The 56,543-nt window shown below is 68.6% G+C and carries 48 protein-coding genes and 1 pseudogene (1 of these 49 running past the window's edge); 26 read left to right on the top strand and 23 right to left on the bottom strand.

Annotated elements, in window-relative coordinates:
* A protein-coding gene (locus AC07Y4_RS20370) for a 3-hydroxyacyl-CoA dehydrogenase (RefSeq protein WP_354347228.1) crosses the window boundary here: on the top strand, nucleotides 1–660 show its 3' portion. It extends 99 nt beyond the left edge of the window; 660 of the gene's 759 nt are visible here — the last part of the coding sequence; its start codon lies beyond the left edge, outside the window; it ends in the stop codon at nucleotides 658–660.
* On the opposite strand, the gene AC07Y4_RS20365 is transcribed toward AC07Y4_RS20370, so the two are convergent.
* Nucleotides 608–1,555 (bottom strand): YihY/virulence factor BrkB family protein, encoded by a 948-nt coding sequence (locus AC07Y4_RS20365; protein ID WP_062470568.1) that lies wholly within the window; start codon nucleotides 1,553–1,555, stop codon nucleotides 608–610. The genes AC07Y4_RS20370 and AC07Y4_RS20365 overlap by 53 nt on opposite strands.
* A 74-nt stretch (nucleotides 1,556–1,629) precedes the next feature.
* On the opposite strand from AC07Y4_RS20365, the gene dnaG reads away from it, so the two are divergent.
* The 4 genes from dnaG to AC07Y4_RS20345 all read left to right on the top strand — a co-directional run bounded on the left by dnaG (nucleotide 1,630) and on the right by AC07Y4_RS20345 (nucleotide 8,809).
* Nucleotides 1,630–3,666: a DNA primase gene (gene dnaG, locus AC07Y4_RS20360; RefSeq protein ID WP_487849264.1), complete on the top strand. Its 2,037-nt coding sequence runs from the start codon at nucleotides 1,630–1,632 to the stop codon at nucleotides 3,664–3,666.
* A gap of 296 nt (nucleotides 3,667–3,962) precedes the next feature.
* A complete protein-coding gene (gene rpoD / locus AC07Y4_RS20355) occupies nucleotides 3,963–6,326 on the top strand; it encodes an RNA polymerase sigma factor RpoD (RefSeq protein WP_095950669.1) in 2,364 nt (787 codons plus the stop codon).
* A 104-nt stretch (nucleotides 6,327–6,430) separates the two neighbouring features.
* On the top strand, nucleotides 6,431–7,669 hold the full coding sequence (locus AC07Y4_RS20350) for a multidrug effflux MFS transporter (protein ID WP_062470580.1): 1,239 nt from the start codon (nucleotides 6,431–6,433) through the stop codon (nucleotides 7,667–7,669).
* Nucleotides 7,670–7,681: 12 nt separating this feature from the next.
* Nucleotides 7,682–8,809, top strand: a complete 1,128-nt coding sequence (locus AC07Y4_RS20345) for an HPP family protein (RefSeq protein WP_159272592.1) — start codon at nucleotides 7,682–7,684, stop codon at nucleotides 8,807–8,809.
* 48 nt (nucleotides 8,810–8,857) lie between these two features.
* Here AC07Y4_RS20345 and AC07Y4_RS20340 read toward each other — a convergent pair whose 3' ends face one another.
* Genes AC07Y4_RS20340 through AC07Y4_RS20330 form a run of 3 tightly spaced genes read right to left on the bottom strand, consistent with a single transcriptional unit; the run spans nucleotide 8,858 to nucleotide 12,039 of the window.
* Nucleotides 8,858–9,856 carry a Bug family tripartite tricarboxylate transporter substrate binding protein gene (locus AC07Y4_RS20340; RefSeq protein WP_095950667.1) on the bottom strand — a complete coding sequence of 333 codons (999 nt, stop codon included), beginning with the start codon at nucleotides 9,854–9,856 and terminating at the stop codon, nucleotides 8,858–8,860.
* 39 nt (nucleotides 9,857–9,895) lie between these two features.
* On the bottom strand, nucleotides 9,896–11,095 hold the full coding sequence (locus tag AC07Y4_RS20335; protein WP_487849265.1) for a CaiB/BaiF CoA transferase family protein: 1,200 nt from the start codon (nucleotides 11,093–11,095) through the stop codon (nucleotides 9,896–9,898).
* Entirely contained in the window at nucleotides 11,092–12,039 is a 948-nt protein-coding gene (locus AC07Y4_RS20330; protein ID WP_487849266.1) for a hydroxymethylglutaryl-CoA lyase, read from the bottom strand. The genes AC07Y4_RS20335 and AC07Y4_RS20330 overlap by 4 nt, the downstream gene beginning before the upstream one ends.
* Before the next feature lie 100 nt (nucleotides 12,040–12,139).
* On the opposite strand from AC07Y4_RS20330, the gene AC07Y4_RS20325 reads away from it, so the two are divergent.
* From AC07Y4_RS20325 to AC07Y4_RS20305, 5 genes and pseudogenes are all read left to right on the top strand, one after another.
* Entirely contained in the window at nucleotides 12,140–13,057 is a 918-nt protein-coding gene (locus AC07Y4_RS20325) for a LysR family transcriptional regulator (RefSeq protein ID WP_487849267.1), read from the top strand.
* A gap of 120 nt (nucleotides 13,058–13,177) precedes the next feature.
* Nucleotides 13,178–14,071, top strand: a pseudogene (locus tag AC07Y4_RS20320) (MBL fold metallo-hydrolase); the annotation flags it as partial.
* Nucleotides 14,065–14,793 carry a DsbA family protein gene (locus AC07Y4_RS20315; RefSeq protein WP_487849268.1) on the top strand — a complete coding sequence of 243 codons (729 nt, stop codon included), beginning with the start codon at nucleotides 14,065–14,067 and terminating at the stop codon, nucleotides 14,791–14,793. The pseudogene AC07Y4_RS20320 and the gene AC07Y4_RS20315, both read left to right, overlap by 7 nt.
* A 130-nt stretch (nucleotides 14,794–14,923) precedes the next feature.
* The gene (locus tag AC07Y4_RS20310; RefSeq protein ID WP_487849269.1) at nucleotides 14,924–16,252 is read left to right on the top strand and encodes a sigma-70 family RNA polymerase sigma factor; all 1,329 of its coding nucleotides are present in this window, start codon (nucleotides 14,924–14,926) and stop codon (nucleotides 16,250–16,252) included.
* Between the two features lie 148 nt (nucleotides 16,253–16,400).
* Nucleotides 16,401–18,773 (top strand): TonB-dependent siderophore receptor, encoded by a 2,373-nt coding sequence (locus tag AC07Y4_RS20305; protein ID WP_487849270.1) that lies wholly within the window; start codon nucleotides 16,401–16,403, stop codon nucleotides 18,771–18,773.
* A 9-nt stretch (nucleotides 18,774–18,782) separates the two neighbouring features.
* Here the strand turns inward: AC07Y4_RS20305 and AC07Y4_RS20300 are convergent, their stop codons facing one another.
* From AC07Y4_RS20300 to AC07Y4_RS20255, 10 genes are all read right to left on the bottom strand, one after another.
* A complete protein-coding gene (locus AC07Y4_RS20300) occupies nucleotides 18,783–19,082 on the bottom strand; it encodes a putative quinol monooxygenase (protein WP_487849271.1) in 300 nt (99 codons plus the stop codon).
* Nucleotides 19,083–19,205: 123 nt separating this feature from the next.
* Entirely contained in the window at nucleotides 19,206–20,909 is a 1,704-nt protein-coding gene (locus AC07Y4_RS20295; protein ID WP_487849272.1) for a tannase/feruloyl esterase family alpha/beta hydrolase, read from the bottom strand.
* A 38-nt stretch (nucleotides 20,910–20,947) separates the two neighbouring features.
* Nucleotides 20,948–21,655: an ABC transporter ATP-binding protein gene (locus tag AC07Y4_RS20290; RefSeq protein ID WP_095744599.1), complete on the bottom strand. Its 708-nt coding sequence runs from the start codon at nucleotides 21,653–21,655 to the stop codon at nucleotides 20,948–20,950.
* Entirely contained in the window at nucleotides 21,648–22,409 is a 762-nt protein-coding gene (locus tag AC07Y4_RS20285) for an ABC transporter ATP-binding protein (protein ID WP_390345216.1), read from the bottom strand. Before AC07Y4_RS20285 ends, AC07Y4_RS20290 begins: the two co-directional genes overlap by 8 nt.
* Nucleotides 22,406–23,392: a branched-chain amino acid ABC transporter permease gene (locus AC07Y4_RS20280; RefSeq protein WP_369644033.1), complete on the bottom strand. Its 987-nt coding sequence runs from the start codon at nucleotides 23,390–23,392 to the stop codon at nucleotides 22,406–22,408. Before AC07Y4_RS20280 ends, AC07Y4_RS20285 begins: the two co-directional genes overlap by 4 nt.
* 1 nt (nucleotide 23,393) lies before the next feature.
* Complete coding sequence (locus tag AC07Y4_RS20275; RefSeq protein WP_056582994.1) at nucleotides 23,394–24,266, bottom strand: branched-chain amino acid ABC transporter permease; 873 nt, start codon at nucleotides 24,264–24,266, stop codon at nucleotides 23,394–23,396.
* Nucleotides 24,267–24,593: 327 nt separating this feature from the next.
* On the bottom strand, nucleotides 24,594–25,778 hold the full coding sequence (locus tag AC07Y4_RS20270) for an ABC transporter substrate-binding protein (protein WP_487849273.1): 1,185 nt from the start codon (nucleotides 25,776–25,778) through the stop codon (nucleotides 24,594–24,596).
* Between the two features lie 155 nt (nucleotides 25,779–25,933).
* Complete coding sequence (locus AC07Y4_RS20265; RefSeq protein ID WP_487849274.1) at nucleotides 25,934–26,923, bottom strand: PDR/VanB family oxidoreductase; 990 nt, start codon at nucleotides 26,921–26,923, stop codon at nucleotides 25,934–25,936.
* A gap of 45 nt (nucleotides 26,924–26,968) precedes the next feature.
* Nucleotides 26,969–27,742 carry a GntR family transcriptional regulator gene (locus AC07Y4_RS20260; RefSeq protein ID WP_062470623.1) on the bottom strand — a complete coding sequence of 258 codons (774 nt, stop codon included), beginning with the start codon at nucleotides 27,740–27,742 and terminating at the stop codon, nucleotides 26,969–26,971.
* Nucleotides 27,742–28,851 carry an aromatic ring-hydroxylating dioxygenase subunit alpha gene (locus tag AC07Y4_RS20255; RefSeq protein ID WP_487849275.1) on the bottom strand — a complete coding sequence of 370 codons (1,110 nt, stop codon included), beginning with the start codon at nucleotides 28,849–28,851 and terminating at the stop codon, nucleotides 27,742–27,744. The genes AC07Y4_RS20260 and AC07Y4_RS20255 overlap by 1 nt, the downstream gene beginning before the upstream one ends.
* A gap of 145 nt (nucleotides 28,852–28,996) precedes the next feature.
* Between AC07Y4_RS20255 and AC07Y4_RS20250 the strand changes: the two genes are divergently transcribed.
* The 5 genes from AC07Y4_RS20250 (at nucleotide 28,997) to AC07Y4_RS20230 (ending at nucleotide 34,517) form a co-directional block, all read left to right on the top strand.
* The gene (locus AC07Y4_RS20250; RefSeq protein WP_062470629.1) at nucleotides 28,997–30,118 is read left to right on the top strand and encodes a 5-methyltetrahydropteroyltriglutamate--homocysteine S-methyltransferase; all 1,122 of its coding nucleotides are present in this window, start codon (nucleotides 28,997–28,999) and stop codon (nucleotides 30,116–30,118) included.
* A gap of 27 nt (nucleotides 30,119–30,145) precedes the next feature.
* The gene (locus tag AC07Y4_RS20245) at nucleotides 30,146–30,814 is read left to right on the top strand and encodes a glutathione S-transferase family protein (RefSeq protein ID WP_495274957.1); all 669 of its coding nucleotides are present in this window, start codon (nucleotides 30,146–30,148) and stop codon (nucleotides 30,812–30,814) included.
* Nucleotides 30,815–30,839: 25 nt separating this feature from the next.
* The gene (locus AC07Y4_RS20240) at nucleotides 30,840–32,219 is read left to right on the top strand and encodes a phospholipase D-like domain-containing protein (RefSeq protein WP_095744593.1); all 1,380 of its coding nucleotides are present in this window, start codon (nucleotides 30,840–30,842) and stop codon (nucleotides 32,217–32,219) included.
* A 538-nt stretch (nucleotides 32,220–32,757) separates the two neighbouring features.
* Entirely contained in the window at nucleotides 32,758–33,417 is a 660-nt protein-coding gene (locus AC07Y4_RS20235; protein ID WP_495274956.1) for a hypothetical protein, read from the top strand.
* Complete coding sequence (locus tag AC07Y4_RS20230) at nucleotides 33,327–34,517, top strand: Ig-like domain-containing protein (RefSeq protein WP_495274955.1); 1,191 nt, start codon at nucleotides 33,327–33,329, stop codon at nucleotides 34,515–34,517. Before AC07Y4_RS20235 ends, AC07Y4_RS20230 begins: the two co-directional genes overlap by 91 nt.
* Before the next feature lie 10 nt (nucleotides 34,518–34,527).
* Here AC07Y4_RS20230 and AC07Y4_RS20225 read toward each other — a convergent pair whose 3' ends face one another.
* Entirely contained in the window at nucleotides 34,528–35,586 is a 1,059-nt protein-coding gene (locus tag AC07Y4_RS20225) for an ROK family protein (protein WP_487849278.1), read from the bottom strand.
* Nucleotides 35,587–35,696: 110 nt separating this feature from the next.
* Between AC07Y4_RS20225 and AC07Y4_RS20220 the strand changes: the two genes are divergently transcribed.
* On the top strand, nucleotides 35,697–37,238 hold the full coding sequence (locus AC07Y4_RS20220; RefSeq protein WP_487849279.1) for a glycine betaine ABC transporter substrate-binding protein: 1,542 nt from the start codon (nucleotides 35,697–35,699) through the stop codon (nucleotides 37,236–37,238).
* Between the two features lie 316 nt (nucleotides 37,239–37,554).
* Here AC07Y4_RS20220 and AC07Y4_RS20215 read toward each other — a convergent pair whose 3' ends face one another.
* The 8 genes from AC07Y4_RS20215 to AC07Y4_RS20180 form a co-directional block, all read right to left on the bottom strand.
* Complete coding sequence (locus tag AC07Y4_RS20215) at nucleotides 37,555–38,991, bottom strand: aldehyde dehydrogenase family protein (RefSeq protein WP_307694252.1); 1,437 nt, start codon at nucleotides 38,989–38,991, stop codon at nucleotides 37,555–37,557.
* A 53-nt stretch (nucleotides 38,992–39,044) separates the two neighbouring features.
* The gene (locus tag AC07Y4_RS20210; protein ID WP_487849280.1) at nucleotides 39,045–40,142 is read right to left on the bottom strand and encodes an SMP-30/gluconolactonase/LRE family protein; all 1,098 of its coding nucleotides are present in this window, start codon (nucleotides 40,140–40,142) and stop codon (nucleotides 39,045–39,047) included.
* A 50-nt stretch (nucleotides 40,143–40,192) separates the two neighbouring features.
* Nucleotides 40,193–41,554 (bottom strand): glucarate dehydratase, encoded by a 1,362-nt coding sequence (gene gudD / locus AC07Y4_RS20205; RefSeq protein WP_487849281.1) that lies wholly within the window; start codon nucleotides 41,552–41,554, stop codon nucleotides 40,193–40,195.
* 16 nt (nucleotides 41,555–41,570) lie between these two features.
* Nucleotides 41,571–42,560 (bottom strand): Bug family tripartite tricarboxylate transporter substrate binding protein, encoded by a 990-nt coding sequence (locus AC07Y4_RS20200; protein WP_487849282.1) that lies wholly within the window; start codon nucleotides 42,558–42,560, stop codon nucleotides 41,571–41,573.
* A gap of 14 nt (nucleotides 42,561–42,574) precedes the next feature.
* Nucleotides 42,575–43,033, bottom strand: a complete 459-nt coding sequence (locus AC07Y4_RS20195; protein WP_139706626.1) for a nuclear transport factor 2 family protein — start codon at nucleotides 43,031–43,033, stop codon at nucleotides 42,575–42,577.
* Between the two features lie 52 nt (nucleotides 43,034–43,085).
* Complete coding sequence (kdgD, locus tag AC07Y4_RS20190) at nucleotides 43,086–43,997, bottom strand: 5-dehydro-4-deoxyglucarate dehydratase (RefSeq protein ID WP_447742894.1); 912 nt, start codon at nucleotides 43,995–43,997, stop codon at nucleotides 43,086–43,088.
* Nucleotides 43,998–44,058: 61 nt separating this feature from the next.
* Entirely contained in the window at nucleotides 44,059–45,048 is a 990-nt protein-coding gene (locus AC07Y4_RS20185; RefSeq protein ID WP_062470659.1) for a Bug family tripartite tricarboxylate transporter substrate binding protein, read from the bottom strand.
* A gap of 123 nt (nucleotides 45,049–45,171) precedes the next feature.
* Complete coding sequence (locus tag AC07Y4_RS20180; protein ID WP_487849283.1) at nucleotides 45,172–46,032, bottom strand: FadR/GntR family transcriptional regulator; 861 nt, start codon at nucleotides 46,030–46,032, stop codon at nucleotides 45,172–45,174.
* A gap of 110 nt (nucleotides 46,033–46,142) precedes the next feature.
* Between AC07Y4_RS20180 and AC07Y4_RS20175 the strand changes: the two genes are divergently transcribed.
* The 10 genes from AC07Y4_RS20175 (at nucleotide 46,143) to asd (ending at nucleotide 56,398) form a co-directional block, all read left to right on the top strand.
* A complete protein-coding gene (locus tag AC07Y4_RS20175) occupies nucleotides 46,143–46,967 on the top strand; it encodes an NAD-dependent epimerase/dehydratase family protein (RefSeq protein ID WP_487849284.1) in 825 nt (274 codons plus the stop codon).
* A gap of 14 nt (nucleotides 46,968–46,981) precedes the next feature.
* A complete protein-coding gene (locus tag AC07Y4_RS20170) occupies nucleotides 46,982–47,872 on the top strand; it encodes an SMP-30/gluconolactonase/LRE family protein (protein ID WP_487849285.1) in 891 nt (296 codons plus the stop codon).
* Between the two features lie 45 nt (nucleotides 47,873–47,917).
* Nucleotides 47,918–48,895: a TRAP transporter substrate-binding protein gene (locus tag AC07Y4_RS20165; protein WP_070059672.1), complete on the top strand. Its 978-nt coding sequence runs from the start codon at nucleotides 47,918–47,920 to the stop codon at nucleotides 48,893–48,895.
* Nucleotides 48,896–48,992: 97 nt separating this feature from the next.
* Nucleotides 48,993–49,481, top strand: a complete 489-nt coding sequence (locus AC07Y4_RS20160) for a TRAP transporter small permease (protein WP_062470671.1) — start codon at nucleotides 48,993–48,995, stop codon at nucleotides 49,479–49,481.
* A gap of 8 nt (nucleotides 49,482–49,489) precedes the next feature.
* Entirely contained in the window at nucleotides 49,490–50,785 is a 1,296-nt protein-coding gene (locus AC07Y4_RS20155) for a TRAP transporter large permease (RefSeq protein ID WP_070059673.1), read from the top strand.
* A gap of 22 nt (nucleotides 50,786–50,807) precedes the next feature.
* Complete coding sequence (garD, locus tag AC07Y4_RS20150; RefSeq protein ID WP_487849286.1) at nucleotides 50,808–52,379, top strand: galactarate dehydratase; 1,572 nt, start codon at nucleotides 50,808–50,810, stop codon at nucleotides 52,377–52,379.
* 26 nt (nucleotides 52,380–52,405) lie between these two features.
* Nucleotides 52,406–53,167, top strand: a complete 762-nt coding sequence (locus tag AC07Y4_RS20145) for an SDR family NAD(P)-dependent oxidoreductase (protein ID WP_487849287.1) — start codon at nucleotides 52,406–52,408, stop codon at nucleotides 53,165–53,167.
* A gap of 48 nt (nucleotides 53,168–53,215) precedes the next feature.
* Entirely contained in the window at nucleotides 53,216–54,196 is a 981-nt protein-coding gene (locus AC07Y4_RS20140; protein WP_487849288.1) for a tripartite tricarboxylate transporter substrate binding protein, read from the top strand.
* Nucleotides 54,197–54,222: 26 nt separating this feature from the next.
* Entirely contained in the window at nucleotides 54,223–55,215 is a 993-nt protein-coding gene (locus AC07Y4_RS20135; protein ID WP_487849289.1) for a Bug family tripartite tricarboxylate transporter substrate binding protein, read from the top strand.
* 337 nt (nucleotides 55,216–55,552) lie between these two features.
* Nucleotides 55,553–56,398, top strand: a complete 846-nt coding sequence (gene asd / locus AC07Y4_RS20130; RefSeq protein ID WP_153285152.1) for an archaetidylserine decarboxylase — start codon at nucleotides 55,553–55,555, stop codon at nucleotides 56,396–56,398.
* Nucleotides 56,399–56,543 lie beyond the last annotated feature (145 nt).

The following is a 56,543-nucleotide window of genomic DNA, read 5'->3' as shown; positions in this document are numbered from 1 at the left end:
ATCGCCGACATGCAGGCTGACAAGGGCGAAGCCGTTGCGAAGGAAATCGGCGGCGTGTTCGTCAAGTGCGACGTGAGCCAGGAAGCCGACGGCCAGGCCGTGGTGGCTGCCGCCGTCAAGCTCGGCAAGCTGATGGGCCTGGTCAACTGCGCCGGCATCGCACCGGCCGAGAAGACCGTGGGCAAGAACGGCCCGCACGCGCTGGCCGTGTTCAGCAAGACCGTCACGGTCAACCTGATCGGCAGCTTCAACATGATCCGCCTGGCGGCCGACGCCATGGGCAAGAACGAGCCCGAAGCCACCGGCGAACGCGGCGTGCTGATCTCGACCGCCTCGGTCGCCGCCTACGACGGCCAGATCGGCCAGGCCGCCTACAGCGCCTCGAAGGGCGGCGTGGTCGGCATGACCCTGCCCATCGCCCGCGACCTCGCGCGCAGCGGCATCCGCAACATGACCATCGCCCCCGGCATCTTCGGCACGCCCATGCTGTTCGGCATGCCGCAGGAAGTGCAGGACGCGCTGGCCGCCAGCGTGCCCTTCCCGTCGCGCCTGGGCACGCCCGAGGACTACGCCAAGCTGGCCAAGCACATCATCGAGAACGACATGCTCAACGGCGAGGTGATTCGTCTGGACGGAGCGATTCGATTGGCCCCTCGCTGATCTCGGACGCCGGCGGCTTCGTGCTGCCGGTGCGGTCCAGGCGCTCGTAGTTCGCGATCACCTGGGCCCCGAGCAGCACCAGCATGGCGGCGATTTCCAGGCTCAGCAGCACCACGATGGCCGTGGTGAGCGAGCCGTAGACGATGTTCACCTGCGACAGCGTCGAGAAATACCAGATCAGCACGCGCCGTGTGGCCTCCCACAAGAGCGCAGCGGTCACGCCGCCCAGCAGCGCATGCCGCAATGACATGCGCCCGGCCGGCATCACGAGGTAGAGCGAGGTCAGCATGAAGATCTCGCCGCCCAGCCCCAGCAGGTACAGCAGCAGGCCCGAAATGCCCGACAGCGACCAGCTGCGCCCCAGCAGGTCGACGCTTTCCTGCCCCACCAGCTGCAGCGCCCCCGACACCAGCGTGACCAGCAGCAGCCCCGCGCACAGGCTCAGGATGTAGAGGTACGGCATCGCCACCGACACGAGAAAGTGGCGCTTGTGATCGTCCTTGCGGTGGTGAAAGATCACCGCCATCGCGCTTTCGAGCACGCTGAACGCCAGCGAACTGAAGAAGATCATCGTCACCAGCAGCACCGGCCCGAGCACCGAGCGGTGGTCCAGGAAACTCGACAGCTCGGCCACGATCGCTTTCGACTGCCCCGGCAGCAGCCATTCGAGGTAGCGCCCGATGGTGCGCAGCAGCTCGGCCTGGTCGATCACGTGCGACAGCGCCATCACGCTCACGATCAAGAGCGGCACGATCGACAGCAGCGCGTAGTACGCCACCGCCCCCGCCAGCAGCAGGCCCTGGTTGGCGCGAAAGTCCTTGAGCGCGCCCCAGACGAAGCGCAGCGGATGGCGCAGCAGCGGCGCGGCGTGTTGCAAAGGCAGTGGCGTCTTCATGCGTGATGTGGATTTGCGGCGGGGTTCAGTATGCCGCCCGTGCGCTTGCGTATGATTTGCCGCTCCCCGCAGCCATGACCATCCCCGCTTCATTCATCCAGGAACTCATCGCGCGCGCCGATGTGGTCGAAATCGTCGGCCGCTACGTCCAGCTCAAGAAGGCCGGCGCCAATTTCATGGGGCTGTGCCCCTTCCACGGCGAGAAGTCGCCCTCGTTCTCGGTCAGCCCGACCAAGCAGTTCTATCACTGCTTCGGTTGCGGCGTGCACGGCAACGCCATCGGCTTCCTCATGGAACATGCAGGCATGGGCTTCGTCGAGGCGGTGCACGACCTGGCCGGCCAGTACGGCCTGCAGGTGCCCGAGGACGACGTCTCGCCGGCCGAGCGCGCCCGCGCCGCCAGCCAGCGCCAGAAGCAGGCCACGCTGACCGACGTGCTCGAGAAGGCCGGCGACGCCTACCGCAAGGCGCTGCGCCAGGCGCCCGGCGCCATCGACTACCTCAAGGGCCGCGGCGTGTCGGGCGAGATCGCCAAGCAGTTCGGCATCGGCTACGCGCCGGCCGGCTGGCGCGCACTGGCCAGCGTGTTCCCCGACTACGACGACCCGCTGCTCGCCGAAAGCGGGCTGGTGATCGTCAACAACGAGGAGGGCAAGCTCAGCGACGAGGAGGCCAAGCGCTACGACCGCTTCCGCGACCGCGTGATGTTCCCGATCCGCAACGTCAAGGGCGAGTGCATCGGCTTCGGCGGGCGCGTGCTCGGCGACGAAAAGCCCAAGTACCTGAACTCGCCCGAGACGCCCGTCTTCAGCAAGGGCCGCGAGCTCTACGGCCTGTACGAGGCGCGCGCCGCCTTTCGCGACCGCGGCTACGCGCTCGTCACCGAGGGCTACATGGACGTGGTGGCGCTGGCCCAGCTCGGCTTTCCGAACGCGGTGGCCACGCTGGGCACGGCCTGCACCACCGAGCATGTGCAAAAGCTCTTCCGCTTCACCGAATCGGTGGTGTTCAGCTTCGACGGCGACGCCGCCGGCCGCCGCGCCGCGCGCAAGGCGCTCGACGGCGCCCTGCCCTACGCCACCGACACGCGCAGCATCAAGTTCCTGTTCCTGCCGGCCGAGCACGACCCCGACAGCTACATCCGCGCGCACGGCGCCGAGGCCTTCGCGGGCTTCGTGGCCGAGGCCACGCCGCTGTCGCGCTTCATGCTCGAGGCCGCCCGCGAGGGCTGCGACCTGAGCTCCGCCGAAGGCCGCGCCCACATGACGAGCAATGTGCGTCCACTCTGGAGTGCCATGCCCGACGGCGCCCTCAAGCGGCAGCTGCTCGGCGAGATCGCCACGCTGGTCCAGCTCGACGCCGCGGCGCTGTCCGACCTGTGGGCCACCGCCGCGCCCGGCCCGCGCAAGGGCGGCGGCGGCAACAGCCAGCCATCCCAGGCGCCGCAGCGCCACAGCGAGCCCGACAGCTACGGCAACGATCCGGGCGACTACTACCCGGACCTGCCGCCGGCGCAGGACTACGAGCCCCCGCGCTACGAAAGCGAGAGCAAACCCAAGTTCCAGCCGCGCAAGTTCACCAAGGGCAAGCGCTGGGGCGGCAAGTTCGAGGAGCCCATCGAGCCGCTGCGCGGACGCGGCAAGCCGCCGAGCCGGCCCGACGTGGCGGTGCGGCTGGTGCTGTCGAACATGGCGCAGTGGGAGGCGCTGTCGCACGAGCTGCACGTGATGCTGTGCGACCTGCCGGGCGAGCACGGCGCCCTCTTCACCTGGCTGGACAGCCAGCTGCACGAGCACGGCGTGCAACCCTGGGCGGCGCTGCGCGAAGGCCTGCGCGGGCTCGATTTCGCGCCGCTGGCCGAGCGCCTCATGAGCGTTTCCGAGGCCGGGCCGGTGCCCGAGGGCGAGGAAGAACAGCACCTGGCCGAGGCCGCCAAGGAGCTGGGGAGCGTGCTCGACTTCATGCTCGACGACCGGCTCAAGGCCCAGCAGAGCGAGGCCATCGCTTCGGTTGGAAAAGACCCGAAAGCCCTGGAGCGCTACAAGGCGCTGGAAGCGCGGCGGCTCGAATTGCGCGACCGCATTCGCGCGTCGGGGACAGATACTGCTTGAAATTTGCGCAACAGGCTATAATGTAGGGCTTCGCAACTGGCGAAATTAGGCAAGAGCGACAGCAGCACCTCCGGGCCGACCCCTAGCGCAACGCACTCCAACGGTAAATTCCGGCGGAAAGGGTCAATAACCGCAAGGACTGCACACCAAATGTTCGCCCGACATCTTGCCTGGTGAGGAATTAATTCCTCGTTTCCCAATTGTTTTGTCCGTGCCTGTGCACGGGCATGGTGGTGCTGTCCGCGTGACAGCGCGCCTGTGATCCCGCTTGTCTTTTCTTGTCGTAACGAGGTCGTATGCCCAGTTCAAAGAAGCCTGCTCCTTCACTTGCCAAAAGCGCCAAGAGCGCTGCCACCAAGCCCGCAGCAGAGAAACCGCTGAAAGCCGGTGCCAAACCGGCAACCAAGACGGCTGCCGCCGCGTCCAAAACGGCAGCCGCAACGAAAGTGAAAACCGTGCCCACGAAATCGACCTCTCTCGACGACCCCAAAAAAGCCGCGGCCACTGCCACGGCTGCCCCCGCCGCCAAGAAAGTTGGCCGTCCGCCCAAGGCCGCCGGCGCTGCCGCCGCGCCCGCCACCGGTGCCAAGCGCGGGCGCAAGCCCAAGGCCGCCAAGGAAGCCGGCGAGAGCGACATCGACCTGTCGGACATCGAGGAAGACCTGGCCGGTGACGAGCCCGCGGCCGTCGCGACCACCGAAGAGAAGGTCAAGCCGCTGCGCATGAAGATCAGCAAGGCGAAGGAACGCGCCTTGATGAAGGAGTTCGGCCTCGACGAGACCGTGCTCTCCGAAGAAGACCTGGCCAAGCGCCGCTCGCGCCTGAAGACCCTGATCACGCTGGGCAAGACCCGCGGCTACCTCACGCACGGCGAAATCTCCGACCACCTGCCCGACAAGCTGGTCGACGCCGAGACCATGGAAGTCGTGGTCACCATGCTCAACGACATGGGCGTGGCGGTGTACGAGCAGACGCCCGACGCCGAGACCCTGCTGCTGAACAACACCGCGCCCACCGCCACCACGGTGGAAGAAGCCGAGGAAGAAGCCGAAGCGGCTCTGTCCACGGTGGACAGCGAATTCGGCCGCACGACCGACCCGGTCCGCATGTACATGCGCGAAATGGGCACGGTCGAGCTGCTGACGCGCGAAGGCGAAATCGAAATCGCCAAGCGCATCGAAGGCGGTCTGATGGCCATGATGGAAGCCATCTCGGCCTCCCCCGCCACCATCGCCGCGATCCTCGAAATGGCCGCGACCATCCGTGAAGGCAAGGTCGTCATCTCCACCATCGTGGACGGCTTCTCGAACCCGAACGAGGCCGACGACTACGTGGCCGAAGAAGACTTCGACGAATTCGACGAAGAAGACGACGACGACGGCAAGGGCGGCTCCAAGGCCCTGACCAAGAAGCTCGAAGAACTCAAGAACGAAGCCCTCTCGCGCTTCGACCGCATCGCCGAGATGTTCGAGAAGATCCACAAGATCTACGAGAAGGAAGGCTACGGCACGCCCGCGTACACCAAGGCCCAGCAGGCCGTGTCCGACGAGCTGATGACCATCCGCTTCACGGCCAAGACCATCGAGAAGCTGTGCGACCTGGTGCGCACGCAGGTGGACGACGTGCGCAAGAAGGAACGCGAACTGCGCCGCATCATCGTGGACAAGTGCGGCTTCCCGCAGGACGAGTTCATCCGCGACTTCAGCGGCTTCGACAAGAACGGCAACCGCATCGCCTCCAACCTGCTGAACCTCAAGTGGGTCGAGAAGCAGGCCGCGGCCGGCAAGCCCTGGAGCGCCGTGCTCGCGCGCAACATCCCGCCGGTGCAGGAACTGCAGCAGAAGCTCACCGACATCCAGTCGCGCGTGGTGGTGCCGCTGACCGAGCTCAAGGACATCAACAAGCGCATGAACGAGGGCGAATCGTCCTCGCGCGATGCCAAGAAGGAAATGATCGAGGCCAACCTGCGCCTCGTGATCTCCATCGCCAAGAAGTACACCAACCGCGGCCTGCAGTTCTTGGACCTGATCCAGGAAGGCAACATCGGCCTGATGAAGGCGGTCGACAAGTTCGAATACCGTCGCGGCTACAAGTTCTCGACCTACGCGACGTGGTGGATCCGCCAGGCCATCACCCGCTCGATCGCCGACCAGGCGCGCACCATCCGCATCCCGGTGCACATGATCGAGACGATCAACAAGATGAACCGCATCTCGCGCCAGCACTTGCAAGAGTTCGGCTTCGAGCCCGACGCCGGCATCCTGGCGGCCAAGATGGAGATCCCGGAAGACAAGATCCGCAAGATCATGAAGATCGCGAAGGAGCCGATCTCGATGGAAACCCCCATCGGCGACGACGACGATTCGCATCTGGGCGACTTCATCGAGGACAGCAGCAACACGGCCCCCATCGAGGCCGCGATGCAAGCCGGCCTGCGCGACGTGGTCAAGGACATCCTCGACTCCCTCACGCCGCGCGAAGCCAAGGTGCTGCGCATGCGCTTCGGCATCGAGATGTCCACCGACCACACGCTGGAAGAAGTCGGCAAGCAGTTCGACGTGACCCGCGAACGCATCCGCCAGATCGAAGCCAAGGCGCTGCGCAAGCTGAAGCACCCGTCGCGTTCCGACAAGCTGCGCAGCTTCATCGACACCCTGTAATCCAGGTTCGCTGAAGCCCAAGCGCCCGCCTTGCCCCTCACCCGGGCGGCGGGCGTTCTCGTTTTTCCACCGACACACGACAAGTACAACGGAGCCGCCTTTCCATGAATCCCGACGCAGACAAACTCTGGCAGGCCCCGCGCTGGGCGCTTGCCGTGCTGCTCGCCGTGCTGGGCATGCTCGGGCCCTTCTCCATCGACACCTACATCCCGGCTTTCTCGGGCATCGCGAAATCGATCGGCGCGACGCCGGCCGAGATGCAGCAGACGCTGTCGGCCTACCTGTTCGGCTTCGCCTTCATGAACCTGTTCCACGGCGCGCTGTCGGACAGCTTCGGCCGCCGGCCCGTGGTGCTGTGGGGGCTGGCCGTGTTCACGCTGGCCTCGCTGGGCTGCGCGCTGTCGCAGAACATCACGCAGCTGGTGCTGTTCCGCGGCCTGCAGGGCCTGTCGACCGGCGCCGGCATCGTGGTGTCGCGCGCCGTGATCCGCGACATGTTCCCGCCGGCCGAGGCGCAGCGGGTGATGAGCCAGGTCACGATCTACTTCGGCGTCGCGCCGGCCATCGCACCCATCGTGGGCGGCTTCCTGTTCGTGCACGCGGGCTGGCACTCGATCTTCTGGTTCCTCGTGGCCGTGGGCGTGGTGCTGTTCGTCGCCAACTACAAGCTGCTGCCCGAGACGCTGCACAAGGACCACCGCCAGCCCTTCCAGGTGCGCCACCTGATGCGCGGCTACCGCGACCTGTGCTCCGACCCGCGCTTTCTCTTGCTGGCCTTCGCGAGCGGCGTGCCGTTCAACGGCATGTTCCTCTACGTGCTGGCCGCGCCCGCGTTCCTGGGCGACCACCTGGCGCTGCAACCGCAGCAGTTCTTCTGGTTCTTCCTGCTGACCATCGGCGGCATCATGCTCGGCGCGCGCGCCAGCGGCCGCATGGCCGGCAAGGTGGCGCCCAAGCGGCAGATCCGCGACGGCTTCCTGATCATGATGGTCACCTCGGTGGTCAACGTGGTGGCCAACATCTTCTTCCAGGCGCATGTGGCCTGGGCCGTGTGGCCGCTGGCGGTGTTCGCCTTCGGCTGGGCGCTGATGGTGCCGGTGGTCACGCTGCTGGTGCTCGACCTGCACCCCGAGCGCCGCGGCATGGCCTCGTCGCTGCAGGCCGTGATCGGCTCCACCGCCAACGGCGTCGTGGCCGGCGCGGTGGCGCCGCTGGTGATGCACTCCACGCTGGCACTGGCCCTCACCTCCGCGCTGATGCTCACGATCGGGCTGGTCGCCTGGGTCTGGCTGCATCACCGCTGGCCCGACATCGGGCGTCGGGTGGCGCACGAAGAAGCCTGAGGGGGACGGGGGATGCGATTCGCCGCACTGTGGACTTATCTGCGCGCCTGGCTCCCGGGCCCTTCCAACGTCAACGCGCGCGAGCGCCTGCGCGCCGTGGGCGGCGCAGGCATCGGGCTGCTGATCACCGGCCTGCTGTGCCGCTGGCTGGCCGTGCCGCTGGAGCATGCGGTGTGGCTGGTCGCGCCGATGGGCGCCACCGCCGTGCTCGTGTTCGCCGTGCCCGCCAGTCCGCTGGCGCAGCCCTGGTCGGTGATCGGCGGCAACACGCTGTCGACGCTGGTGGGCATCGCCTGCGCCAGCTGGATTCCCGACACCGCCGTGGCCGCCGCCGTGGCCGTGGCGCTGGCCATCGGCCTGATGTTCTTCACGCGCTGCCTGCACCCGCCCGGCGGCGCGGCGGCGCTGCTGGCGGTGCTCACGCACACCACCGATTTTTCGGCGGCGCTGTTCCCGGTGCTCGTGAACTCGCTGCTGCTGGTGCTGGCCGGCGTGGCCTACAACACGCTCACGGGGCGGCGCTATCCGCACGTGCAAGTGGCGCGCCCGCCCTCGCCCGACGCACGCTTCAGCCAGGCCGACATCGACGCCGTGCTGGCGCGCTACAATCAGGTGCTCGACATCAGCCGCGACGACCTCGAATCGCTCATTCAACAGACCGAGCTCGAGTCATACAAGCGCCGCTTGGGCACGCTGCACTGCGCCGACATCATGTCGCGCACGCCGATCTCGGTGGAGTTCGGCACGCCGCTGCAGGAAGCCTGGACGCTGATGCACCAGCACCGCATCAAGGCATTGCCGGTGACCGACCGCACGCGCCGCGTGGTCGGCATCGTCACGCAGGCCGACTTCTTCCGGCAGCTCGACCTGCAGCACCACGACGGCATCGCCGGCCGGCTGCGCGACCTGATCCGCGCCACGCGCACGGTGATGTCGAACAAGCCCGAGGTGGTCGGCCAGATCATGACGCGCCAGGTGCGCGTGGCCAGCGCCGACCGGCCGGTGGTCGAGCTGGTGCCGCTGTTCTCCGAAGGCGGACACCACCACATCCCGATCATCGATGAAGAGAAGCGGCTGACGGGGATGATCACGCAGTCGGATTTCGTGCGGGCGCTGTACCGCGCAGTGAGCCCGGCGTAGGGCCCGCACCTCGCCTTCCCCCTCTGCCGAAGGGGAAGGCGCAAGACTTCACTCCAGCACCACGTTCGCCTTCTTCACCAGCGCCGCATAGCGCGCGGCCTCGCTGCGGAAGTAGCTCGCCGCCTGCTCGGGCGACGTGGGCTTGACGATGTTGCCCTGCTTGTCCATCGCCTCGCGCACCTCGGGCGCGGCAAAGGCGGCCACGATGGCCTCGTGCACGCGCTTGACGTCGGCCGGCTGCATCTTCGGCGGGCCGATCACCGCGAACCAGCCTTCGACCGCGTAGTTCGGCAGCCCCTGCTCCGCGATCGTCGCAATCTCGGGCGCGGCCGGCGAACGCGCCGGGCCGCACAGGCCGATGGCGCGCAGCGCGCCGCTCTTCAGGTGCGGCTGCACCGCCGGCAACGCGACCACGCCCATCTCGACCTGCCCCGCGATCATGTCGGTCACCATCGGCCCGGTGCCCTTGTACGGAATGTGCCGCGCCTTCACGCCGGCCTCGTCCATGAACATCTCGCCCGCGAGGTGGATGATGGTGCCGTTGCCCGACGAGGCGTAGTTGTAGCCCTCGGGTTTCGCGCGCAGCAACGCCACCAGCTCCTTCACGTTCTTGGCCGGCAGCTTCGGGTTCACGGCCAGCACCAGTGGCGTCGCGCCCACCACGCTGATGGGCGTGATGTCGGCGATGGCGTCGAAGGGCATCTTCTTGAACACGCTCGGGTTGATCACGTGGTTGTTCGACACCATGCCGAGCGTGAACCCGTCGGGCGGCGCCTTGATCACGGCCGAGGTGCCGGTGATGCCGCCGGCGCCCGGCAGGTTCTCGATCACCACCGGCTGGCCCAGCGCCTTGCCGAGCGCGACCGAGGCGGCGCGCGCGATGGCGTCCACGCCCGAGCCCGCGCTGATCGGCAGGATGAAGCGCACGGGCTTGTCGCCGCCCTGCGCGAACACCGGGCGGGCGGCCGACAGCACGACCGCCGACGCCCCCAGGCCGAGCAGCGCGCGGCGGTTGAATGAAGAAGAGGAAAACGGAATCGGGCTCATGGGTCTTGTCTCTCTTTGTCTTTGTCGGTGCTTGAAGGATCAGGCCACGGCCGCTTCGGCATGCAGCGCCTCGACCTGCTCGTGCGCGTAGCCCAGCTCGGCCAGCAGCGCACGCGTGTGCTCGCCCAGCGTCGGCGGATGCAGGCGCACGCCCAGCCGCTCGCCGCCGAGCGTGATCGGGAACAGCGTGGTCTGCGCCATCTCGCCGGCCCGCTCGCCGTCGGGCAGCCGGATGTCGGCGAGGCCGCCGGTGGCCTGCAGGTGCGGATCGGCATACAGGTCTTCGGGCCGCGTGATCGGCGCGAACGGCAGGCCGCGCGCTTCGAAGATCGCCGACAGCTCGGCGGCCGAACGGTCGGCCAGGCGCGTGCGCAACGCGGCCAGCAAGGTCGGGCGCAGGCGCACGCGGTCGTTGTTGGTCTGCAGCGTGGCGTCGGCCTTCAGGTCGTCGAAACCCAGCGCATCGCAGAAGGTCTTCCACTGCGCGTCGCTCACGGCCGCCAGGAAGATCTGCTCGCCGTCCTTCACGGTGAACACGTCGTACAGCGCCCAGGCCGAGATGCGCTCGGGCATCGGCGCGGCCGCCTGCCCCGTGATCGCGTACTGCAGCATGTGCTGGCCGACCAGGAACACGTTGTTCTCGAACAGCGCCGACTGCACCTCCTGCCCCTGGCCGGTTTCGGCGCGCTGCATCAGCGCGGCGATGGCGCCGATGGCGCCGAACATGCCGCCCATGATGTCGTTCACGCTCGTTCCCGCGCGCAGCGGATCGCCGGGGCGCCCCGTCATGTAGGCCAGGCCGCCCATCATCTGCACCACCTCGTCGAGCGCGGTGCGATGCTCGTACGGGCCGGGCAGGAAGCCCGTGTGGTTCACGTACACGAGGCGCGGATTGAGCTTGCCCAGCGCGGCGTAGCCCAGCCCGTACTTGTCCATCGTGCCGGGGCGGAAGTTCTGCGCCACCACGTCGGCCGTGGCGCACAGGCGCAGCGCGGCCTCGAGCCCCTGCGGATGGCGCAGGTCGAGCGCGATGCTCTTCTTGTTGCGGTTGAACATCGGGAAGAAGCCCGCCCCCGCGCCCAGCAGGTGCCGCGTGCGATCGCCGTCGATGGGCTCGACCTTGATGACTTCCGCGCCCAGGTCGGCCAGCACCATGCCGCAGGTCGGCCCCATGACCATGTGCGTGAACTCGACCACGCGGATGCCCGCGAGCGGCAGGCGTTTGGCTCCGGTGCTCATGCGGCTACGCCTTCCGCCGGTGCAAAGGTCTTCGGAAAGCCCGCGCGCCACACCGTGCCCTGCAGCGTCTCGCCGTCGAGCCAGCCGGCCACGCGTTTCCTCAGATCGAGCAGCTTCGGCAGATCAACGCCGGTGGCGACGCCCATGCTCTCCAGCATGAAGACCAAGTCTTCGGTGTCGACATTGCCGCTCGCGCCCGGCGCATGCGGACAGCCGCCGATGCCGGCCAGACAGGCGTCGAAGCGCGTGATGCCGACCTCCAATGCCGCATACGCATTCGCGAGCCCCAGCCCGCGCGTGTCGTGGAAATGGCCGCACCACAGGCGGTCGCCCGCGATGCGCAGTGCGCGCTCGAACAGGCTGCGCACCATGGCCGGATCGGCGTAGCCCACCGTGTCGGCCAGGCTCACGCGGTCGGCGCCGGCATCGAGCAGCGCCTGCATCAGGCGCAGCACCTCGTCGGGGTCGACATGGCCCTGCAGCGTGCAGCCGAAGGCCGTGCCCACGCCGCCGTCGATCAGCGTCTTCGAGCCCGCCGCGTCGCGCGCCGCGCGGATGCGGCCGACCTCGGCCACCACCTCGTCCGGCGTCTTGCGCAGGTTGGCCAGGCTGTGCGCGTGGCTGGCCGACAGCGGCACCATCATCAGGTCGGCCTCGCCCGCGATGGCGCGCTCGGCGCCCTTCAGGTTGGGCACCAGCACCGAGGCAAAGAGCCCCGGCAGCGTCTTCGCAAAAGCCAGCAGCTCGGCCGTGTCGGCCAGCTGCGGCAGCAGGTGCGCCGGCACGAACGAGCCGACTTCGATCTCGCGCTGGCCGGCCGCGTGCGCGTCGCGAATCCATTCGAGCTTGTGCGCCGTGGGCAGCACGCGGGCAATGCTTTGCAGGCCGTCGCGCAGGCCCACTTCGCGGACGACCGCGCGCGGCGGCAGGAAGGCGTGAATCAAGAGCGTGTCTCCGTCGTGAGGGAATGACGCCGATCGTAGAAGTTCCGATTCAGTCCTGAAGGTATATTTTGGAAGCCGTTTGCTTCCCGATTGGAACTTCATGAGAGACCTCGACCTGACCACCCTGCGCTTGTTCGTCGCCGTCTGCGACAGCCGCAGCATCGCGCGCGCGGGCGAGCAGGCCAACATCGTCGGCTCGGCCATCAGCAAGCGCCTGGCCCAGCTCGAAGACACGGTCGGCACGCCGCTGCTGCTGCGCAAGCGCCGCGGCGTCGTGCCCACGCCGGCCGGCGAAACGCTGCTCGAACACGCGCGCGCCATGCTCGGCAGCGCCACCCGCATCGAGCGCGACATGGCCGCCTACGCGGGCGGCGCGCGCGGGCATGTGCGCATCCTGGCGTCGGCCTCGGTCATGGCCGAGTCGTTGGCCGAGGACGTCGCCGGCTTCCTGCAGGACCCGGCGCACCGCAACATCCGCGTCGACATGGAAGAACGCGTGAGCCCCGAGATCGTGCGCGGCATCCGCGAGGGCATCGCGTCCATCGGCCTGTGCTGGGACGCGGCCGACCTCGACGGGCTGGAGCGGCGCGACTACCGCTCGGACCACCTGGCCATCGTGGCCCACCCGTCACACCCCGTGGCCCGCCACGACGCGGTGCGCTTCGAGCAGGTGCTCGACCACGAATTCGTCGGCATGCCCGCGCTCAGCGCCGTGCAGCTGATGCTCGCGCGCGAGGCGGCCGTGGCCGGCAAGCCGCTCGTGTACCGCGTGCTGGTGTCCAACTTCGATGCGGCGCTGCGCGTGGTGCGCGCCGGGCTGGCCATCAGCGTGGTGCCGGCGGAGGTCGCCCGGCCCTTCACCGAGGCCTTCGGACTGCGGCTGATGCCGCTCACGGACGACTGGGCGCGCCGGCGCTTCGCGATCTGCTTTCGCAGCGAGGCGGCGCTGTCGCCCTCGGCGCAGCTGCTGGTCGCGCACCTCGAGCGGTGCGCCACGGACCGCGCGGAAGCCGCCTGATTCGTCCGATAACCGAAACGATCCATTGTGCTGGCGGTGGTTTTTGTTTCGTTTCGCGCAACCTAACATTCGGTCTGTTCACGCTGTCACCCTCAACCTCATCGACCGAAAGACACCGCCATGTTCCGCAGAACCCTCGTTGCCGCCGCCGCCCTGTCCGCCGCATTCGCCCTGGCCCCGTTCGCCGCCCAGGCGGCCCAGCCGCTGAAGATCGACGTCTACAACCCCGGCACGAAGTCGATGTTCCCCGTGTCGTCGGTGCTCGTCGCCGGCGCCACCGACGCCGTGCTGGTCGACGCCCAGTTCCAGCGCAACGACGCGCAGGCGCTGGTGCAGAAGATCAAGGACAGCGGCAAGAAGCTGACCACGGTCTACATCAGCCACAGCGACCCCGACTACTACTTCGGCCTGGACGTGATCCGCGCCGCCTTCCCCGACGCGAAGATCGTCGCCACGCCGCAGACCGTGGCCGCCATCCAGGCCTCCAAGGACGGCAAGCTCGCGCACTGGGGCCCGATCCTCAAGGACAACGCGCCCCAGGCGCTGGTCGTGCCCGAGCCGCTGGCCGGCGACAGCCTCGTGCTCGAAGGCAAGAAGATCCAGGTCGTCGGCCTCGACGGCCCCTCGCCCGCGCGCACGTTCGCGTGGATTCCCTCGCTGAAGGCGGTGGTCGGCGGCATTCCGGTGTCGGCCAACATCCACGTCTGGGCGGCCGACACGCAGACGGTGCAGTCGCGCCGCGACTGGCTCAAAACCCTCGACCGCATCGCCGCGCTGCACCCCAAGACCGTGGTGCCCGGCCACTACCTGCCGAACGCCGACGGCTCGGCGCCCTACACCGTGGCCTCGGTGAAGTTCACGCGCGACTACCTGAAGGCCTTCGAGACCGAAGCCACCAAGGCCAAGGACTCGGCCGCGCTGATCGCCGCCATGAAGCAGCGCTACCCGAAGCTCGAGGACGCCTCGTCGCTTGAGCTGAGCGCCAAGGTCATCAAGGGAGAAATGAAGTGGCCCCAGTAACCAGCAACAGCAACAGCGACGCCGCCACCCTGCACTGCATCTTCGATCCGCTGTGCGGCTGGTGCTACGCCGCCGCGCCGCTGGTCGAGGCTGCGCGCACCGTGCCGGGCCTGCGCGTCGAGCTCCACGCCGGCGGCATGATGACCGGCGCCAACCGCCGCCCCATCACGCCGCAGTGGCGCGACTACGTGATCCCGCACGACAGGCGCATCGCCGAACTCACGGGCCAGCCCTTCGGCGAGGCCTACTTCGAAGGCCTGCTGCGCGACACCGGCGCGGTGATGGACTCCGAGCCGCCGATCACCGCCATCCTCGCCGCCGAATCGCTGCGCGCAGGCGGCGGGCTGGACATGGCGCACCGCGTGCAGCAGGCCCACTATGTCGAGGGCCGACGCATCGCGGAGGCCGGCGTGCTCGCCGAACTGGCGGCCGAACTCGGCTTCGACGCCGACGCCTTCGCCGCGGCCTTCGCGCAGCACACGGGCGACGCCACCGCACGGCACATCGCCGCGAGCCGCGACCTGCTGCAGCGCGCGGGCGGCCAGGGCTTTCCGACCTTCGTGCTCGCGCAGGCCGACGGCAGCGCGGGGCGCATCGACATCGGGCCGTGGCTGGGGCGCGCGGACGACTGGAAGGCGCAGCTCGGCACCTTCGTCGCACCGGCGCCGTCTGCAACTGCGCCCGAAGCCTGCGGCCCCGACGGCTGCGCGATCTAGCCGCATCGCCGGTCTGGGCCGGCGATGGCCCCGTTCACCACAGAACGGGGCCGATTCGGGTATGCCGCCATCAAATGAGAACTATTCTCGACAATAATTCTCCTGCGATTCGCGCGCCACACCCCAGCCCATGTCCGCCCAACTCTCCTCCAGCCCGCTGCTGAAAGCCTTCCAGGACAGCTACCAGGAACTGGTGCGCTTCATCGCGCGCCGCACCGGCAGCCCGCACGAGGCGCGGGAGCTGGCGCACGACACCTGGGTCCGGCTGGCCGAACGTGCGCAAGCGCGGGACGACACCCCCGCCGACCCCGCCCCGCCCGAGGCCGCCGTGCGCGCCTACGTCTACACCGTGGCCGAGAACCTCGCCATCGACCACCTGCGCCGCCGCCAGCGCAGCGCGGAGCGCTTCAGCCCCGCCCCCGTCGACCTCGACACCGGGCTGACGACGGGACACGACCACCACAGCACACGGGACGTGGCCGACGGCGTCGCCCACCGGCAGGCACTCGACGCGGTGGATGCCGCGTTGCGGGCCCTGCCGCCGCGCAGCCGCGACATCTTCCTGGCCGACCGGCTCGACGGCGCCTGCCATGCCGAGCTGGCGCGCCGCCATGGCGTGTCGATCAAGACCGTGGAGCGCGAGGTGATGCGGGCGCTCGACAGCGTCGAGGCCGCGCTGCACCGCTGGCGCGGCGACGTGGCACCGGCGCGCGCCGGGCGGCGCCGCGCGCTGTCGGCCCTGCTCGGCGTGGGCAGCCTCAGCGTCGGCAGTGCCGCGCTCTGGCAGGCCTGGCGCCAGTGGATGCCCGGCTACAGCGCCACCCTGGCGACCGCCATCGGCCGCATCCAGGGGCAGGCGCTGCCCGACGGCAGCCGCCTCACGCTCGACGCCGCGAGCCGCGCCGAGGTCCAGTACTTCACCACGCGCCGCACCGTGCGGCTGCTGGCCGGCAGCGCCTTCTTCGACGTGGCGCGCGACGAAGCCCGTCCCTTCATCGTCAGCGCCCTGGGCCACGAGATCACGGTGCTGGGCACGCGCTTCGAGGTCGCGCTGCAGGACGGCGGCGTGCGCGTCGCGGTGGAATCGGGCCAGGTGCGAGTGCGCAGCGCAAGCGGCGACGCGCGCGTGCTCGGCGCGGGCGACCGCGCCTTCATCGACACGGCGCTGCAGCTGTCCGCCGCCCAACCGGCCGCGAACGCCGCCGTGGCCCCGTGGCGCGATGGCTGGCTCGACTTTCATCACCAGCCGCTCGGCGAGGTGGTGGAGCGCCTGGCGCGCTACAGCCCGCGCCCCCTGCGCGTGGCGCCCGAGGCCGCGCAGCTCCCGGTGTTCGGGCGCGTGCGCATTGCCGAAGCGGGCACCTGGCTGCGCCTGCTGCCCAACAGCCTGCCGGTGCGGGTGCGCGAAGACGACGGGGCGGAACGCGCCCTGGTCATCGAACGCCGCCTGATCTCCTGACGCCGGCATCCGCCCACTTGCCTTGTCTTTCTTGCGATCTGCATGAGGGATTGCGCTCGCTCGGTCGTATCAGTCCATGGAGCCCGGAACAACCGCCCCGCGGATGTCCCGGAATTTTCATGACCCCGACCTGAACCGAGAGAACCGCATGCCCTCCCGCCACCTTCTTCTCCCCGCCGGCCGGCGCCACCTGATCGCGGCGGCCGTGCTGTGCCTGGTCGCTCAAGCCAGCCAGACCACCTGGGCTCAGAGCGCGACACCGCCCGCCGCCGGCGCAGCCATCACCTTCTCGATCCCCGCCCAGCCGCTGGACCAGGCGCTGAACCAGCTTGCGCGCCAGGCCGGCGTGCAGCTGCTGGCGGCGCCGGGTCTGCTGCAGGGATTGCAGGGCCGCCCGGTCCAGGCCAGCCTCAGCGTGCAGGCCGCCGCCGCGCAACTGCTCCAGGGCAGCGGGCTGGCCGGCCGCGTGGCGGGCAGCACGCTGGTGATCGAGAAAGCGCCAAGCGCCGCAGGCGCCACCCTGCCGGCCGTGACCGTGAGCGCCACCGCCGAACTCGAAACCAGCCTGGGCCCGGTGCCGGGCTATGTCGCCCGGCGCAGCCAGAGCGCCACCAAGACCGACACGCCGATCCTCGAAGTGCCGCAGTCGATCTCCGTCATCGGCCGCGAAGAACTCGAGGCGCGCGGCGTGCAGACCGTGATGGAAGCCGTGCGCTACGCCCCCGGCGTGGTTGCCGGCAACTGGGGCTACGACGCACGCGGCATCGACTGGCTGCTGCTGCGCGGCTTCGACGCCACCGCGGGCAACGCCATGTACCGCGACGGCCTGCTGCTGCCCGCCTACTCGCTGACCGAGCCCTACGGCGTCGAGCGCGTCGAGGTGCTGCGCGGCCCGTCGTCGGTGATGTTCGGTCTGGGCGATGCAGGCGGCATCGTCAACCGCGTCAGCAAGATGCCGAGCAGCACGCCCACGCGCGAGATCGAAGTGCAGTACGGCAGCTTCCAGCGCAAGCAGCTGGCCGTGGACCTGGGCGGCGCCCTGAGCGACACGCTGAGCTACCGCCTCGTGGGCGTCGAGCTGGACAGCAACAGCCAGCAGCGCTATCCCAACGGCGCCCCCGCCGAAGTGAAGCGCAGCTACCTCGCGCCCTCGCTGCGCTGGCAGCCGTCGGCCGCCACCTCGTTCACCCTGCTCGGCGAGTTCCTGAAAAGCGATGCCAGCGACGACACCTTCAACGTGACCGACGCGAAGGGGCGCGACACCGGGCTCATCCAGGGCGAACCGAACTACAGCCGGATCAAGCAGCAGCAATCGTCGCTCGGCTACCTGTTCGAACACCACATCAACGACGACTGGACGGTGCGCCAGAACACGCGCTACTTCAGCTTCGACACCGACAAGCACCACGTGGTCGTCAACCTCGCACCCGACGGCTACACGCTGCGGCGCACCGCGCGCTTCGCCCCCGAGTGGGTCAACCAATGGACCGCCGACACGCAGCTGCAGGGCCGCGTGCGCACCGGCGACGTCGAGCACACGCTGCTGTTCGGCGTCGACTGGTCGCGCGTCCGGTACACGGCCAAGCAGTTCTCGGGGCCGGCGCCGAGCCTGGACCTGCGCTTTCCCGTCAACGGCCTGCCGGTGGCGGAACCGTTCCGGCCCGACAGCAACTTCACGCAGACCACCGAGCAGCTCGGCGTGTACGCACAGGACCAGATCAAGTTCAGCCCCCACTGGCTGCTCACGCTCGGCGGCCGGCAGGACCACGTCAGGTCCGCCACCTACGACCGGCTGAAAGGCGAGCGCACGACACAGACCGACGACAGGTTCAGCGGCCGTGCGGCCCTGAGCTACCTCGTCGGCAACGGCTGGGCACCGTACCTCAGCTACGCCGAATCCTTCATGCCGACCAGCGGCGTCGACCTGAACAGCACGCCGTTCCGGCCGAGCCGTGGCAAGCAGGTGGAGGCCGGCGTCAAGTTCCAGCCCGAGGGCACGCGCGCGCTGTTCACCGCGGCCGTGTTCGACCTGCGCAAATCCAACGTGGTGACCTACGACCAGAACACCTTCGAGGCGCGCCAGATCGGCCGCATCCGCTCGCGCGGGCTCGAACTCGAAGCCAAGGCCGAGCTGGCGCGCGACCTGAACCTCACGGCCTCCTACACCTGGCTCGACACCAAGGTGCGCGAGAGCGCCAACGAGACCGAGCGCGGCAAGACACCGATCCAAGTGCCCCGCAACACGGCCTCGCTCTGGCTCGACTACACGATGGGCAACGGCTTCGGCTTCGGCGGCGGCGTGCGCTACATCGGCAAGCGCTGGAACGACGTGGGCAACACCTCGTCCGAAGGCGGCGTCGCGCTGCTCGACGCGACGGTGCACTACAAGCGCGGGCCCTGGCGCTTCGCCTTGAGCGCCACGAACCTGGCCAACCGCCAGTACGCCGCATCGCGCGCGTACAGCAAGTACTACCCCGGCAGCGACCGCGCGGTGGTCGCGAGCGCGAAGTACCAGTTCTGAGGCCGGCGCCTAGGCGACCTTCTCCAGGAACACCAGCCGGATCGGCGCGTCCAGCAGTTCGTCGAATCGTCTTTCGAAGGCCTGGAAATACGGCGTGGCGAAGTGCGCGTCCAGCGCGGGCTGGTCCTGGAACGACTCGCGCATGTAGAAGCTGCCGGGCTCGTCGCGCAGTTCGAACAAGGTGTAGTCGAGGCAGCCGGGCTCTTGCCGTGTGGGCGCCACCAGCGCGCTCAGGGCGTCGCGCAGCGCCTCGCGCTGGCCGGTCTTGGCCTTCAGGACGGCGATGCTGATGAGGGGCGTGGTGCTCATGGGTCGGTGCGTTGTGAAGTTCGGATGCCTGCAGTCTGCGGCGCCCCTCGCACATGAAAAAGCCCCCTCGCCCCGAAACTCCTTCAACCGCTCCTTGAAGATCGCGACCGCTTCAAGCGAGCGCTACCGGCTGCACTGGAAGCTCGCCGCCTGCGACGCATCCCCACTCACATAACGCGGCCACAGCGGCCACTCGCACAGCGGACGCGCGCGGGTCGTCTTGAATGGCGGCTGCACTTCCTGTTCAAGCAATTGCAGCCCGGCCGGCGCACGCCCGCGCTCGACCCAGTCGGCCAGCGCGCCGAGCATGTCGACGTTGGCCGGTGCGCCGCTGCCCACATGGTCGACACCGGGCGCGGTGTACAGGCGCATGAAGCGGTCCACGTTCTCGCGGCCCATGCGTGCCACCACCGACTCGTAATAGCGGATGCCCGCGAACGGGCTCTGCGCGTAGTCGGCCATGTGCTCCAGCACCAGCAGCTTGCCGCCGCGCGCATGGAAGGCGCTGAGGTCGGGGTTGGTCGAGTCCATGAGCTGCGACACGGTGGCGATGCGCGCGGCGAAGTCTTCGGCGCGGTAGTTGCGCACGTCGAGCGACGGATTGCGCGCGTAGAAATACTGCAGCGCCCCGCTGCCGTAGAACCACGCGATGCCGTTGCTCGGCTGCGGCGGCACGGTCGGTGCGGCGGTGCCGGTCCACCAGGCGTTCCAGCCGCCCATCGAGGCGAAGGCCGGCGTGCCTTCGCCGCCGATGCCCCAGCCCGGGTACTCGGTGACGCCATGCGCCAGCGGCACGGGCGAGCGCCACGGCGTGCGCAGCGTGCGCACCGCCTGCACCTGCGCGTCGTTGAGGCAGTTGTCGCCGCTCGTGCCCGCTGCGCAGCGCAAAGTGGTCGGATCAAAGCGCTGCAGGCAGGCCACCGGGTTCGACACGATGCGGTCGGCCACGCCGTCCGTCGCGTCGCACGACGCGAGCACCGCGTTGTGCACCAGCTGCACCTGCGCGGGCCGCAGCCAGCCTTCGCCGAAGGTGGCGATGCCGTTGCGCGTGCCCGCATGCTGCAGCCCGGTCCAGTTGATCACCGGCACGCGGCTGAAGATGCCGTCGAAGTCCTGCGGATAGCGCTGCGCCATCGTGAGCGCTTCGCGCCCGCCTTCGGAGCTGCCCATGAAGTAGAGCTTCTGCGGTGCGTGGCCATAGGCGCGCTGCGTCAGCGCCACCGCCACGTCGCGCACCTTCTTGTACGAGGCATGCGCGAAGTTCACGAGCGCCTCGTCGTTGAGCGCAAAGGCCTGCGGCGGCTGGCCCTGCACGTTCTGGTGACCGGAGTCGGTGCCGTAGGTCACGTAGCCCTGCGCGAGCGGCGTGGGCTGGTCGAAGCGGCCCGCCGGCACCAACGAAAGGCCGGTGATCAGCACGCCGTTGAAACCTCCGCCGCCGTACTGCACGCTGCGCCCGTTCCACGCAAGCGGCAGGTTGACCTGGAACAGGATCGGCGGCGCGCTCGCGTCGACCGGTGCGATGCGCCCGAGCACCTTGCAGTACGCAGGCATCGCCGGCGTGATGCGCGAGGCGGGGCTGGGGCCGCGCTCGGCCACGGCCAGTGCAGACGCCGGCACGAGCGCTGCCGAGTCGATCGTCGCCGCACCGCTGGGCAGGCCGATGGCAATGGCCGCCACGGGCGCGGTGAGCGCCGCACAAGCCTGGGCCGGATCGGCGCCAAGGCCGAGGCGCATGGGGCCGGTCGGGGCCGTGCCGCATGCGGCGAGCAAGGCGGCGGTCGCCAGCATGGCGCCCCCGCTGAACACTGTCTGGGGGATCGCCATCTGTCTGTCTCCTGGTTGTTTTGTGTGATCGGCCGCCGCTACCGCGCCACGCCCAGCAACCGGTCGAGCACTTCCGGCTGCGCACGCAGCGCCGCGGCCGTGTCGGCATGCACGATGGTCCCGTGGTCGAGCACCACGGCCTGGTCGGAGATCGCGAGGATCGCCTGCGGGTGCTGCTCCACGATGATCGCGGCCAGCCCTTCGTCACGCGTGATGCGACGGATGGCGCGCAGCAGCTCTTCCACGATGATCGGCGCCAGGCCTTCGAGCGGCTCGTCAAGCAGCAGCAGCTTCGGGTTGAGCACCAGCGCGCGGCCCACGGCCAGCATCTGCTGCTCGCCGCCCGACAACTGCGTGCCCAGGTTGGTCTTGCGCTCGGCCAGGCGCGGGAACATCTCGTACACGCGCTGCGGGTTCCACTGGCCGGGCCGCTCCACCGCCGTCAGGTTCTCGTGCACCGTGAGCGACTTGAAGATGTTGCGCTCCTGCGGCACCCAGCCGATGCCGGCCGCCGCGCGCTGGTGCGGCTGCAGCTTGTGCAGCGCCGCCTGCCCACCGAGCGCGATGGTGCCGCCGTGCTGGCGCGTGGCGCCGGCCAGCGTGTTGATGAGCGTGGTCTTGCCCGTGCCGTTGCGGCCCAGCAGCGCGAGCGTCTGGCCCTCGCCGAGCGTGAAGGCCACGTCGTGCAGCACCACGGCCTCGCCGTAACCGGCGCTCAGGTTCTCGATGCGCAGCAGCTCAGACATGGGCATGTTCTCCGTGGCCCAGGTAGACCTCTTTGACTTTCGGGTCGTTGGCGATCGTCTCGGGGTCGCCTTCGGTCAGCAGCGCGCCGTTGACCAGCACCGTCATGCGGTCGGCGAAGCTGAACACCAGGTCCATGTCGTGCTCGATGAGCAGCACCGACACGTCGGCCGGCAGCGCGGCCACGGTCTGCAGCAGCTCTTCGCGCTCGCCGGCGGGCACGCCCGCCACGGGCTCGTCGAGCAGCAGCACGCGCGGCTCGCAGGCCAGCGCAATGGCGATCTCCAGCAGACGGCGCTTGCCGTAGGCCATGAATTTGGTCTGCTGCTGCGCAACGTCGGCGAGGTGGAACTGCTCCAGCAGTTGCCCTGCCCGCTCGGCGATGCGCTTGTCCGCGCCCAGCGGGCGCCACCATTGCGCGCCGATGCCCTGGTGCTGCGACACCACGAGCGCCAGCGTTTCCAGCGGCGTCATCGAATCGAAGAGCTGATTGATCTGGAAGGTGCGCACCAGCCCGCGCGCCACGCGCTTGTGCGGCGCGAGCGTGGTGATATCTTCGCCGAGCAGCGAGATGCGGCCTTCGGTGGGCGTGAGCACGCCCGTCAGCAGGTTGATCAGCGTGGTCTTGCCGGCGCCGTTCGGGCCGATGAGCGCATGGCGTGCGCCGCGTTTCAGTTCCATCGTGACGTTGTTCGTGGCGGTGATGCCGCCGAAGCGCATCACGAGGCCTTGCGTCGAGAGCACGGTGTCGGTCATGCCGCACCGCCCTTCTTCTTCGCGGTGCCGAACCAGGTCCACGGCTTGAGCAACCGGTCGCGTCCCACGAGCACCAGCAGCACGAGGATGAGGCCGATCCAGAACATCCAGTACTGCGGCGTCACCGACGACAGCCAGGTCTGCAGCAGCTTGAAGACGATGGCACCCGCCACGCCGCCGTACAGCCAGCCCACGCCGCCGATGACCAGCATCAACAGCACGTCGGCCGAGCGGTCGAAGGCCAGCACGTCGAGCGAGGCGAAGCCGGTGGTCTGCGCCAGCAGCGCGCCCGCGGCGCCCGCGATGCCGGCGGCCACGGTGTAGACCACGGCGAGGCGCGACACCACCGGGATGCCGATGGCCATGGCGCGCAGCCGGTTGTCGCGGATGGCCTTGAGCGTGGCGCCGAAGGGCGAATGCACGATACGGCGCATCACGAGGAACAGCACGAGCATCACGGCCAGCGAGTACCAGGCGGCGGTGCGGCCATACAGGTCGAACTCGAAGAGGCCGAGCACCGGCCCCATGACCACGCCCTGCAGGCCGTCGGCGCCGCCGGTGAGCCAGTCGAGCTTGTTGGCCAGTTCGAGCAGCAGCAGCGCGGTGCCCAGTGTGACCATGAGCCGCGTGAGGTCGCTGCCGCGCAGGATGGTCACGCTGGCCACGAGGCCCAGCACGGCCGACAGCACGGTGGCGAACACGAGGCCGACGGTCGGGTCGGGCATGACGAGCTTGGCGAACAGCGCGGCGGCGTACGCGCCGAAGCCGAAGAAGGCCGCGTGGCCGAGCGACACGATGCCGGTGTAGCCGAGGATCAGGTCGAGCGACATCGCGAACAGCGCGACGATGGCGATCTCGTTGACCAGCAGCGAATGCGAGGGCATGGCCAGCGGCAGCGCGAAGGCCACGGCCCAGACCACGAACTCCCAGGGGCGCCAGCGCGCGGTGCGCAGCAGGGCCGATTCATAGGCAGGCGCGCTCATCTCAGCGACCTCCCTTGCGCGTGAACAGGCCTTGCGGCCGCCACATGAGGATCAGGATCATGAGCAGGTAGACGGTGAAGGCGCCCATCTTCGGAATGAAGTACTTGCCGGCCACGTCGGCAATGCCGAGCAGCAGCGCGGCGGCGAGCGGCCCGGTGATCGACGAGGTGCCGCCGACCGAGACGACGATGAGGAAATAGATCATGTACTTGAGCGGGAAGGTCGGATCGAGCCCGAGGATTTCCGCGCCCAGCGCGCCGCCCAGCCCGGCCAGGCCCGAGCCCACGGCGAAGGTCAGCAGGAACACGATGTTGACGTTGATGCCCAGGCCGGCCGCCACGCGCGGGTCGTCGACGGCGGCGCGCAGGCGGCTGCCGAAGCGCGTCTTCGAGAGGATGAGCTGCAGCACCACGGTGAGCACGGCGCACACGGCGATGATGAAGATGCGGTAGTGGCCCATGCCCAGCAGGAACGCGCCGTCGCCGAATTCGCTGCGCCCGCGCAGCCACTCGGGCAGCTGCAGGTTCTGCTGCGACGAGCCGACGAAGTAGTCGACGGCCGCCACGGCCATGAACGCCAGCCCGATGGAGAACAGCACCTGGTCCAAGTGCGGCTTGCCGTACATCGGCCGGTAGAGCGTGCGCTCCAGCAGCGCGCCGGCCAGCGCGACGACGATGAACGCGAGCGGCAGGCAGGCCAGGAACGGCACGCCGAACTTCTGCATCGCGAACACGGTGAGGTAGCCGCCCGCCATGGCGAAGGCACCGTGCGCGAGGTTGATGAAGTTCATCAGCCCGAGCGTCACGGCCAGCCCCACGGCGAGGACGAAGAGCAGCATGCCGTAGGCGATGCCGTCGAAAAGAATGGTCAGCATGTCGGTTGTCTGGGTCTGGTGCGGTCGTTCGGGATGCTGCTATTCGGGGTGCGTGCACAGGCCACCGGGTACTTCCCTCCGCGAATGTCCCCCGGGCTTCGCCCTCCTCCTTGATTTCGCTGCGGGAAGCACCCAGTGCCCTGCGCACGGGACGCGGCGCTGGTGTGCGGCCGATCAACAACCGCTCTGAACACGCTCACGTCGATGCGGTGCCTTGCGCAGCGAAATCAAGGAGGAGCCCGAAGGGCGGGGGACATTCGCGGAGCAAGGCACCCCGTCGGCGGGAGCGTCGCCCTGAACGGCAGCGCTCCCACCGGCGAAGCGAAATTACTTGGCCTTGCCCGGGTCCTTCACGCCCTTGAGCACGTCGAACTCGATGTTGTAGAGCTGCCCGTCCTTCTTTTCAACCTTGCGCAGGTACACGTCCTGCACGATGTCGCGCGTCTGCGCATCGATCAGCACCTGACCGCGCGGGCTCTCGAAGACCTGGCCCTTCATGGCGGCCAGCAGCGCTTCGCCGCCGCCCTGGCCCTTGGTGGTCTTGAGGGCTTCGTAGATCACGCGCATGCCGTCATAGCCGCCCACGGCCATGAAGTTGGGGCGCATCTTGGGGTTGGCTTTCTGGAAGGCCTCGACGAACTTCTTGTTCAGCGCCGAGGGGTGCGCAGCCGAGTAGTGGTGCGAGGTGACCACGCCCAGCGCGCCGTCGCCCATGTCGTTCAGCTGGTCGTCGTCGGTCACGTCGCCCGTGGCGATCATCTTGATGCCGGCCTTGTCCATGCCGCGCTCCAGGAACTGCTTCATCACCGCCGCGCCCGCGCCCGAGGGCACGAAGACGAACAGCGCGTCGGGCTTGGCGTCGCGCACCTTCTGCAGGAACGGCGCGAAGTCGGGGTTGCGCAGCGGCACGCGCAGCTTCTCGAGCACCTTGCCGCCGTTGAGCTGGAAGCGCTCGCTGAAGAACTTCTCGGCGTCGTTGCCGGGGCCGTAGTCGGTGACCAGCGTCACGACCGACTTCACGCCGTTCTTGGGCGCCCAGTCGCCCATCACCACCGACACCTGCGGCAGCGTGAAGCTGCTGCGCACGATGTAGGGCGAGGCTTCGGTGATGCTCGAAGTGGCGGCGGCCATCACGACCTGCGGCGTCTTCGACTGCGTGGCCAGCGGCGCGGCGGCCAGCGCGGCCGGCGTGATGCCGAAGCCGGCGATCACGTTGACCTTGTCGTTGACGATGAGCTCCTGCGCCAGGCGCTTGGTCACGTCGGGCAGGCCGGTGTCGTCCTTCACGATCAGCTCGACCTTCTTGCCGGCCACGGTGTCGCCGTTCTGTGCCATGTACAGGCGCGCGGCGGCCTCGATCTGGCGGCCGGTGGAGGCCGACTGCCCCGTCATCGGCAGGATCAGGCCGATCTTGAACTTGTTGTCCTGGGCGCTGGCCACAGGCAGCGACAGCGCGGTGGCGAGCGCAATCGCCGAAAGGCCGGCGGTCTGGATGAGATGGCGTCTTTGCATGGAATTTTTCCTTTGAGGGACGGAACGCGAAACCGGGCGTATTTTGAACAATTCGCAACAATTGACGGAGCAGGCAACCACCTACCCACCCGCCGCACGGGTCTTTGTTGCGCGATCAGTCGAATGGTTGCGCGATGATCGCGCAACCGATGTTTTCAACGGTCCGGGCGGTACGCGGAATCGAGCGTGAGCGTACCCACGGCGCGTGACACGCAGGCGCAGATGCGCGTGGTCGCCTGCTTCTCGTGCGGGCTCAGGAACACGTCGCGGTGGTCGACTTCGCCGTCCACGGCCAGCACGTCCATGGCGCACAGGCCGCACTCGCCGCGCTTGCAGTCCGACAGGGTCTGCACGCCGGCCGCATCGAGCGCGTCGAGCAGGGTGCAGTCGGCCGGCACGGTGATCGACAGGTCGTGGCGCGGAATGCGCACGGTGAAGGCCTGCGTGGCGAGGCGGCCGCTGCTGCCGAAGGTTTCGAAGCGCAGGTCGGCGAGCGGCCGGCCGGCCGCGGCCCAGGCGCGCTTGACGGCCTCGAGCATCGGCACCGGTCCGCAGGTGTAGAGCTGGCCGCCGGGCGGCAACGCGGCGATGGCAGCGTCGAAGTCGATGGGCGCGGCGCCTTCGTGCGCCTGCACGCCGGCCTCGCCCAGCGCGTCGCGCAGGGTGTCGAGGTAGCCGAACTCGCCCGCGTGGCGTGCGCCGTACAGCATGGACACCGGCACGCCGCGACGTCGGGCCAGCGCGCCCAGGCGCTGCGCCATCAGCACCAGCGGCGTGATGCCGATGCCGCCCGCCACCAGCAGGTAGCCGGGCGCCGCGAGGTCGAGCGGAAAGTGGTTCTGCGGCGCGCTCACCTGCAGCCGGTCGCCCTCGGCCAAGCGCCACATCGCACGCGAGCCGCCACGGCCGTCGTCCAGCCGCTTGACGGCGATGCGCCAGCAACTGCCGTCGCCCTCGCCCACCAGCGAGTAGGAGCGCGTCTGCACGCGGCCCTGCTCGGTCATCACCTGCACCTGCAGGTGGGCGCCGGGCTCATGCGCGGCAACGAAGTCGGTGTCGGGGCGCAGCGTGAACTCGCGCACGGTGGGCGTGACGTCGCGCAGCGCCACCACCTGCGCCTGCATCCATTGAAGATCGCTTTTCATCGGGGAACACCAGCGGGGAAAGAGAAGAAAAAAAGAAGTCGTCGATCAGCCGCGACGGCGGATCAGTTGCACGCCCGGCAGCGGACGTTGTTCGGCGCTCGGCGTGCCATGCAGCGCCTCGCGCAGGTTGCGCCGCGCGATGCGGCTGTGCTCGCGCATCAGCGCTTCGGCGCGCGAGCCCTCGCCGGACTCGATGGCGTCGAGCACCTGCAGGTGCTGGTCCTGCGCGATCACGAGCATGTCGCGCGCGGCCGGCGAATTGGCCTGCACGATGACGAAGCCCGAGGGCGAGGCGAACGGCAGGTTGACCACGCGCTCGAGCTGCTGCGCGATGACGGGGCTGCCGGCCATCTCGCACAGCAAGGCGTGGAATTTCTCGTTGTGCGTCACGTAGCGCGAGAAGGCCGCGTCGTCGAGCGCGGGCTCGCGCAGCAGCTCGTCGATGCGCGTGAGGCAGGCGCGCGCCTCGCGCAGCACCACGGGCGCCGCGCCGCGCTCGGCCGCCAGCCGCGCCACCAGGCCTTCGAGCGTGCCGCGCAGCTCGATGGCATCGGCCACGTCGCGTTCGGAAAAGGTGCGCACCGCATAGCCGCCGTTGGGCAGGGCTTCGAGCAGGCCTTCCTGTTCCAGCCGCATCAACGCGCTGCGCACCGGCGTGCGCGACACGCCGAGCTGTTCGGAGATGGCGACCTCGGCAATGCGCGCGCCGCCGGGCAGCTCGCCCGCCAGGATCATTTCGCGCAGCCGCAGCTGCGCCTTCACGGCCTGCGAGCTGCCGCTGTCGCCGGGCTCGGCGGGAGAGACGGTGGCGACCTTCATCACGCGGCCTGGCTCTCTGGGACGGGACGGATCGGGATCGCGGCGCGCGCGGGCCGTTCCTTCTCGATCATGCGGTCGATGAGGCGGCGCGCCCACATCGAGCCGGCGTCGATGTTGAGGTTGTAGAACTGGTGGTCGGGGTGCTCGTCGATGGCTTTCTGCTGCGCCTCGAGCACGATCTCGTCCTCGCGGAAGATGCCCGACACGCCCTCGCGCAGCTCGTGCGTGAGGCGCTGCTCGCCCAGGCAGTAGTTGCGCGCAAAGGCCCAGAAGTACAGGCAGGTCTTGTCGGTCTCGGGCGTGATGGTGTTGAGCACGTAGCCGTTGACGCCCTTGCTGCGGTCGCCGGCGTTGTCGTTCGACGGCACCGCGCCACTGCCCGCCTCGGCCACGCCGACGTCGATGTTCACGGTGCACGGGCCTTCGAAACGGATGATCTGCCAGCGGTCGACCTTGCCCGTGTAGCCGCGCGCGTGGCGGATCTGGTTGCCCCAGAACGGCGGCGCGTCGATGTTCTCCATCCAGCGCGTGACGGTGGCCGAGCGGTCGCCGTGCGTGGCCACGAAGGGCGCCTCGGCCACTTCGCGGTTGCCGATCGACGAGCCGTGCACGAAGGTCTCGTGCGTGAGGTCCATGAGGTTGTCGACCACGAGGCGGTAGTCGCAGTGGACGCGGATCATCTTGCCGTCGCCGGCCCAGGCCGGGTCGTCGTTCCAGTGCATGTCGGGCACCAGCGCCGGGTCGGCCTTGGCCGGATCGCCGGGCCAGATCCACACGAAGCGGTGCTTCTCGGCCACCGGAAAGTTGCGCACGCAGGCCGAAGGGTTGAGCGTTTCCTGGCTCGGCATGTGGGTGCAGCGACCCTGGCTGTTGTAGACCAGGCCGTGGTAGCCGCAGACCAGCTCGTCACCCTCGAGGCGGCCCAGCGACAGCGGCATCAGCCGGTGCCAGCAGGCGTCTTCGAGCGCGGCCACCTGGCCGTCGGTGCGGCGGAACAGCACCACTTTCTGGTTGCAGATGGTGCGTGGCAGCAGCGCGTGACGCACTTCGACGTCGTAGGCGGCGGCATACCAGGCGTTGAGCGGAAAGGCGGTCGTGGGCGTCTTCATGAATACGTAATGTATACATAACAGAAAGAAATTCCAGAGTTGAGCCCCTTATTCGAGGGTAAACACTGACGTCTACGTATACAAACAGGCTTTTCACGAAGGCGCTAGGATTCCGCTCGTTCACAGTCACGACGGAGTTCATTCCATGTCCCAGCATGCCGCCCTGCCCGCCCGCTACGACCACGTGGGCAGCTTCCTGCGCCCGCAATACCTGCTCGAAGCCCGCGAGCAGAAAGCCAAGGGCCAGATCACGCCCGAGCAACTGCGCGAGGTCGAAGACAAGGCCATCACCGAGATCGTCCGCTTCCAGGAAGACATCGGCCTGAAGAGCATCACCGACGGCGAGTTCCGCCGCACCTACTTCCACATCGACTTCCTCGACCAGCTCGGCGGCGTGAAGACCGACATCCCGGTCACCATCCGCCGCCCCGACGGCACCGAGGAACTGGCGCCGCCCGCGATGCGCGTGATCGACAAGGTGCGCCACGTGAAGGACATCCAGCTCGCCGACTTCCAGTACCTCAAGAGCCAGGTCTCGGCCGGCCGCACGCCGAAGGTGACCATCCCCTCGCCGACGATGCTGCACTTCCGCGGCGGTCGCGCCGGCATCAGCAAGGACGCGTACCCTGAGCTCGACCCCGTGTTCTACGACGACGTGGCCAAGGCCTATGGCGACGAGCTGCGCTCGCTGGCCGCGGCCGGCTGCACCTACGTGCAGATGGACGACACCAACCTCGCCTACCTGTGCGACGAGCACATGCGCGAAGCCGCCCGCAAGCGCGGGGACGACCCGAACGAGCTGCCGCACCGCTATGCAGCCTTCATCAACAAGGTGGTGGCGCAGAAGCCGCCGGGCATGCTGCTGGCCATGCACCTGTGCCGTGGCAACTTCAAGAGCACGCACGCCGCGGCCGGCAACTACGAGCCGGTGGCCGAGGCGCTGCTGAAGGAAATGGACCTGGACGCCTACTTCATGGAGTACGACGACGCCCGCTCGGGCGACTTCAAGCCGCTGCGCTACCTGCCCAAGGGCAAGACGGTGGTGCTCGGCCTCGTGACCACGAAGTTCGGCGAGATGGAAGACAAGGACGAGCTCAAGCGCCGCATCGAGGACGCCAGCAAGTACGCCTCGCTCGACCAGCTCGCGCTGTCGCCGCAGTGCGGCTTCTCGAGCACGGTGCACGGCAACAACATCGCCGTCGAAGCGCAGCGCAACAAGCTGCGGCTCGTGGTCGAGACGGCGCAGGAAGTCTGGGGCTCGACCTGACGCGCGCTTTCTGTTGAAGTCGGGGGCATGACGACGACGCAGATTTACTCCGGCCCCCTCAGCATGTTCGGCGCGAAGGTGCAGATCGCCGCGTACGAAAAAGGCATCACTTTCGAGCTCATCATGGCGCCGTTCACCACCGACGACGCCTACGAGCCCAAGCACCCCGAGGTGCTGCGCGTGAACCCGGTGAAGCAGCAAGTGCCGGTGCTGGTCGACCACGAGGTGGCGCTGTTCGACTCGACGCAGATCTTCGAGTACCTCGAAGATCAGTATCCCGCCTTCCCACTGTGGCCCAAAGGCGTTGCCGACCGGGCCCGCGCGCGACAGCTCGAGCAGAAGTCGGACGAGGTGTTCTTCCCCAACGTCATCAAACTCTTCGGCTTGCAGGACGCCATGCAAAGCGCGCCGGCCGTGGCCGCATGCGCCGCCTGCGCGCGCTTCTACGAAGAGATGGACGGCCTGCTCGCCACGCGCGAATACCTGGCCGGCCCTTACTCCTTCGCCGACATCGCCTTCTACATGGCGCATGTGTTCGCCGACCGCAAGGGCGCCGGCATGACCGACGCCACGCCGCGCCTCGTGGCCTGGCGCGAGCGCGTGGGCGCGCGGCACGCAGTGCGCACGGTGGTCGATCCGATGATGCGGTTCCTGGCTTCGCAAGGGCGCGGCGTGCCGGCCTTCCTGCAGCGCTGAGCGGGCACCGAGGCATCACCCGCCCATGCCGGACACCCTCTTCGACTGGCTGCCCTCCCCTTCGCAGCATTTTCTTGTCGTCACTTTCGCGTTGCTGGTCTATGTGCTGACCACGCGCACGCGCCGCGAGCAGCGCGCCCCCACCACCGCCATCGCGTGGGTCATGGGGCTGGTGCTCATGCCCTACGTGATCCTGCCGATGTACCTGCTGTTCGGCCAGCGCAAGCTGCGCCCGGCCGGCGCGCCCCGGCCGCCGCGTTCGCTGCCGCCGGGCCACTGGGCGGCCGACCTGATCGAGAGCTTCGGCCTGGCGCCGCCCGGGCGCTGCGCGATCCGCATGCACGCCGACGGCGAGGCCGCGCGCGAGGCGCTGTTCGAGGTGATCGACGGCGCGCGCCAGCGCCTGGACGTGTGCACCTTCATCATCGGCGACGACGCGCTCGGCCATGCCGTGCTGGCGCGGCTCGCGCAGCGCGCGCGCGAGGGCGTCAAGGTGCGCGTGCTGCTCGACGGCTTCGGCGCGCTCTCGCTGCCGCGCCATCACTTCGACCGGCTGCGCGCGGCCGGCGGCGAGGTGGCGGTGTTCCGCCCCTTCTTCAGCCTGCGCCGCATCGGGCCGCGCAACCTGCGCAACCACCGCAAGCTCACCATCGCCGACGACCGCTGGCTGTGGTCGGGCGGGCGCAACCTCGCGGGCGAGTACTTCTCCGGCAACGACAAGCACCCCGAAGCTTGGCACGACCTGTCCTTCGACCTGCAGGGGAGCGTGGCCGCCGCCGCCGCGCGCCAGTTCGACCACGACTGGAGCTCGGTGCGCGGGCGCAAGGCGCGCGCCATCACCGCCGCCGACGTGCCCGCGGGCCCCGGCTGCGCCATGGCCCAGTTCCTGCCGAGCGGCCCCGACCAGACCGAGGACACGGCGCATGCGCTGCTCATCGACGCCTGCTTTCGCGCCGAGCACCGCATCCTCGCGATCACGCCCTACTTCGTGCCCGGCGACGGCCTGCGCGACGCGCTGCGGCTCGCCGCGCGGCGCGGTGTGCAGGTGACCATCGCGATGCCCGCGCAGTCGAACCACCGGCTGGCCGACTTCGTGCGCGCACGCGCCATGCGCGACCTGGCGCGCGCGGGCGTGAGCTTTCGCATGCTGCCCTTCATGGCCCACGCCAAGGCCGTGGTGGTCGACGACGAACTGGCGATGTGCGGCTCGATCAACCTCGACCTGCGCAGCCTGCTGCTGAACCACGAGGCGGCGGTGGTGTTCTACGGCCACGACGACATCGAATGGCTGGCCGAATGGATCGAGACCACCGCCTCGGCCGGCGAGCCCTACCGCGCGCGGCGTCCGGGGCTGCTGCGCGACGTGGCCGAAGGGCTGCTGCTGACCGTCGCCTTCCAGCTGTAGGCGGGCGGTGCATCGCCTGAGATGCACGAATGCAACACAATTGCAACCAATTGAACAATCGCACTAGAATCGCCACCGGTTCCGGTGGATGACCGTTCTTCCGGAGCCCCCTGCATCGCGGGGCAGCCCGCTCCGGCCCGGCCTCATGGGGCCCACCGAAGCGCCATTCGTACCGCCGTTGTCGTGAGAAAGTGCCCAAATAACAGGCACCACTACAGCGGGGCCAGTTCCCTTCCTACGAGCCCAGAAATTAAGATAAAGGTTCACTGATTGTTGCGACATCGTGGGGAGGAATGAGCGGTCCGCCCGCCCTCCGCACTGAATGAGCAACCAGTAGTCCCCCGCACTTCAGAAGCATCGGCGCCCGTCAGGGCGTATCGCCTTCGGCGACCTCGATGCGATGCAGGAGCGTGACCGGCAAAGGCGGTCGCGGCGGGGTTTGAGCGCTGGGCGCCGGGCGACACCTTCGCACGGCCCCAAGCGATCCCCTTTGTTGTCGATCACTGCCGGATTCCCCTGAGCACGGGGAGAAAAATCGATGCCTTTCATTGATTCGCTGCTGGCGCTCGCGCGCCGGCTGGGCGCAGCCTTGCCTGTCGTTTTGGCCCTGCTGCTGCCGTTGTCCGCCGCCCCGACCTGGGCGGCCATGAACGAAGTCGGCCGCGCCACGCCGAGCGTGCACCGCCTGCGCTTCTTCATCGACCCGCAACTGGCGGCCGACATCGGCGCGCCCGAGGCCGGCCGCCGGCTCGCGCAGTACGTGGCCGACCTCAACACCGTGTTCCAGCGCGAGACCGTGCGCAGCTTCACCTTCGACCCCGCGAAAGACCTGCAGCTCGTCGCGCCCGGCGCGGCGCCGCCTTGCGGCTTCAACGGCGTGGCCGGCGGCGAGATCGTGCTGTGCGTCGGCCCCTCGAAGCGCGGCTACAGCCACGGCGGCCTGACCACCAGCACCACCTTCCCGCCCACCGGCGTGACCTGGAACCTGAACTGGACCGCCATCCACGACCCGCTGCGCCTGTCGCGCGCCAGCCGGCCGCGCCCGAGTCCACCGAGAAGGACTACCTCGGGCGCCAGCTCAAGACCCTGCTGCACGAGCTGGAGCACGTGTTCGGCGCCGGCTCCGGCGAGTACTACAACGCCATCGCCGTCGCCGACACCACCGAGACCGCGCCCGCCAGCGACCTCGCCCTCGTGAAGCACACCGACCGCTACTGGTGGACGCGCCAGCACTGGCGCCTCGACCCGCTGTTGGGCACCGTGTTCGAGCAGCGCTACGAACCGGCCGCCAACCGCGTCGCCACGCTCGGCCTGATCCGTTTCACCGAAGGCACCAAGGCGCAGATCAACACCGACTGGCGCGACTGGCCCAAGCTCGGCAGCTCGAAGTTCATGGCCGCGACCACCGCCACGCAGGTGCGCGTGACCGAACGCGAGAGCGGCGCCGCGCTGGCCGGCGCGCCCGTCTCGGTGTGGCGCGACCCGGGCGCCGGCAAGCCGCTGGAGCCGATCGCGCAGGGCACGACGAACGCCGAAGGCCGCTTCGTCTTCGACTGGCGCTGCGGCTTCAGCTGCTTTGCCGTCGGCAAGACCACGTTGCTCGTGAAGGCCCAGGCCCCGAGCCGCGCGCCGGGCGCGACCTGGTTCACCATCTTCGACGCCTTCGAGCAGAAGGCGGTGCAGGGGCAGGCGGCCTTCACCATCGACCTGCCGCTGGGCGTGCCCGACAGCCAGAAGCCGGCCGTGTCCCTGGCCGCGCCCGCGATGGCGACCGTGGGCCAGCCCGTGGCGCTCGCGCCCGTGGCGGTCGACAACGTCGGCGTCTTCGGCGTGAAGGTGATCGGCACCGACAGCCTGCCGATCTGCACCTTCACCGCCCCGCCCTACACCTGCCACTGGACGCCGACCGCGCCGGGCGTGCAGGTCGTCCGCGTGATCGCCATCGACGCGGCGGGCAATGCCGAGGTCGCGTCGGCGCAGGTGATCGTGCGCGCGCCCGCCGACACCACGGCACCGACCGTCACGCTGAACGTGCCGTCCATGGCCTCGTCGGCCGCCGGTCTGCCGGTGCGGCTGTCGGCCAGCGCGACCGACGATGTCGGCGTGGCCGAGCTGGCCTTCATCGTCGACGGCAAGACCGTCTGCGCGCCGCGCGCCGCGTCCTACGTCTGCAGCTGGACACCCGCGCGCGCGGGCCTGGCCAACATCGAGCTGCGCGCCACCGATGCGGCGGGCAATGTCGCCACCACCTCGGCCACCGCGCGCGTCGGCGCGGAACTGCGGCCCGAAGACCTGTAAGAGATCGCGCTCAACGCCGGTTCGTGAAGCTGGCGTTGCCCAGCCCGGTGCCGATGGTCAGCACGCCCCAGTGGCGCACGTCGCGCATGAAGGGCAGCTCGCTCAGGCCCTGCACCACCGCGTCGTTGTGCATGAGCACCAGCGTCGCGCCCGAGCCGATGATCGGCAGCCGCCGCCACAGCGCGGCCGGCAGGTGGAAGGCCCGGCTCTCCCAGTCGCCCGGCAGGTTCTGCGCGCCGCGCGCGATCGAGCCGTCGGAGCGGATCAGCCCCGGGCAGCCGATGCCGATGAAAGGCGCGAGCCGGATCTTGCGGCGCTCGGCGTAGATCACCATGTCCTCGAGCATGTCGGCGATGCGCTCGACCATGCGGCTGCGGTTCGGGCCGTCGTCGGCGTGGCGCCACTTCTCGCGCTTGACCACCTTGGCGCGCGAAAAGTCGGACGCCTTGCGGTGGCGCGTCTTCACGATGCCGCAGCGCACGTTCGTGCCGCCGATGTCCACGGCCAGGATGGCGTCGTGCCCCTTCAGCAGGGGCGGCGGCGTCAGGTGCGCCCAGCCGATCAGCCCGCCGTCGTCCACGTTGTGCGACAGCCGGCCCAGTTGCACGTGCACGCCCAGGTCTTCGAGCATCGCGCCCGCCTCCAGGATCGCGCGCTCGCCCACGTCGCTCTCGGGAAAGCCGCCGCCGACCACGATGCGCTGCACCTTGCGCCACGAGGGCTGGCGCACGAAGCGCTGGACCACGAAGGCGAGCTCTTGCGCGAACTCCTCGATGGCGCCATGCATCACGTCGCCGGCGGCCGTGGCGGTCTTTCCCTGCAGCGCGCGGTCGAGCTGCTTCTTGCTCAGGTCGCGCGAGTGCGCCGCGCCCAGCGGGTCGCGGCCGGTCTTGCGGCGCCGCTTGCGCCAGCGCTCGAGCAGTTCGCGAAACGCCGTCTGGCTGGCCTGGTCGCCGACGAAGCCGTCCTTGTCGCGCAGCTGCAGGCTGTAGCCGTCCACGCGCAAGCCGGGCAGCTCACGCAGGCCGTGGATGTCGGGACCGGGGGGCGCGTGCCTGGTTTTTTTCATGACGGCCACTATGGGCCGCTGCGCGGCCGTGGCGCATCGGCTTCGCGCACCACGGCGTGTAGGAGACGGACGGGTACGGCGGGCGCGGCGATGCCGATACACTGATCCGGATGCACCTGCCTCGCAGCTTCTGGCACCCCGCCCTGTGGCTTTTCGCGATGCTCTGGCTGGCCGCCGCCGCACCCCGCGCGCAGGCCGCCGACGAGACGCTGCGCGTCGGCTCCAAGCGCTTCACCGAGTCGTACATCCTGGCCGAGGTGCTGGCGCAGACCGCCGCGCCGCACACCGCCTCGCCACCCGTCGTGCGCCAGGGGCTGGGCAACACCGCCATCGTGTACGAGGCGCTGCGCTCGGGCGCCATCGACCTGTACGCCGAATACACCGGCACCATCGCACTCGAGATCCTCAAGGGCTCGCCCGCCGACACGCGCGAGGCCATGAACACCGCGCTCGCGCCGCTCGGGCTGGGCGTGGCGATTCCGCTGGGCTTCAACGACGGTTATGCGCTGGCCGTGCGCGCCGCCGACGCCGACAAGCTCGGGCTGCGCACGCTGAGCGACCTGGCCAAACACCCCGAGCTGCGCATCGGACTGTCGAACGAATTCATCGGCCGCGCCGACGGTTGGAAGGGCCTGGCCGCGCGCTACGGTTTCACGCAGACGCCGACCGGGCTCGACCACGGCCTGGCCTACGAGGCGATGACGGCCAAGCAGATCGACGCCATCGACATCTACACCACCGACGCCAAGATCGACCACCTCGGCCTGCGCGTGCTGGTGGACGACAAGCAGTACTTTCCGCGCTACGACGCGGTGGTGCTCTACAAGCTCGACCTGCCCGCGCGGCTGCCGAAGGCCTGGGCCGCGTTGCAGGCGCTCGAAGGCAAGATCGACGAGCACGCCATGATCGCGATGAACGCACGCGCCGAACTGCAGGGCGTGCGCTTCGACACCATCGCGCGCGACTTCCTCGCGGGCGCCACCAAGGACGGCAAGACGCCGCCGAGCGCCGCGCGCGGCTTCACGGCCAAGCTCTTCGGGCCCGACCTCTGGCCGCTGGCGCGCCAGCACCTGCTGCTGGTGGCGGTGTCGGTCGGCGTGGCGATCCTCATCGGCGTGCCGCTCGCGATCCTCGTGTTTCCGCACCTGCGGCTGCGCGCCGTGGTGCTGGGCTTTGCGAGCGTGATGCAGACCGTACCCTCGCTGGCGCTGCTCGCGGTGCTGATCTCTTTGCTCGGCGCCATCGGCGCCCTGCCCGCACTCATCGCGCTCACGCTGTACTCGCTGCTGCCGATCATGCGCAACACCGTGACCGGGTTGGCCGAAGTGCCGAACGGACTTCGGCTGGCCGGCACTGCACTGGGCATGACGCCGCCGCAGAGCCTTCAGCTGGTGCTGCTGCCTCTCGCGTTGCCCACGCTACTGGCGGGCGTTCGCACCGCGACAGCCATTGCCATCGGCACGGCCACCATCGCGGCCTTCATCGGCGCGGGTGGTTTTGGCGAGCGCATCGTGACGGGGCTGGCGCTGAACGATCGCGAGCTGTTGATGGCAGGTGCGTTGCCGGCTGCTGCCATGGCGTTGATCAGCGAAGGGGTTTTCGAGCTGATCGAATTTCTGATGCGTCGCAGTCGCAGGGCGCCGCTCGCCTGAGCTGTTCAGGGCGACGCTCACGCCGACGGTACCTTGCTCCGCGAATGTCCCCCGGGCTTCGCCCTCCTCCTTGATTTCGCTGCGCAAGGCACCGCATCGACGTGAGCGTGTTCAGTGCGGTCGTTGATGGGCTGCGCACCATCGCCGCGTCCCGTGCGCAGGACACTGGGTGCTTCCCGCAGCGAAATCAAGGAGGAGGGGCGAAGCCCCGGGGGACATTCGCGGAGGGAAGTACCCGGTGGCCTGCGCACGCGCCCCGAACAGGGCAGACGTAAACCCCCCCCAACTGGGGGCTTCCAACGAGACAAGAAAAGCGTCAGGCCAACGTGTAAGCCGTCTTCACCGTAGTGAAGAACTCCTGCGCGTACTTGCCCTGCTCCCGCGGTCCATAGCTCGATCCTTTGCGGCCGCCAAACGGCACGTGATAGTCCACCCCCGCCGTCGGCAGGTTCACCATCACCATCCCCGCCTGGCTGTGCCGCTTGAAGTGCGTCGCGTACTTCAGCGAGGTCGTCGCAATGCCGGCCGACAAACCGAACTCCGTGTCGTTCGCCGTCGCCAGTGCCTCTTCGTAGTTCTTCACGCGGATCACGCTCGCCACCGGCCCGAACACCTCCTCGCGGTTGATGCGCATGTTCGCCGCGGACTCGCTGAACAGCGCCGGCGACATGTAGTAGCCGTCCGTCTCCAGCTTCAGCAGTTCGCCGCCGGCCGCCAGCGTGGCGCCCTCGCCCTTGCCGATGGCGACGTATTCCATGTCCTGGTCGAGCTGCGACTTCGACGACACCGGCCCCACGTCCGTGCCCTGCGCCAGCGCATCGCCGACCTTGATCTTCGCCATGCGCGCCTTCATCGCCTCGATGAACTTCGGGTAGATGCCTTCGGTCACGATGAGTCGGCTCGACGCCGTGCAGCGCTGGCCGGTCGAATAGAACGCGCTCTGCACGCTGAGCTCCACGGCCTGCGCGAGGTCGGCGTCGTCGAGCACCACCTGCGGGTTCTTGCCACCCATCTCGAGCTGCACCTTCTTGTGGTTGGTGACGCACTGCACTGCGATGTTGCGGCCCACGCCCACCGAGCCGGTGAAGCTGATCGCGTGGATGCCCGGGTGGTTCACCAGCGCATCGCCGATCACGCTGCCGCGCCCCATCACCAGGTTGAACACGCCGGCCGGAATGCCCGAGCGGCTGATGATCTCGGCCAGCGCCCAGGCGCAGCCCGGCACGAGGTCGGCGGGCTTGAGCACCACGCAGTTGCCGAAGGCCAGCGCGGGTGCGATCTTCCAGGCGGGAATCGCGATGGGGAAGTTCCATGGCGTGATGAGCCCGACCACGCCCACCGGCTCGCGCGTGATCTCCACGCCGATGTTCGGGCGCACCGAAGGCAGCACCTCGCCCGACAGACGCAGGCATTCGCCCGCGAAGAACTTGAATATCTGCCCCGCGCGCGTGGCCTCGCCGATGCCTTCGGCCTTGGTCTTTCCCTCTTCGCGCGCCAGCAGCGTGCCCAGCTCTTCCTTGCGCGCGAGGATCTCCGTGCCGATCTTGTCGAGCGCGTCGGAGCGCGCCTGGATGCTGCCCGTCGCCCAGGCGGGGAAGGCCGCGGTGGCGGCGGCCACGGCGGCATCGACCTGGCCCTTGTCGCCCTGCGTGTACTGGCCCAGCACGTCGGCCAGGTTGCTGGGGTTGATGTTGGGGCTGTAGCTTTGGCCGGCCAGCCATTCGCCGTTGATGAGGTTGTTGAATTCAGTCATCGTCGATGTCCTTGTGTGCGTGTTGCGGTGAGGAGGTTGGAAAAGTCCCAAGGCTAGGTGGCGCCTTCGGACTCCACGTAGAGGGCGTACAGCGAATGGCTGGCCGCCATGTAGAGGCGGTTGTTCTTGGGGCCGCCGAACGTCAGGTTGGCACAGCGTTCGGGCAGGCGGATGAAACCGATGGGCTTGCCTTGCGCATTGAAGATCTTGACGCCATCGAGGTCTTCGGACTTCGCCTGCGGCTGATAGACCTTCATGCCGTTGCCGGCATCGACGGGTTCGGGCGCGAGCGCGCCGTTCCAGCCCCAGCCCATCCAGAGGTTGCCGTCGCGGTCGACGCGAAAGCCATCGAGCGCCGCAGCGCCCGTGCCATCGATGAGCTTCACCTTGTTCGACACACTGCCATCGGCCGCCACGTCATAACTCCAGAGGCTGCGGTTGGGCGTGCCCTTCCACTCGATGACGTAGAGCTTTTTCTCGTCCGGCGAGAAGGCCAGGCCGTTCGGGTTCACGAGGTCGGTGATCACCGCCGAGAGCTGGCCGTCGGGCGTGAGGCGGTACACGTTGGTCGTCGCCTGCTCGGGCGCGGCCTTCTCGCCTTCCCACGTGCCCGAGATGCCGAAGAGCGGGTCGGTGAACCACACGGTGTCGTCCGACTTCACGACCACGTCGTTCGGCGAATTCAGCCGCTTGCCCTGGTAGCGGTCGGCCAGCACGGTCATGCGCCCGTCGGCCTCGGTGCGCACCACGCGCCGCGTCACCGAGTGCTCGCAGCTGATGAGGCGGCCCTGCCGGTCGCGCGTGTTGCCGTTGCAGTAGCCGGCGTTCGCCTTGTGGACCTTGAACTCGCCGGTCTTCTCCTCGTAGCGCATCAGCCTGTTGTTCGGGATGTCGCTGCACACGAGGTAGCCCTCGCGCGGCAGGTACACCGGGCCCTCGGCCCAGCGCATGCCGGTGCCGACCTGCTCGAGCGTGCTGCTGTAGATGCGGTACTTCGCAAAGCTGGGGTCGAGGATCAGCACCGACGGATCGGGATACCGCTGCTGCAGCTTGTAGGGAAACGACTGGGCGCCCGCAGCGGCAGCCACGGCGCCGAGTGCCGAGCCGGCAGCCGCTTGCAGCAGGCGACGACGGTCCATGTGCTTGTCCATTCAGTCTCCTTGGATGTCGGAACGGTCGGCGCGTAAACAGCGCCGGGGGCTCAGCGGACCATGCAGGGCCGCTTGTTGTCGAAGGTCCAGTTCGGAATGAGGAACTGCATTGCCTGCGCATCGTTGCGCGCGCCGAGGCCATGCTTCAGGTACAGCTGGTGCGCCTTCTCGACCTCGGCCATGTCGAGCTCGATGCCCAGGCCGCCGCGCGTGGGCACCTGCACGAGGCCGCCCCCGATCTGCAGCGGCGCCTTCGTGAGGCGCTGGCCGTCCTGCCAGATCCAGTGCGTGTCGATGGCCGTGACCTTGCCGGGTGCGGCAGCGGCCACGTGCGTGAACATCGCGAGCGACACGTCGAAGTGGTTGTTGGAATGCGAGCCCCAGGTCAGGCCCCAGGCCTGGCACAGCTGCGCCACGCGCACCGAGCCCTGCATCGTCCAGAAGTGCGGGTCGGCCAGCGGAATGTCGACCGACTGCAGCGAGAGGCTGTGCACCATCTCGCGCCAGTCGGTGGCGACCATGTTGGTGGCGGTGGGCAGGCCGGTGGCGCGGCGGAACTCGGCCATCACCTCGCGGCCCGAGAACACGCCTTCGGCACCGCAGGGGTCTTCGGCATAGGCCATCACACCGTGCAGGTCGCGGCACAGGCGGATGGCGTCGGCCAGCAGCCAGCCGCCGTTGGGGTCGAGCGTGACGCGCGCCTGCGGAAAGCGCGCGTGCAGCGCGCGGATGGCTTCGACCTCTTCCTCGCCGCGCAGCACGCCGCCCTTGAGCTTGAAGTCGGTGAAACCATAGCGCGCGTGCGTGGCCTCGGCCAGGCGCACGATGGCCTCGGGCGTCATGGCTTCTTCGTGGCGCAGGCGGAACCAGTCGTTGTCGGCGCCAGGGTCGGACTCGTACGGCAGGTCGGTCTTCGTGCGGTCGCCCACGTAGAACAGGTAGCCGAGCATCTGCACCGCATCGCGCTGCTGGCCTTCGCCGAGCAGCGCGGCCACGGGCACGCCCAGGTGCTGGCCCAGCAGGTCGAGCAGCGCGGCTTCGGCGGCGGTCACGGCGTGGATGGTCACGCGCAGGTCGAAGGTCTGCAGGCCGCGCCCGCCGCTGTCGCGCGCGGCAAACGCGCTGCGCATGCGGTTGAGCACGGCGTTGTGGTTGCCGATGGGCTGGCCCACGATGAGGTCGCGCGCGTCTTCGAGCGTCTGGCGGATCTTCTCGCCGCCCGGCACCTCGCCCACGCCGGTGTGGCCGGCGCTGTCGGTGAGGATCAGCAGGTTGCGCGTGAAGAACGGGCCGTGCGCGCCGCTGAGGTTCATCAGCATGCTGTCGTGGCCCGCGACGGGCACGACGCGCATGGCGGTGACGACGGGCGCGCCCGACACGACGGAGGAGGCAGCGGATTCAGGAGAGGTCATCTTCGGGCTCGGTGGCTCAGTCTGCGGTGATGTGGCGGGTGTCGATCAATGTCTTCCATCGCGCCCACTCGCGCAACTGGAAGGCGGTGAAGTCCTCGGGCGTGCTGGCGACGATTTCCAGGCCCTGGTCGAGCATGCGTTTCTTGGTCTCGGGGTCTTGCATGGCGGCGATGACCGCGTCGCTCAGCTTCTTCTTCGTGGCGGGCGGCAGGCCCTTGGGCGCGGCCATGCCCTGCCACGAATAGACCTCGACGCCCTTCACGCCGGCTTCGGCGAGCGTGGGCACGTCGGGCAGCACGGGCGAGCGCTTGTCGCCGGTGACGGCCAGCGCGCGCAGCTTGCCGGCGCGGATGTGCGGCAGCACGGCGTTCACGTTCTGGAACGAGAAGTCGACCTGGTTGCCCAGCAGGTCGTTCACCGCCGGCGCGCCGCCCTTGTAGGGCACGTGCACGCCTTCGGTCTTCGACTGCTGCCAGAAGAGCTCGGCCGACAGGTGGTCGGACGAGCCGTTGCCCGAGCTCGCGAACGAGACCTTGCCGGGCGTCTTGCGCAGGAGCGCGAGCACGTCGGCCACGGTGTGCTCGGGCCGCGCGACATTCGCCACCAGCACGTTGGGCGCCTGCACGGGCACGCTGATGTAGTCGAAGTCTTTGGTGGCGTCGTAGGGCACGCTCTTTTGCAGATGCGGCGTGACGACGAAAGCACCGAGCGACGACACGAGCAGCGTGTAGCCGTCGGGCAGTGCGCGCCGCACGAAGCCGGTGCCGATGGTGCCGGTGGCGCCGGGTCGGTTGTCGACCACGAAGCTGCCGCCGAGCTTGCCCTGCAGCTGCTGCGCCAGCGCGCGCGCCACCATGTCGGTGGAGCCGCCGGCCGGGAACGGCACGATGATGGTCACGGGTTTCTGCTGCGGCCATGCATCGGCCTGCGCCGAAGCGTGCAGCGGCGACAGCAGCGCGGTGGCGGCGAGCGCGAAGCCCGTCGCCAGGAATTGCATTCTCTTCATGCGCGGTGGTCCGATCAGGAAGGAAGGCGCACAGCCTGGCGCGCGAGCAGCTTCCACTCGCCGCCCTGCTTCTGCCAGACGCCAAGGATCTTCAGCGCGACCTTGCCGGGCTTGCCCGAGTCGTTGGTGTCGGCCGTGAGCGTGTGGCGCACGATGGCGGTGTTTCCGTCGACGACCTTGATGGTCTGGTCGGTGATCGCGATGGTCACGAAGTCCGACTTGCGGTCGAGCAGGTCGGCGATGAAGCTGGCCTGCGTGTCGACCTTGCCGCCCGAATGGCCGTAGCTCAGGTCGTCGGCCACCAGTGCGCGCAGCGCGGCGGGCGTCGGGTCGACCATGGCGACGCGCAGCCGCTCGGCGGCCGCCGCAACTGCGGGTTCGGCCGCTGCGCCGCTGCTGCTGCCACCGCTGGCGGCACAACCCGCGAACACGGCGGTCGCTGCGGCGGCGAGCAGGAATTTTCTGATGAGCATGTCGTTGTCTCCTGTTTGTTTTGTGGTGCGGTCGACTGCGATCAGTGCCGGCTTACTGCGGGCCGAGCGTGTCGATGAGCGCCTTCAGTGCGTCCATCTCGTCGGGCTTCAGGTCGGTCAGCGGCGCGCGCACGGGGCCGGCGTCGTGGCCGACGAGCTTGGCGCCCGCCTTCACGATGCTCACGGCGTAGCCGGGCACGCGGTTGCGCAGTTCCAGGTAAGGCATGAAGAAGTTCTTCAGCAGGCGGTGCTGCGTGGCCATGTCGTCGTTGGCGACTGCGTGATAGAAATCCATCGCCGTCTTCGGAATGAAGTTGAAGACCGCCGACGAGTACACGGGCGTGCCCATCGCCTTGTAGGCCGCGGCATAGACCTCGGCGGTCGGCAGGCCGCCCAGGTAGGCGAAGCGGTCGCCCATCTTCTGGAAGATCGCGACCATCGCTTCGATGTCGCCCACGCCGTCCTTGAAGCCGACGAGGTTCGGGTTGCGCTCGGCCAGGCGGGCCAGCGTGTCGGGCTTGAGGCGGCTCGAAGCGCGGTTGTAGACGATCACGCCGAACTTCACGCTCTTGCACACGGCCTCGACGTGCGCGGCCAGGCCTTCCTGGCCGGCTTCGGTGAGGTAGTGCGGCAGCAGCAGGATGCCGTGCGCGCCGGCCTTCTCTGCCGCTTGCGCGCACTGGATGGCGAAGCGCGTCGGGCCGCCGGCGCCGGCAATGATCGGCACCACGCCGCGGCAGGTGTCGACCGCGGTCTGGATGATTTCGGGGTATTCGTCACCCGTCAGCGAGAAGAACTCGCCCGTGCCGCCCGCGGCGAACAGCGCGCTCGCGCCGTAGGGCGCCAGCCATTCGAGGCGCTCGACGTAGCCCTTCTTGTTGAAGTCGCCGTTGCTGTCGAAGTCGGTCAGCGGGAACGAGAGCAGGCCGGAGCCCATGATGGTCTTGAGTTCTTGCGGGTTCATCGGAAGTCGTCCAGTGAAAAAAGAGAAATGAGGAGAAGAAGAGATAAGAAGAAGGGGCCGCTCAGTCGAGCTTGAGATTGGCCTGCTGGATCACTTGCGCCCAGCGCGCGCGTTCCTTGGCGAAGAACTGGTCCTGCTCGGGCGCGGTCATGGTCACGACCTCGGCGCCCTGCCCCGCAAGGCGCGCCCGGATGTCGGGCGTGCGGATGATGCGGACCAGTTCCTTGTTGAGCCGGGCGATCACCGCGTCAGGGGTGCCGCGCGCCGCGACCACGCCCTGCCATGTGCCCGACTCGTAGCCGGGAACGCCCTGCTCCGCGATGGTCGGCACGCTGCCGATCAGCGGCATGCGCGTCGACTTCGAGACGGCGATGAGCTTGAGCTTGCCGCTTTGCACATGCGGGTAGGTGGCCAGCATGCCGTTCATGAGCACCTGCGTCTGGCCCGCGACGGTGTCGAGCACGGCCTGCACGCCGCCCTTGTAGGGCACGTACTCCCACTTGGCGCCGCTCTTGCGCTGCAGCTCGACGCCGGCCAGGTGCGCGGTGCTGCCGCTGGCGGTGACGGCGAAATTGAGGTCACTCTTCTTCGACAGCTCGACCAGTTCCTTCAGCGTGTTGGCCTGCACCGACGGGTGCACCACCAGCAGGTGCGGCGAGTACGCCAGCATGGCCACGCTGCGCAGGTCCTTCGACGGGTCGAACGGCAGCTTGGGGTACAGCGACGGGCTGATGGCCAGCGCGCCGAGGTCGCACAGCATGAGCGTGTGGCCGTCGGCCGGCGCCTTGGCCAGCATGTCGGCGCCGAGGTTGCCGTTGGCGCCCGCACGGTTCTCGATGACCACGGGCTGGCCCAGCGCCTCGGACAGCGGCTGGCCGATGGCGCGCGCAATGATGTCCGACGAGCCGCCCGGCGGGTACGGCACGATGAGACGGATGGGCTTGGAAGGCCAGGTGCCGCCCGCCCCTTGCGCAAACGCGTGCAAGGGCAGGCTGGCGGCCAGTGTGGTGGCGAGGGCGGCGCCGAGCGCGCCGCGTCGGTTGACGGTCATGGGGGCTGTCTCCTGAAGTTCGATGCAGGCATGCGGGGCCGCGATGGCTCCACATGTTATCAGTCATCGTACAACTAGAAAATCAGCTTGTCCAGACTTGAGCCCCGAAAACCCGGGGAGAACTCAGCGCGAAGGGGTGTTGTCGGACGAGGCGGTGCCGTGGCCGGCCGCCTCCGCCCTGGCTTTTTGCTGTTGCGCGGCTTCCTGCGCCATGCGCAGCCGCTCGCGGCTGTTGGTCAGGTGGATGCGCATCGCGGCGCGTGCCGACTCGGGGTCGCGGCGCGCGATGGCCGCGTAGATTTCCTCGTGCTCGCGGTTCACGCGGCTCAGGTAGCTGCCGTCCTGCACGCGGATCGCGCTGATGCGCGTGCGCGGGATGATCGTCGTGCCCAGGTGCCGCATGATGTCGGCGAAGTAGGGGTTGCCGGTCGACTGCGCGATCTCCAGGTGGAAGGTGAAGTCGGGTCCCACGGTGTCGCCGCCGACCTTGACGTTCTGCTCGAACGCGTCGAGCGCCTGGCGCATCGCGACCAGCTGCTCGTCGGTGCGCCGGCTCGCGGCCAGCCCGGCGGATTCGGTCTCCAGGCTGATGCGCAGCTCGAGCACGGCGAGCACGTCGACCGAGGTCGCGATCTCGCCGGGATCGAGGCGAAACACCCCGCCCATGCCGCCCGGACGCGGCTGCAGCACGAAGGTGCCCACGCCGTGCAGCGTCTCGACCAGCCCGCCCGCCTGCAGCTTGGACAGCGCCTCGCGCACCACGGTGCGGCTCACGCCGTAGGCCTGCATGATGGCCGACTCGGTCGGCAGCTTGTCGCCGGGGCGCAGCGACTGGCTGCGGATCTTCTCGCCCAGGTCTTCCACCAGCCCGTTCGCCAGGCCGCGCGCGCGCTGGCGCGGCCGCCCGACGAAGGCGGCGTTGCCCGCCGGGTTGTCAGCGGTCGTTGTCTGAACTTCGGGATTACCCGCAGTCGTTGAGGCCATGACGACGATCATAATCCCCTCACAGTTGTACGACAACAGATAACTTATCACCTAAAAAGCGGTGACGACGTTGTCCACCTCCTCCGCTTCCCCTCACACATCCCGAAGACATGTCGACGCCTGAAGCCCCCTCCTCCCCACTCGGCCGCTTGCTGCTGACCGGCGCCGCCGGCGGCCTGGGTCGCGTGCTGCGCGAACGGCTCGCGCCTTTTGCGAACGTGATCCGCCTTTCCGACATCGCCGACATCGCGCCGGCCACGGGCGCGCATGAAGAAGTCGTGCCCTGCGACCTGTCCGACAAGGCCGCGGTCGACACGCTGGTGGCCGGCTGCGACGCCATCGCCCATTTCGGCGGCGTGTCGGTGGAGCGCCCGTTCGAAGAAGTGCTCGAAGCCAACATCAAGGGCGTGTTCAACCTGTACGAAGCCGCGCGCCGCTACGGCGTGAAGCGCGTGGTGTTCGCCAGCTCGAACCACGTGATCGGCTTCTACAAGCAGGACGAGCACATCGACGCGCACGCCGCGCGCCGGCCCGACGGCTACTACGGCCTGTCGAAGTCCTTCGGCGAGGACATGGCGCAGTTCTACTTCGACCGCTGGGGCATCGAGACCGTGAGCATCCGCATCGGCTCCTCGTTCCCCGAGCCTCTCAACCGCCGCATGATGAGCACCTGGCTCAGCTACCGCGACCTCACGACGCTGATCCAGAAGTCGCTCTTCACGCCCGACGTGAAGCACACGGTGGTCTACGGCATGTCGGCCAACCGCGACCTGTGGTGGGACAACGCCGCCGCCGCGCACCTGGGCTTCGTGCCGCAAGACAGCTCCGAGGTGTTCCGCGACAAGGTCGAGGCGCAGCCGCCGGTGGCGCCCACCGATCCGAACGCCATCTACCAGGGCGGCGCCTTCACCGCACAAGGCCCGTTCGGCGACTGAACGGGCCGCACCGCATGCAAGCCGAACTCGCTCTCGACGCACGCAACGGCACTGGCGAAAGCCCGGTGTGGCTGGCCGCGCAGCAGGCGCTGTACTGGGTCGACATTCCCGCACGCACACTCAACCGCTGGCACGCCAGCGAAGGCCATGCGCAGTGGCACGCCGACGAAATGATCGCCTGCATCGCACCGCGCGCCGACAGGCCCGGCGAATGGATCGCCGGCATGGAAAGCGGCCTGTTCTCGCTGCGCGAGCGCACCGACGGCACGCTCGCGGCCACGCCGCTCGCCCCGGTGGCGCACGCCGCGCCGGGCATGCGCTTCAACGACGGCCGCTGCGACCGGCAAGGCCGCTTCTGGGCCGGCACAATGCTGCTGGACATGGCTGCGGGCGCGCGCGTCGGCCGCCTGTACAGCTACGGCGCCGGCGACGAGAGCGCAGCCCTGAAACTGGACGACCTGATCGTGCCCAACGGCCTGGCCTTCAGCCCCGACGGCCGCACGATGTACCTGTCGGACTCGCACCCGAGCGTGCAGGCCGTCTGGGCCTTCGACTACGACACCGACACCGGCACGCCCCACAACCGGCGCCTGTTCGTCGACATGAATCCCCTGCCCGGCCGCCCCGACGGCGCGGCCATGGATGTCGACGGCTGCTACTGGATCTGCGGCAACGACGCCGGCCTGGTGCACCGCTTCACGCCCGACGGCCGGCTCGACCGCTCGCTCGCCGTGCCGGTGAAGAAACCCGCCATGTGCGCCTTCGGCGGCCCGACGCTCGACACGCTGTTCGTCACCTCGATCCGCCCCGGCGGCATCGACCTGTCGGACCAGCCGCTGGCCGGCGGCGTGTTCGCGCTGCGCCCCGGCGTGGCGGGCGTGCCCGAGCCGGCCTTCGGCGGCTGACCCTTTTCTTTTTTATTGACGACAACCACCAAGAGGACGAGACAAATGAAGCTCTACAAGACACTCATCGCACTTGCTGCCGGCGCGGCGGCCGCGTTGACCACGCTGGCTGCCGGCGCCACCGAGTTCCGCTCGGCCGACATCCACCCCGACGACTACCCCACCGTGACCGCCGTGAAGTTCATGAGCGAACGGCTCAAGGCGCTGTCCGGGGGCAAGCACAGCATCAAGGTCTTCAACAACAGCGCGCTCGGCAACGAGAAGGACACGATCGAGCAGACCAAGATCGGCGCGCTGCAGATGGTGCGCGTGAACATCGCGCCCATGAACAACATCTGCCCCGAAACGCAGGTGCCGACCATGCCCTTCCTGTTCCGTTCGGTGGAGCACCTGCACAAGGTGCTCGACGGCCCGGTCGGCGAAGAAATCCTGAAGTCGTGCGAGAAGCAGGGCTTCGTGGGCCTGGCCTACTACGACAGCGGCGCGCGCTCGATGTTCACGGCCAAGAAGCCGGTGCGCAACTTCGCCGACATGAAGGGCCTGAAGGTGCGCGTGCAGCAGTCCGACCTGTGGGTGTCGATGCTCGAGGCCATGGGCGCCAACGCCACGCCGATGCCGATGGGCGAGGTCTACACGGGCCTGAAGACCGGCCTCATCGACGCCGCCGAAAACAACTACCCCACCTACGAAAGCGCGCGCGCCTTCGAGGTCGCCAAGTACTACAGCAAGACCGAGCACTCGATGGCGCCCGAGATGCTGCTGTTCTCCAAGCGCGCGTGGGACAAGCTCTCCGCCGAAGAGCAAGGCTGGCTGCGCCAGGCCGCCAAGGAATCGGTGCCCTACATGCGCAAGCAATGGCAGGAGCGTGAAGTGAAGTCGCTGGCCACGGTGAAGGCCGGCGGCGCCGAGATCATCGACGTCGACAAGGCCCCGTTCCAGGCCGCGATGAAGCCAGTGTACGACAAGTTCATCACGGACGCGAAGCTCAAGGACCTCGTGAAGCGCGTCCAGGACACGAAGTAAACAGGGCTCGCCCCCCAGGCTTCGCGCACTTCGTGACCCTGCGCCCCTGCCGGGGGGCACGAAGAGGCGGAGCCTCTCCATTTTTCGCGCTGGAAATATGTACACCAAACTTTGCCGCACGCTCGCCCGTGCCTGCATGTGGTTGGGCATCCTCGGTCTCGTCGCGGTGATCTGCGCCGTGAGCTGGCAGGTGTTCGGCCGCTACGTGCTCAACAACACCCCCACCTGGGCCGAGAGCCTCGCGCTGCTGCTGGTGCTCTACGTGACCATGCTGGGCGTGGCCGTGGGCGTGCGCGATGCGGGCCACATCGGACTTGAATCGTTCCTCGTGCTCGCGCCCGACTGGCTGCGCCTGAAGATGGAATACCTCATCCACGCGCTGATCCTGCTGTTCGGCCTGGCCATGGCCTGGAACTGCGCCTCGCTCGCCGAATCGGTGTGGGACTACCGCCTGCCCACGCTGTGGATTTCCGAAGGCTGGAAGTACGTGCCCGCCGCCGTGTCCGGCGTCCTCATCGTGATGTTCTCGATCGAACACATCATCGCCTTGGCCCAAGGCCGCGAAGTCGAACCCGCCTGGGGCTGAACCTCATCATGACGACCCCTCTTCTCATTCTTTGCCTCTCGTTCACGCTGTTCCTGCTGCTCGGCGTGCCGGTGGCGTTCTCGATCGGGCTGTCGGCCCTGGCCACGCTGCTGTACGAAGGCTTGCCGCTCGCGGTGGGCTTCCAGCAGATGACCTCGGGCATGGGCATCTTCTCGTTCCTGGCCATTCCCTTCTTCATCTTCGCCGGCGAGCTGATGCTCTACGGCGGCATCGCGGACCGCATCGTCAACTTCGCGCGCAACCTCGTGGGCCACGTGCGCGGCGGCCTCGGCATGTCGAACGTGGTGGCCTGCACCCTGTTCGGCGGCGTCTCGGGCTCGCCCGTGGCGGACGTCTCGGCCATGGGCGCCGTGATGATCCCGATGATGAAGAAGGAGGGCTACCACGCCGACTACGCGGTCAACGTGACGACGCACGCGGCCCTGGTCGGCGCGTTGATGCCCACCAGCCACAACCTCATCATCTATTCGCTCGCAGCGGGCGGCAAGGTGTCGATCGCGGCGCTGATCCTGGCGGCGCTGCTGCCGGCAGCCGTGCTCACGCTGAGCAACCTCGCGGCGGCCTACCTCGTGGCCGTGAAGCGCGGCTACCCGGCCGGCAGCTTCCCCGGCTGGGCCATCGTGGCGCGCTCGTTCGCGGCGGCGCTGCCGGGCCTGTTCATCGTGGTGCTGATCCTCGGCGGAATTTTGTCGGGCATCTTCACGGCGACCGAGTCGGCGGCGGTGGCGGTGCTCTATGCGCTGGCGCTCACGATCTTCGTGTACCGCACGCTGAAGTGGGAGCACTTCATCAAGGCGGCTTCGAAGGCCGTGCGCACCACGGGCGTGATCCTGCTGCTCATCGGCATCTCGAGCACCTTCGGCTACCTCATCAGCCTGTACGGCGTGGCCGAGCTCACGGGCCAGATGCTGTCGCAGGTGACGACCACGCCGTGGATGATCTTCCTGCTCATCAACATCATCCTGTTCGTGCTGGGCACCTTCCTGGACATGGCCGCGACCATCCTGCTGTGCACGCCGATCTTCCTGCCCATTGCACAGCAGTACGGCATGACCTCGGTGCAGTTCGGCGTGGTGATGCTCATCAATTGCGCGCTCGGCCTGAACACGCCGCCCGTGGGCACCACGCAGTTCGTCGGCTGCGCCATCGGCGGGGTGTCGGTGGGCACGGTGATGCGCACGATCTGGCCCTTCTACGGCGCGCTGATCTTCGCGCTCGGCGTGGTCACCTTCGTGCCGGCGTTTTCCACCTGGCTGCCCAGCCTGTTCATGGTGGTGAAGTAAAGAAAAGAGAAAGGGCCTCCCGATGGCCGATGCGAACACCCGACCGCCGCTGTACATCCGCATCCACGCGGCCGACAACGTGGCCATCGTCGCGAACGACGGCGGCCTGAAGGCCGGCACGGCCTTCGACGACGGCCTGGTGCTGGTCGACACCGTGCCCCAGGGCCACAAGGTGGCGCTCGTCGACCTGGCCGAAGGCGACGCCATCCGCCGCTACAACGTGGTGATCGGCTATGCGCTCAAGGCGCTGCCGCGCGGCAGCTGGGTGCACGAGCGCGTGATGCGCATGCCGGTCGCGCCCGAGCTCGACGGCCTGCCCATCGCCACGGTCAAGCCCCCTGCCCTGCCGCCGCTCCAGGGCTACACCTTCGAGGGCTACCGCAACGCCGACGGCTCGGTGGGCACGCGCAACATCCTCGCGATCACGCAGACCGTGCAGTGCGTGGCGGGCGTGACCGAGTTCGCCGTGCAGCGCATCAAGGCCGAGCTGCTGCCGAAGTACCCGCATGTGGACGACGTGGTGGCGCTCGAACACAGCTACGGCTGCGGCGTCGCCATCGATGCGCCCGACGCCATCGTGCCGATCCGCACCCTGCGCAACATCAGCCTCAACCCGAACTTCGGCGGCGAGGTGATGGTCGTGAGCCTGGGCTGCGAGAAGCTGCAGCCCGAGCGCCTGCTGCCGCCCGGCACCATCCCCATCGCCGACCAGCGCGGCGCGCCCGCCGAGGAGCTCGACGTGATCTGCCTGCAGGACGACGCGCACGTGGGCTTCATGTCGATGATCGATTCGGTGATGCGCCAGGCCGAGACGCACCTCGCGCGCCTCAACCAACGCCGACGCGAGACCGTGCCCGCAAGCGAACTCGTCGTGGGCGTGCAGTGCGGCGGCAGCGACGCCTTCTCGGGCGTCACCGCCAACCCGGCCGTGGGCTTTTGCACCGACCTGCTGGTGCGCGCGGGCGCCACCGTGATGTTCTCGGAAGTCACCGAGGTGCGCGACGGCATCGACCAGCTCACCTCGCGCGCGGCCACGCCCGAAGTGGCCGACGCCATGATCCGCGAGATGGCCTGGTACGACGCCTACCTCGACAAGGGCCGCGTCGACCGCAGCGCCAACACCACGCCGGGCAACAAGAAGGGCGGGCTGTCGAACATCGTCGAGAAGGCGATGGGCTCGATCGTCAAGTCGGGCTCGGCGCCGATCACCGGCGTGCTCGCGCCCGGCGAGAAGCTAGCGCAGAAAGGCCTGATCTACGCCGCCACGCCGGCCAGCGACTTCATCTGCGGCACGCTGCAGTTGGCGGCCGGCATGAACCTGCACGTGTTCACCACCGGCCGCGGCACGCCCTACGGGCTGGCCGAAGTGCCGGTGATCAAGGTCGCCACGCGCAGCGACCTCGCGCGCCGCTGGCACGACCTGATGGACGTGAACGCGGGCCGCATCGCCGACGGCGAGGCCAGCATCGAGGACATCGGCTGGGAAATGTTCCGCCTGATGCTCGACGTGGCCAGCGGCCGCAAGAAGACCTGGGCCGAGCACTGGAAGCTGCACAACGCGCTGGTGCTGTTCAACCCGGCACCGGTCACCTGATCGAACCACCCTCACGGAGCACAGCCATGGAAGACCTCAAGGACAAGACCGCCCTCGTCACCGGCGCCAGCACCGGCATCGGCGCCGCGGTGGCCATCGCGTTTGCCGCGCGCGGCATGCGCGTGGCCGTGCACTACAACAGCTCGGCCGATGCGGCGACCCGCGTGGTCGACACCATCCGCGCCGCCGGCGGCACGGCCTTCGCGTTGCAGGCCGACGTGCGCGACACGGCCGCGATCCGCGCCTGCGTGCAGGAAATCACGGCGCAGTTCGGCCGCATCGACGTGCTGGTGAACAACGCCGGCAGCCTGGTCAAGCGCATGCCCATCGCCGAGTTCGACGATGCGCTGTTCGACGAGGTGATGCACATCAACGCGCGCTCGGTGCTGGCCTTCTGCCGCGAGACGGTGCCGCAGATGCGCAAGCAAGGCAGCGGCGCCATCATCAACGTGACCTCGGTGGCCGCGCGCACCGGCGGCGGCCCCGGCGCGTACCTGTACGCGGGCGCCAAGGGCTTCGTGAGCACCGCGACGCACGGCCTGGCGCGGGAACTCGTGGGCGACCACATCCGCGTGAACGCGGTCGCGCCGGGCGTGATCCAGACGCCATTCCAGGACCGCTTCTCGACGCCCGCGATGCTCGAGACCTTCAGGACCGGCATCCCGATGGGGCGCCTGGGCACGGCCGACGAATGCGTGGGCGCCTTCCTTTACCTCGCTTCCGAGCAGCTCTCGGGCTACGTGACGGGACAGGTGCTCGAAGTGAACGGCGGGCAGTACATGCCCTGACGCCCCGCCTTCTCGGCACAACAGATCAACAACGGAGACAGAGACACCATGCAAAGAAGCCAGTTCGTCCGCGGCATTGCCGCCCTCTCGGCCACCGCCGCCCTCTCGCTCGGCCTGGCCGCGCCCGCCGCGGCGCAAGCCAGCGACTTCCCGAACCGCACCATCGAGCTGCTCGTGCCCTACCAGCCCGGCGGCGGCACCGACGGCCTGGCGCGCGCGTTTTCCGAAGCCAGCCGCAAGCACATCTCGCAGAGCATCGTGATCGTCAACCGCCCCGGCGCGGGCGGCGCCATCGGCTGGACCGAGGTGATCAACGCCAAGCCCGACGGCTACAAGCTCGCGGTGCTCACCGTGGAGCTGCTCACGCTGCCGCACCTGGGCCTGGCCAAGTTCAACTACGACGACTTCCAGCCCATTGCGCAGCTCAACGCCGACCCGGCCGCGATCACCGTGAAGGCCGATGCGCCGTGGAACACCATCGAAGAGTTCCTCGCCGCCGCGAAGAAGTCGCCCGAGGGCATCCGCGTGGGCAACTCGGGCAACGGTTCGATCTGGCACCTGGCCGCCGCCGCGCTCGAAGACAAGACCGGCACCAAGTTCGGCCACATCCCGTTCCAGGGCGCCGCGCCCGCCGTGCTGGCGCTGCTGGGCGGCCACATCGAGGCCGTGGCCGTGAGCCCCGCCGAAGTCACGACGCACGTGCAGGGCGGCAAGCTCAAGGTGCTGATGGTGATGGCCGACAAGCGCGTGAAGGGCTTCGAGAAGATCCCGACCGCCAAGGAGCGCGGCATCGACCTGTCGATCGGCACGTGGCGCGGCCTGGGCGCGCCGAAGAACACGCCGCCCGAGGTGATGGCCAAGCTGCGCGAGATCACCGCCAAGACCGCCGCCGAGCCGCTGATGCACGAGGTGATGGACAAGCAGAACCTGGGCTACGTCTACACCGACGGCGCGGTGTTCAAGGAAACGCTGGCCAAGGACAACGCCTACTTCAAGGCGCTGATCACCAAGCTGAACATCAAGCCGTGAACGCGACACGACAAGGAGACACAGCCATGCAACGTCGCACACTCATCCAGTCCGCCCTCACCGCCTCGCTGGCGGCAGCCCTGCCCGCCTTCGCGCAGGGCGGCAACACCTGGCCCACGGGCAAGGCCATCACCTACCTCGTGCCCTTTCCCGCGGGCGGCACCACCGACGTGCTGGGCCGCCTCATCGGGCAGAAGCTCGGCACCGTGCTGGGCACGAGCGTGATCATCGACAACAAGGGCGGCGCTGGCGGCAGCGTGGGCTCGGAGATCGGCGCGCGCGCCGCGCCCGACGGCTTCACGCTGGTAGGCGGCACGATCAGCTCGCACGCGATCAACGTGAGCCTGTACCCCAAGCTGGGCTACGACCCGCAGAAGTCGTTCGCGCCCGTGACGCTCATCGGCACCAACCCCGTGGTGCTGGTGGTGAACCAGGCCAGCCCCTACAAGACGCTGAAGGACGTGATCGCCGCGAGCAAGGCCAAGGCCGGCGGCCTCTCGTCGGCCTCGGCGGGCACGGGCACCTCGCAGCACCTGGCGCTGGAACTGCTGGGCTACAAGTCGGGCGTGAAGTTCACGCACATCCCGTACAAGGGCAGCGGCCCGGCGATCCAGGACGTGATCGGTGGGCAGGTGGACATGATGTTCGACACCACCGTGGTGGCCGGCCCGCACATCCAGAGTGGCAAGCTGCGCGCCATCGCCGTCACCTCGGCCAAGCGCCTGGCCTCGATGCCCGACGTGCCCACGGTGGCCGAGTCGGGCGTGCCCGGCCTGCAGGACTTCGAGGTGGTGTCGTGGCAGGCGATCTTCGTGCCCGCGGGCACGCCGCCCCCCGTCGTCGATCGCCTGCACACCGAGATCCGCAAGATCCTCGCAACGCCCGAGATGCAGGACAAGCTCAAGGGCTTCGGCATGGAGCCCGCCGACCTCACGACCGCGCAGATCGCCGCCTTCCAGAAGACGGAAGTGGAGAAGTGGGCGCAGGTGATCAAGGCCGCAGGCATCAAGGCCGACTGACCTCCCCGAATCCGGCAGCCACCACCCCCCCACAAGCGCCTGGTGGGCGGTGTGGTGCGGGCGGCCCCTCTGTGCCGCCGAGGCGCGCAGCGTTTCGCGGATCAGGGCTCGCAGCTGTTTGAGCGCAGCGAGTTCTGCGAGACCCCGCGAAACGCGAGCACCGCAGGGCAGCCGCGAAGCGGCCGGCACAGTGGGGCCGACCGCGCCGTACCGCCCACCGGGCGCGCATCCACACAGGTAAAGAACAAGCAAGCAACCAAGGGAAGCTTCCTACGTCCCCAAGGAGAAGCGCTTTATAGAATGCCCGTCCGATTCCGCATTCCAGGCCTTTCACAACGTGTCCGATCGCTCCGCAGTTCTGCCCCAATACCTGTTCCCCAAGCAGGCCCTGACCAATTTCGCCGGCTGGGTCGCAGGCAAGGAACGAGGCGCGGTCACCACCTGGATCATTCGCCGCTTCGTTGCCAAGTACGGCGTCGACATGGGCGAAGCGCTCGAGTCCGACATCCATCACTACAAGAGCTTCAACCAGTTCTTCACGCGCGCCCTCAAGCCCGGCATGCGCCCGCTCGCGCAGGCCGACCTCGTGTGCCCCGTGGACGGCGCCATCAGCCAGTTCGGTGCCATCGAGGGCGACCAGATCTTCCAGGCCAAGGGCCACAACTACACGACCACCGCGCTGGTCGGCGGCGACGCCGCACTGGCCGCCAAGTTCGCGCACGGCAGCTTTGCCACGCTGTACCTGAGCCCCAAGGACTACCACCGCATCCACATGCCCTGCGACGGGCGGCTGGTGCGCATGATCCACGTGCCCGGCGACCTGTTCTCGGTCAACCCGACCACCGCGCGCGGTGTGCCCGGCCTGTTCGCGCGCAACGAACGCGTGGTGTGCGTCTTCGAATCGGCCAACGGCCCCTTCGTGCTCGTGCTCGTGGGCGCCACCATCGTCGGCAGCATGGCCACCGTGTGGCACGGCGTGGTCAACCCGCCGCGCGTGGGCGAGTTGCGCGAGTGGCACTACAACGACCAGCAGATCGACATCAAGAAGGGCGACGAGATGGGCCGGTTCTTGCTCGGCTCGACCGTCGTCATGCTGTTCCCGGCGCCCGCGCTGGCCTTCAACCCGGACTGGTCGCCCACCCGCGCGATCCGCCTGGGCGAAGCCATGGCCAACTACGCCTGATTTGTGAAGCTTTGTCTCGAAACCCGCATGCTGCATGCCTGTACAGCTATAAAACCAGTAGCATCCTGATCCTTCGCGCTATAGTCGTCGGCCAGCCAGACGGTCCATGACGACCAATCACAAACAAGAGTGCGCCGCCCCGGCC

It is taken from the genome of Variovorax sp. GW460-12-1-14-LB1, from assembly GCF_059423605.1.
This window is presented reverse-complemented; position numbering and strand designations above follow the sequence as displayed.

Bases quoted from the DNA above. Each gene is read 5' to 3' on its own strand.
- AC07Y4_RS20365 (WP_062470568.1), bottom strand. From the start codon at position 1,555: ATGAAGACGCCACTGCCTTTGCAACACGCCGCGCCGCTGCTGCGCCAT.
- dnaG (WP_487849264.1), top strand. From the start codon at position 1,630: ATGACCATCCCCGCTTCATTCATCCAGGAACTCATCGCGCGCGCCGAT.
- rpoD (WP_095950669.1), top strand. From the start codon at position 3,963: ATGCCCAGTTCAAAGAAGCCTGCTCCTTCACTTGCCAAAAGCGCCAAG.
- AC07Y4_RS20350 (WP_062470580.1), top strand. From the start codon at position 6,431: ATGAATCCCGACGCAGACAAACTCTGGCAGGCCCCGCGCTGGGCGCTT.
- AC07Y4_RS20345 (WP_159272592.1), top strand. From the start codon at position 7,682: ATGCGATTCGCCGCACTGTGGACTTATCTGCGCGCCTGGCTCCCGGGC.
- AC07Y4_RS20340 (WP_095950667.1), bottom strand. From the start codon at position 9,856: ATGAGCCCGATTCCGTTTTCCTCTTCTTCATTCAACCGCCGCGCGCTG.
- AC07Y4_RS20335 (WP_487849265.1), bottom strand. From the start codon at position 11,095: ATGAGCACCGGAGCCAAACGCCTGCCGCTCGCGGGCATCCGCGTGGTC.
- AC07Y4_RS20325 (WP_487849267.1), top strand. From the start codon at position 12,140: ATGAGAGACCTCGACCTGACCACCCTGCGCTTGTTCGTCGCCGTCTGC.
- AC07Y4_RS20310 (WP_487849269.1), top strand. From the start codon at position 14,924: ATGTCCGCCCAACTCTCCTCCAGCCCGCTGCTGAAAGCCTTCCAGGAC.
- AC07Y4_RS20305 (WP_487849270.1), top strand. From the start codon at position 16,401: ATGCCCTCCCGCCACCTTCTTCTCCCCGCCGGCCGGCGCCACCTGATC.
- AC07Y4_RS20300 (WP_487849271.1), bottom strand. From the start codon at position 19,082: ATGAGCACCACGCCCCTCATCAGCATCGCCGTCCTGAAGGCCAAGACC.
- AC07Y4_RS20295 (WP_487849272.1), bottom strand. From the start codon at position 20,909: ATGGCGATCCCCCAGACAGTGTTCAGCGGGGGCGCCATGCTGGCGACC.
- AC07Y4_RS20290 (WP_095744599.1), bottom strand. From the start codon at position 21,655: ATGTCTGAGCTGCTGCGCATCGAGAACCTGAGCGCCGGTTACGGCGAG.
- AC07Y4_RS20285 (WP_390345216.1), bottom strand. From the start codon at position 22,409: ATGACCGACACCGTGCTCTCGACGCAAGGCCTCGTGATGCGCTTCGGC.
- AC07Y4_RS20280 (WP_369644033.1), bottom strand. From the start codon at position 23,392: ATGAGCGCGCCTGCCTATGAATCGGCCCTGCTGCGCACCGCGCGCTGG.
- AC07Y4_RS20275 (WP_056582994.1), bottom strand. From the start codon at position 24,266: ATGCTGACCATTCTTTTCGACGGCATCGCCTACGGCATGCTGCTCTTC.
- AC07Y4_RS20270 (WP_487849273.1), bottom strand. From the start codon at position 25,778: ATGCAAAGACGCCATCTCATCCAGACCGCCGGCCTTTCGGCGATTGCG.
- AC07Y4_RS20265 (WP_487849274.1), bottom strand. From the start codon at position 26,923: ATGAAAAGCGATCTTCAATGGATGCAGGCGCAGGTGGTGGCGCTGCGC.
- AC07Y4_RS20260 (WP_062470623.1), bottom strand. From the start codon at position 27,742: ATGAAGGTCGCCACCGTCTCTCCCGCCGAGCCCGGCGACAGCGGCAGC.
- AC07Y4_RS20255 (WP_487849275.1), bottom strand. From the start codon at position 28,851: ATGAAGACGCCCACGACCGCCTTTCCGCTCAACGCCTGGTATGCCGCC.
- AC07Y4_RS20250 (WP_062470629.1), top strand. From the start codon at position 28,997: ATGTCCCAGCATGCCGCCCTGCCCGCCCGCTACGACCACGTGGGCAGC.
- AC07Y4_RS20245 (WP_495274957.1), top strand. From the start codon at position 30,146: ATGACGACGACGCAGATTTACTCCGGCCCCCTCAGCATGTTCGGCGCG.
- AC07Y4_RS20240 (WP_095744593.1), top strand. From the start codon at position 30,840: ATGCCGGACACCCTCTTCGACTGGCTGCCCTCCCCTTCGCAGCATTTT.
- AC07Y4_RS20235 (WP_495274956.1), top strand. From the start codon at position 32,758: ATGCCTTTCATTGATTCGCTGCTGGCGCTCGCGCGCCGGCTGGGCGCA.
- AC07Y4_RS20225 (WP_487849278.1), bottom strand. From the start codon at position 35,586: ATGAAAAAAACCAGGCACGCGCCCCCCGGTCCCGACATCCACGGCCTG.
- AC07Y4_RS20220 (WP_487849279.1), top strand. From the start codon at position 35,697: ATGCACCTGCCTCGCAGCTTCTGGCACCCCGCCCTGTGGCTTTTCGCG.
- AC07Y4_RS20215 (WP_307694252.1), bottom strand. From the start codon at position 38,991: ATGACTGAATTCAACAACCTCATCAACGGCGAATGGCTGGCCGGCCAA.
- AC07Y4_RS20210 (WP_487849280.1), bottom strand. From the start codon at position 40,142: ATGGACAAGCACATGGACCGTCGTCGCCTGCTGCAAGCGGCTGCCGGC.
- gudD (WP_487849281.1), bottom strand. From the start codon at position 41,554: ATGACCTCTCCTGAATCCGCTGCCTCCTCCGTCGTGTCGGGCGCGCCC.
- AC07Y4_RS20200 (WP_487849282.1), bottom strand. From the start codon at position 42,560: ATGAAGAGAATGCAATTCCTGGCGACGGGCTTCGCGCTCGCCGCCACC.
- AC07Y4_RS20195 (WP_139706626.1), bottom strand. From the start codon at position 43,033: ATGCTCATCAGAAAATTCCTGCTCGCCGCCGCAGCGACCGCCGTGTTC.
- kdgD (WP_447742894.1), bottom strand. From the start codon at position 43,997: ATGAACCCGCAAGAACTCAAGACCATCATGGGCTCCGGCCTGCTCTCG.
- AC07Y4_RS20185 (WP_062470659.1), bottom strand. From the start codon at position 45,048: ATGACCGTCAACCGACGCGGCGCGCTCGGCGCCGCCCTCGCCACCACA.
- AC07Y4_RS20180 (WP_487849283.1), bottom strand. From the start codon at position 46,032: ATGGCCTCAACGACTGCGGGTAATCCCGAAGTTCAGACAACGACCGCT.
- AC07Y4_RS20175 (WP_487849284.1), top strand. From the start codon at position 46,143: ATGTCGACGCCTGAAGCCCCCTCCTCCCCACTCGGCCGCTTGCTGCTG.
- AC07Y4_RS20170 (WP_487849285.1), top strand. From the start codon at position 46,982: ATGCAAGCCGAACTCGCTCTCGACGCACGCAACGGCACTGGCGAAAGC.
- AC07Y4_RS20165 (WP_070059672.1), top strand. From the start codon at position 47,918: ATGAAGCTCTACAAGACACTCATCGCACTTGCTGCCGGCGCGGCGGCC.
- AC07Y4_RS20160 (WP_062470671.1), top strand. From the start codon at position 48,993: ATGTACACCAAACTTTGCCGCACGCTCGCCCGTGCCTGCATGTGGTTG.
- AC07Y4_RS20155 (WP_070059673.1), top strand. From the start codon at position 49,490: ATGACGACCCCTCTTCTCATTCTTTGCCTCTCGTTCACGCTGTTCCTG.
- garD (WP_487849286.1), top strand. From the start codon at position 50,808: ATGGCCGATGCGAACACCCGACCGCCGCTGTACATCCGCATCCACGCG.
- AC07Y4_RS20145 (WP_487849287.1), top strand. From the start codon at position 52,406: ATGGAAGACCTCAAGGACAAGACCGCCCTCGTCACCGGCGCCAGCACC.
- AC07Y4_RS20140 (WP_487849288.1), top strand. From the start codon at position 53,216: ATGCAAAGAAGCCAGTTCGTCCGCGGCATTGCCGCCCTCTCGGCCACC.
- AC07Y4_RS20135 (WP_487849289.1), top strand. From the start codon at position 54,223: ATGCAACGTCGCACACTCATCCAGTCCGCCCTCACCGCCTCGCTGGCG.